Origin of the sequence: Arthrobacter sp. NQ7, assembly GCF_029581595.2 — a bacterium.
In the GTDB taxonomy this organism is placed as follows: domain Bacteria; phylum Actinomycetota; class Actinomycetes; order Actinomycetales; family Micrococcaceae; genus Arthrobacter; species Arthrobacter phenanthrenivorans_B.
This window is the reverse complement of the sequence record NZ_JARFXU020000001.1, coordinates 455,027-511,148: the sequence shown is the minus strand read 5'-3', so window position 1 is coordinate 511,148 and position 56,122 is coordinate 455,027. Positions and strand designations below refer to the sequence as shown.

General features: G+C 66.1%; 57 protein-coding genes and 1 tRNA gene (2 of these 58 cut by a window edge). 26 read left to right on the top strand and 32 right to left on the bottom strand.

The window, feature by feature from the left end:
• The 3 genes from PUN71_RS02435 to PUN71_RS02425 form a co-directional block, all read right to left on the bottom strand.
• Positions 1-1,679, bottom strand: the 5' end (the start) of a protein-coding gene (locus PUN71_RS02435) for a DNA-directed RNA polymerase subunit beta' (RefSeq protein ID WP_277797235.1). 2,221 nt of this gene lie to the left of the window's left edge; the window shows 1,679 of its 3,900 coding nt (coding positions 1-1,679); its start codon is at positions 1,677-1,679; its stop codon lies beyond the left edge, outside the window.
• Between the two features lie 105 nt (positions 1,680-1,784).
• Positions 1,785-5,294, bottom strand: a complete 3,510-nt coding sequence (gene rpoB / locus PUN71_RS02430) for a DNA-directed RNA polymerase subunit beta (RefSeq protein ID WP_277797234.1) — start codon at positions 5,292-5,294, stop codon at positions 1,785-1,787.
• A 320-nt stretch (positions 5,295-5,614) separates the two neighbouring features.
• Complete coding sequence (locus PUN71_RS02425; protein ID WP_277797233.1) at positions 5,615-6,148, bottom strand: hypothetical protein; 534 nt, start codon at positions 6,146-6,148, stop codon at positions 5,615-5,617.
• Between the two features lie 259 nt (positions 6,149-6,407).
• On the opposite strand from PUN71_RS02425, the gene PUN71_RS02420 reads away from it, so the two are divergent.
• Positions 6,408-7,607 (top strand): acetyl-CoA C-acetyltransferase, encoded by a 1,200-nt coding sequence (locus tag PUN71_RS02420; protein WP_277797232.1) that lies wholly within the window; start codon positions 6,408-6,410, stop codon positions 7,605-7,607.
• Positions 7,607-8,107 carry an aminoacyl-tRNA deacylase gene (locus tag PUN71_RS02415; RefSeq protein WP_043456071.1) on the top strand — a complete coding sequence of 167 codons (501 nt, stop codon included), beginning with the start codon at positions 7,607-7,609 and terminating at the stop codon, positions 8,105-8,107. The genes PUN71_RS02420 and PUN71_RS02415 overlap by 1 nt, the downstream gene beginning before the upstream one ends.
• A 66-nt stretch (positions 8,108-8,173) precedes the next feature.
• On the opposite strand, the gene rplL is transcribed toward PUN71_RS02415, so the two are convergent.
• The 9 genes from rplL to PUN71_RS02370 form a co-directional block, all read right to left on the bottom strand.
• A complete protein-coding gene (gene rplL, locus PUN71_RS02410) occupies positions 8,174-8,551 on the bottom strand; it encodes a 50S ribosomal protein L7/L12 (RefSeq protein WP_009358316.1) in 378 nt (125 codons plus the stop codon).
• 77 nt (positions 8,552-8,628) lie between these two features.
• Positions 8,629-9,210, bottom strand: coding sequence for a 50S ribosomal protein L10 (rplJ, locus tag PUN71_RS02405; RefSeq protein ID WP_018769122.1), 582 nt, complete (start codon positions 9,208-9,210; stop codon positions 8,629-8,631).
• 309 nt (positions 9,211-9,519) lie between these two features.
• Positions 9,520-10,638, bottom strand: a complete 1,119-nt coding sequence (locus PUN71_RS02400; RefSeq protein WP_277797231.1) for a GNAT family N-acetyltransferase — start codon at positions 10,636-10,638, stop codon at positions 9,520-9,522.
• Positions 10,639-10,646: 8 nt separating this feature from the next.
• Positions 10,647-11,804, bottom strand: coding sequence for a GNAT family N-acetyltransferase (locus PUN71_RS02395; RefSeq protein ID WP_277797230.1), 1,158 nt, complete (start codon positions 11,802-11,804; stop codon positions 10,647-10,649).
• Positions 11,805-11,921: 117 nt separating this feature from the next.
• On the bottom strand, positions 11,922-12,629 hold the full coding sequence (gene rplA, locus PUN71_RS02390; protein ID WP_043456064.1) for a 50S ribosomal protein L1: 708 nt from the start codon (positions 12,627-12,629) through the stop codon (positions 11,922-11,924).
• A 178-nt stretch (positions 12,630-12,807) separates the two neighbouring features.
• On the bottom strand, positions 12,808-13,239 hold the full coding sequence (gene rplK, locus PUN71_RS02385) for a 50S ribosomal protein L11 (protein WP_018760472.1): 432 nt from the start codon (positions 13,237-13,239) through the stop codon (positions 12,808-12,810).
• A gap of 128 nt (positions 13,240-13,367) precedes the next feature.
• Complete coding sequence (gene nusG / locus PUN71_RS02380; RefSeq protein WP_043456063.1) at positions 13,368-14,186, bottom strand: transcription termination/antitermination protein NusG; 819 nt, start codon at positions 14,184-14,186, stop codon at positions 13,368-13,370.
• Between the two features lie 114 nt (positions 14,187-14,300).
• Entirely contained in the window at positions 14,301-14,585 is a 285-nt protein-coding gene (secE, locus tag PUN71_RS02375; RefSeq protein WP_043456061.1) for a preprotein translocase subunit SecE, read from the bottom strand.
• Positions 14,586-14,667: 82 nt separating this feature from the next.
• Positions 14,668-14,740: transfer RNA gene (locus PUN71_RS02370), tRNA-Trp, on the bottom strand.
• A 275-nt stretch (positions 14,741-15,015) separates the two neighbouring features.
• On the opposite strand from PUN71_RS02370, the gene PUN71_RS02365 reads away from it, so the two are divergent.
• On the top strand, positions 15,016-16,233 hold the full coding sequence (locus tag PUN71_RS02365) for a pyridoxal phosphate-dependent aminotransferase (protein WP_277797229.1): 1,218 nt from the start codon (positions 15,016-15,018) through the stop codon (positions 16,231-16,233).
• 122 nt (positions 16,234-16,355) lie between these two features.
• Here PUN71_RS02365 and PUN71_RS02360 read toward each other — a convergent pair whose 3' ends face one another.
• Together PUN71_RS02360 and PUN71_RS02355 are read right to left on the bottom strand one after the other, a co-directional pair.
• Positions 16,356-17,045 (bottom strand): LuxR C-terminal-related transcriptional regulator, encoded by a 690-nt coding sequence (locus PUN71_RS02360; protein ID WP_052260409.1) that lies wholly within the window; start codon positions 17,043-17,045, stop codon positions 16,356-16,358.
• Complete coding sequence (locus tag PUN71_RS02355; protein WP_277797228.1) at positions 17,042-18,409, bottom strand: ATP-binding protein; 1,368 nt, start codon at positions 18,407-18,409, stop codon at positions 17,042-17,044. The genes PUN71_RS02360 and PUN71_RS02355 overlap by 4 nt, the downstream gene beginning before the upstream one ends.
• A gap of 125 nt (positions 18,410-18,534) precedes the next feature.
• On the opposite strand from PUN71_RS02355, the gene PUN71_RS02350 reads away from it, so the two are divergent.
• The 5 genes from PUN71_RS02350 (at position 18,535) to PUN71_RS02330 (ending at position 22,616) form a co-directional block, all read left to right on the top strand.
• Positions 18,535-20,124 carry a PspC domain-containing protein gene (locus PUN71_RS02350; RefSeq protein WP_277797227.1) on the top strand — a complete coding sequence of 530 codons (1,590 nt, stop codon included), beginning with the start codon at positions 18,535-18,537 and terminating at the stop codon, positions 20,122-20,124.
• A gap of 1 nt (position 20,125) precedes the next feature.
• On the top strand, positions 20,126-20,383 hold the full coding sequence (locus PUN71_RS02345; RefSeq protein ID WP_043456057.1) for a hypothetical protein: 258 nt from the start codon (positions 20,126-20,128) through the stop codon (positions 20,381-20,383).
• A 3-nt stretch (positions 20,384-20,386) separates the two neighbouring features.
• The gene (locus PUN71_RS02340) at positions 20,387-20,644 is read left to right on the top strand and encodes a PspC domain-containing protein (protein WP_277797226.1); all 258 of its coding nucleotides are present in this window, start codon (positions 20,387-20,389) and stop codon (positions 20,642-20,644) included.
• A 202-nt stretch (positions 20,645-20,846) separates the two neighbouring features.
• Positions 20,847-21,872 carry an ATP-dependent 6-phosphofructokinase gene (locus PUN71_RS02335; RefSeq protein ID WP_043456054.1) on the top strand — a complete coding sequence of 342 codons (1,026 nt, stop codon included), beginning with the start codon at positions 20,847-20,849 and terminating at the stop codon, positions 21,870-21,872.
• Positions 21,873-21,899: 27 nt separating this feature from the next.
• Positions 21,900-22,616 carry a GNAT family N-acetyltransferase gene (locus tag PUN71_RS02330; RefSeq protein ID WP_043456052.1) on the top strand — a complete coding sequence of 239 codons (717 nt, stop codon included), beginning with the start codon at positions 21,900-21,902 and terminating at the stop codon, positions 22,614-22,616.
• Here PUN71_RS02330 and PUN71_RS02325 read toward each other — a convergent pair.
• From PUN71_RS02325 to PUN71_RS02300, 6 genes are all read right to left on the bottom strand, one after another.
• On the bottom strand, positions 22,578-24,104 hold the full coding sequence (locus tag PUN71_RS02325) for a DHA2 family efflux MFS transporter permease subunit (protein ID WP_043456050.1): 1,527 nt from the start codon (positions 24,102-24,104) through the stop codon (positions 22,578-22,580). The two genes, PUN71_RS02330 and PUN71_RS02325, sit on opposite strands and share 39 nt — an antisense overlap.
• 52 nt (positions 24,105-24,156) lie before the next feature.
• Positions 24,157-24,582, bottom strand: a complete 426-nt coding sequence (locus PUN71_RS02320) for an ankyrin repeat domain-containing protein (protein ID WP_277797225.1) — start codon at positions 24,580-24,582, stop codon at positions 24,157-24,159.
• Entirely contained in the window at positions 24,582-25,664 is a 1,083-nt protein-coding gene (gene ygfZ / locus PUN71_RS02315; protein WP_277797224.1) for a CAF17-like 4Fe-4S cluster assembly/insertion protein YgfZ, read from the bottom strand. Before ygfZ ends, PUN71_RS02320 begins: the two co-directional genes overlap by 1 nt.
• Positions 25,665-25,686: 22 nt before the next feature.
• On the bottom strand, positions 25,687-26,421 hold the full coding sequence (locus PUN71_RS02310) for a flavodoxin family protein (RefSeq protein ID WP_277797223.1): 735 nt from the start codon (positions 26,419-26,421) through the stop codon (positions 25,687-25,689).
• A 17-nt stretch (positions 26,422-26,438) separates the two neighbouring features.
• On the bottom strand, positions 26,439-27,047 hold the full coding sequence (locus PUN71_RS02305) for a nitrobindin family protein (protein ID WP_043456046.1): 609 nt from the start codon (positions 27,045-27,047) through the stop codon (positions 26,439-26,441).
• Positions 27,048-27,220: 173 nt separating this feature from the next.
• Positions 27,221-27,988: a permease gene (locus tag PUN71_RS02300; protein ID WP_277797222.1), complete on the bottom strand. Its 768-nt coding sequence runs from the start codon at positions 27,986-27,988 to the stop codon at positions 27,221-27,223.
• A 337-nt stretch (positions 27,989-28,325) separates the two neighbouring features.
• Between PUN71_RS02300 and PUN71_RS02295 the strand changes: the two genes are divergently transcribed.
• The 15 genes from PUN71_RS02295 to asd all read left to right on the top strand — a co-directional run bounded on the left by PUN71_RS02295 (position 28,326) and on the right by asd (position 41,205).
• Positions 28,326-29,024 carry a winged helix-turn-helix transcriptional regulator gene (locus PUN71_RS02295; RefSeq protein ID WP_043456042.1) on the top strand — a complete coding sequence of 233 codons (699 nt, stop codon included), beginning with the start codon at positions 28,326-28,328 and terminating at the stop codon, positions 29,022-29,024.
• Between the two features lie 33 nt (positions 29,025-29,057).
• Entirely contained in the window at positions 29,058-30,026 is a 969-nt protein-coding gene (mshD, locus tag PUN71_RS02290) for a mycothiol synthase (protein WP_277797221.1), read from the top strand.
• 129 nt (positions 30,027-30,155) lie between these two features.
• Positions 30,156-32,405 (top strand): RNA degradosome polyphosphate kinase, encoded by a 2,250-nt coding sequence (locus PUN71_RS02285; RefSeq protein ID WP_043456039.1) that lies wholly within the window; start codon positions 30,156-30,158, stop codon positions 32,403-32,405.
• 9 nt (positions 32,406-32,414) lie between these two features.
• Positions 32,415-33,386, top strand: coding sequence for an NUDIX hydrolase (locus PUN71_RS02280; protein ID WP_043456037.1), 972 nt, complete (start codon positions 32,415-32,417; stop codon positions 33,384-33,386).
• A 77-nt stretch (positions 33,387-33,463) separates the two neighbouring features.
• A complete protein-coding gene (locus tag PUN71_RS02275; protein ID WP_277797220.1) occupies positions 33,464-34,450 on the top strand; it encodes a hypothetical protein in 987 nt (328 codons plus the stop codon).
• Complete coding sequence (locus tag PUN71_RS02270) at positions 34,428-35,231, top strand: thymidylate synthase (protein WP_277797219.1); 804 nt, start codon at positions 34,428-34,430, stop codon at positions 35,229-35,231. Before PUN71_RS02275 ends, PUN71_RS02270 begins: the two co-directional genes overlap by 23 nt.
• The gene (locus tag PUN71_RS02265; RefSeq protein ID WP_277797218.1) at positions 35,228-35,812 is read left to right on the top strand and encodes a dihydrofolate reductase; all 585 of its coding nucleotides are present in this window, start codon (positions 35,228-35,230) and stop codon (positions 35,810-35,812) included. The genes PUN71_RS02270 and PUN71_RS02265 overlap by 4 nt, the downstream gene beginning before the upstream one ends.
• A gap of 4 nt (positions 35,813-35,816) precedes the next feature.
• Complete coding sequence (locus tag PUN71_RS02260; protein ID WP_018760496.1) at positions 35,817-36,035, top strand: NF038396 family protein; 219 nt, start codon at positions 35,817-35,819, stop codon at positions 36,033-36,035.
• 112 nt (positions 36,036-36,147) lie between these two features.
• Positions 36,148-37,173 (top strand): hypothetical protein, encoded by a 1,026-nt coding sequence (locus PUN71_RS02255; RefSeq protein WP_277797217.1) that lies wholly within the window; start codon positions 36,148-36,150, stop codon positions 37,171-37,173.
• 20 nt (positions 37,174-37,193) lie between these two features.
• A complete protein-coding gene (locus PUN71_RS02250) occupies positions 37,194-37,835 on the top strand; it encodes a hypothetical protein (protein ID WP_277797216.1) in 642 nt (213 codons plus the stop codon).
• Positions 37,832-38,242: a hypothetical protein gene (locus tag PUN71_RS02245; protein ID WP_277797215.1), complete on the top strand. Its 411-nt coding sequence runs from the start codon at positions 37,832-37,834 to the stop codon at positions 38,240-38,242. Before PUN71_RS02250 ends, PUN71_RS02245 begins: the two co-directional genes overlap by 4 nt.
• Positions 38,243-38,638: 396 nt before the next feature.
• Positions 38,639-39,130, top strand: coding sequence for a hypothetical protein (locus PUN71_RS02240; RefSeq protein WP_277797214.1), 492 nt, complete (start codon positions 38,639-38,641; stop codon positions 39,128-39,130).
• Positions 39,131-39,173: 43 nt separating this feature from the next.
• On the top strand, positions 39,174-39,590 hold the full coding sequence (locus PUN71_RS02235; RefSeq protein ID WP_277797213.1) for a hypothetical protein: 417 nt from the start codon (positions 39,174-39,176) through the stop codon (positions 39,588-39,590).
• Positions 39,577-39,978 carry a hypothetical protein gene (locus PUN71_RS02230; protein WP_277797212.1) on the top strand — a complete coding sequence of 134 codons (402 nt, stop codon included), beginning with the start codon at positions 39,577-39,579 and terminating at the stop codon, positions 39,976-39,978. Before PUN71_RS02235 ends, PUN71_RS02230 begins: the two co-directional genes overlap by 14 nt.
• A 96-nt stretch (positions 39,979-40,074) precedes the next feature.
• Positions 40,075-41,205, top strand: a complete 1,131-nt coding sequence (gene asd, locus PUN71_RS02225) for an aspartate-semialdehyde dehydrogenase (RefSeq protein WP_277797211.1) — start codon at positions 40,075-40,077, stop codon at positions 41,203-41,205.
• A gap of 57 nt (positions 41,206-41,262) precedes the next feature.
• Here the strand turns inward: asd and PUN71_RS02220 are convergent, their stop codons facing one another.
• The 6 genes from PUN71_RS02220 to PUN71_RS02195 form a co-directional block, all read right to left on the bottom strand.
• On the bottom strand, positions 41,263-42,240 hold the full coding sequence (locus PUN71_RS02220; RefSeq protein ID WP_277797210.1) for a hypothetical protein: 978 nt from the start codon (positions 42,238-42,240) through the stop codon (positions 41,263-41,265).
• A gap of 151 nt (positions 42,241-42,391) precedes the next feature.
• Positions 42,392-43,495 (bottom strand): winged helix DNA-binding domain-containing protein, encoded by a 1,104-nt coding sequence (locus tag PUN71_RS02215; protein WP_277797209.1) that lies wholly within the window; start codon positions 43,493-43,495, stop codon positions 42,392-42,394.
• 37 nt (positions 43,496-43,532) lie between these two features.
• Positions 43,533-44,600, bottom strand: coding sequence for a UDP-N-acetylmuramate dehydrogenase (locus PUN71_RS02210; protein WP_277797208.1), 1,068 nt, complete (start codon positions 44,598-44,600; stop codon positions 43,533-43,535).
• Between the two features lie 51 nt (positions 44,601-44,651).
• Positions 44,652-45,926 (bottom strand): MFS transporter, encoded by a 1,275-nt coding sequence (locus PUN71_RS02205; RefSeq protein ID WP_277797207.1) that lies wholly within the window; start codon positions 45,924-45,926, stop codon positions 44,652-44,654.
• 10 nt (positions 45,927-45,936) lie between these two features.
• A complete protein-coding gene (locus PUN71_RS02200; RefSeq protein WP_277797206.1) occupies positions 45,937-46,374 on the bottom strand; it encodes a MaoC family dehydratase in 438 nt (145 codons plus the stop codon).
• Between the two features lie 2 nt (positions 46,375-46,376).
• A complete protein-coding gene (locus PUN71_RS02195; protein WP_277797205.1) occupies positions 46,377-46,838 on the bottom strand; it encodes an FAS1-like dehydratase domain-containing protein in 462 nt (153 codons plus the stop codon).
• Positions 46,839-46,933: 95 nt separating this feature from the next.
• Here PUN71_RS02195 and PUN71_RS02190 point away from each other — a divergent pair, with 95 nt between their 5' ends.
• Both PUN71_RS02190 and PUN71_RS02185 read left to right on the top strand, forming a co-directional pair.
• Positions 46,934-47,314 (top strand): ArsR/SmtB family transcription factor, encoded by a 381-nt coding sequence (locus tag PUN71_RS02190; RefSeq protein ID WP_277797204.1) that lies wholly within the window; start codon positions 46,934-46,936, stop codon positions 47,312-47,314.
• Positions 47,311-48,996, top strand: coding sequence for a SulP family inorganic anion transporter (locus PUN71_RS02185; protein WP_277797203.1), 1,686 nt, complete (start codon positions 47,311-47,313; stop codon positions 48,994-48,996). The genes PUN71_RS02190 and PUN71_RS02185 overlap by 4 nt, the downstream gene beginning before the upstream one ends.
• On the opposite strand, the gene PUN71_RS02180 is transcribed toward PUN71_RS02185, so the two are convergent.
• The 5 genes from PUN71_RS02180 to PUN71_RS02160 all read right to left on the bottom strand — a co-directional run bounded on the left by PUN71_RS02180 (position 48,986) and on the right by PUN71_RS02160 (position 53,914).
• Positions 48,986-49,210 (bottom strand): DUF3188 domain-containing protein, encoded by a 225-nt coding sequence (locus PUN71_RS02180; protein ID WP_277797202.1) that lies wholly within the window; start codon positions 49,208-49,210, stop codon positions 48,986-48,988. The genes PUN71_RS02185 and PUN71_RS02180 overlap by 11 nt on opposite strands.
• Positions 49,211-49,231: 21 nt before the next feature.
• A complete protein-coding gene (locus tag PUN71_RS02175) occupies positions 49,232-50,173 on the bottom strand; it encodes a DUF2797 domain-containing protein (protein ID WP_277797201.1) in 942 nt (313 codons plus the stop codon).
• 27 nt (positions 50,174-50,200) lie between these two features.
• Entirely contained in the window at positions 50,201-51,064 is an 864-nt protein-coding gene (locus PUN71_RS02170) for an HpcH/HpaI aldolase/citrate lyase family protein (RefSeq protein ID WP_277797200.1), read from the bottom strand.
• A gap of 164 nt (positions 51,065-51,228) precedes the next feature.
• Positions 51,229-52,170: an aldo/keto reductase gene (locus tag PUN71_RS02165; protein WP_277797199.1), complete on the bottom strand. Its 942-nt coding sequence runs from the start codon at positions 52,168-52,170 to the stop codon at positions 51,229-51,231.
• Positions 52,171-52,201: 31 nt separating this feature from the next.
• A complete protein-coding gene (locus tag PUN71_RS02160; protein ID WP_277797198.1) occupies positions 52,202-53,914 on the bottom strand; it encodes a glycoside hydrolase family 13 protein in 1,713 nt (570 codons plus the stop codon).
• A 112-nt stretch (positions 53,915-54,026) separates the two neighbouring features.
• On the opposite strand from PUN71_RS02160, the gene PUN71_RS02155 reads away from it, so the two are divergent.
• On the top strand, positions 54,027-55,238 hold the full coding sequence (locus PUN71_RS02155; protein WP_277797197.1) for an ROK family transcriptional regulator: 1,212 nt from the start codon (positions 54,027-54,029) through the stop codon (positions 55,236-55,238).
• 6 nt (positions 55,239-55,244) lie between these two features.
• On the opposite strand, the gene PUN71_RS02150 is transcribed toward PUN71_RS02155, so the two are convergent.
• Positions 55,245-56,122: the 3' portion of a Na+/H+ antiporter gene (locus PUN71_RS02150; RefSeq protein ID WP_277797196.1), read on the bottom strand. The gene runs 694 nt beyond the window's last position; 878 of the gene's 1,572 nt are visible here — the last part of the coding sequence; its start codon lies beyond the right edge, outside the window; its stop codon occupies positions 55,245-55,247.

Below are 56,122 nucleotides of genomic sequence, written 5' to 3'. Positions count from 1 at the left end.
AGCATCAGGATGCGGGCCTCAGCCTGCGCCTCGGGGCTCAGCGGCAGGTGGACTGCCATCTGGTCGCCGTCGAAGTCGGCGTTGAACGCACCACAAACCAGCGGGTGGAGCTGGATGGCCTTGCCTTCAACAAGCTGCGGCTCGAACGCCTGGATGCCCAGGCGGTGCAGGGTAGGTGCACGGTTGAGCAGCACCGGGTGTTCGGTGATGATCTCTTCGAGCACGTCCCAGACCTGCGGGCGGTAGCGCTCCACCATCCGCTTGGCCGACTTGATGTTCTGGGCGTGGTTGAGGTCAACCAGGCGCTTCATCACGAACGGCTTGAAGAGTTCCAGGGCCATCTGCTTGGGCAGGCCGCACTGGTGCAGCTTCAGCTGCGGGCCGACGACGATGACCGAACGGCCGGAGTAGTCGACGCGCTTGCCGAGGAGGTTCTGGCGGAAACGGCCCTGCTTGCCCTTGAGCATGTCGCTCAGGGACTTCAGCGGACGGTTGCCCGGCCCGGTGACCGGACGGCCGCGGCGGCCGTTGTCGAAGAGGCTGTCAACAGCTTCCTGAAGCATGCGCTTCTCGTTGTTGACGATGATCTCCGGAGCACCCAGGTCAAGCAGGCGCTTGAGGCGGTTGTTGCGGTTGATCACGCGGCGGTACAGGTCGTTGAGGTCGGAGGTCGCGAAGCGGCCACCGTCCAGCTGGACCATGGGGCGCAGTTCCGGCGGGATCACCGGGACGGCGTCGAGGACCATGCCAAGCGGGCTGTTGTTGGTGGTCAGGAACGCGTTGACCACCTTGAGGCGCTTGAGGGCGCGGGTCTTGCGCTGGCCCTTGCCGTTGGCGATGACATCGCGCAGCGCCTCGGACTCGGCCTGCATGTCGAAGTTCTCAAGGCGCTTCTTGATGGCTTCGGCACCCATGGAGCCTTCGAAGTACATGCCGTAGCGGTCACGCAGTTCGCGGTAGAGGCCTTCGTCACCTTCGAGGTCGGCGACCTTCAGGTTCTTGAAGCGGTCCCAGACCTGCTCGAGGCGCTCGATGTCGGCGTCGGCGCGCTTGCGCACGTTGGCCATCTGGCGGTCGGCGGAGTCGCGGGCCTTCTTCTTGTCGGCAGCCTTGGCGCCTTCGCCCTCGAGGCGGGCGATTTCGCCTTCGAGGTCACGGGCGATCGCGGCGATGTCGGCGTCGCGGTTGTCGATCAGCTGCTTCTTCTCGATGTCGTGCTCAACCTGCAGGTTGGGCAGTTCCTCGTGGCGGGCAGCCTCGTCGACGCTGGTGATCATGTAGGCAGCGAAGTAGATGACCTTTTCGAGGTCCTTCGGTGCCAGGTCAAGGAGGTAGCCCAGGCGGGAGGGAACACCCTTGAAGTACCAGATGTGCGTGACGGGGGCGGCCAGTTCGATGTGGCCCATGCGCTCACGGCGGACCTTGGCGCGGGTGACTTCGACGCCACAGCGCTCACAGATGATGCCCTTGAAGCGCACGCGCTTGTACTTGCCGCAGTAGCATTCCCAGTCGCGGGACGGGCCGAAGATCTTCTCGCAGAAGAGGCCGTCCTTCTCAGGCTTGAGCGTGCGGTAGTTGATGGTTTCCGGCTTCTTAACCTCGCCGTACGACCAGCCGCGGATGTCTTCCGCGGTGGCGAGGCCGATCTGCATGAGGCCGAAGGAGGATTCGCTGGACATATGGTCCCTGTTCTCTCTTGTTCTCTAAATTCTGAAGTCTTAGGTGCGGGATGAGGGAGGAGGCGTTCGACGGCGGGTGCGCACCCGCCGTCGAACGCTTGCCTTCTAGACCTCTTCTACGGAGCTGGGCTCTGCGCGGGACAGATCGATACCCAGTTCCTCCGCAGCCGTGAAGACTGCGTCATCAGAGTCACGCATTTCAATCGTGGTTCCGTCCGTGGAAAGAACTTCCACGTTCAGGCACAGCGACTGCATTTCCTTGATCAAGACCTTGAAGGATTCGGGAACGCCCGGCTCGGGGATGTTCTCGCCCTTGACGATCGCTTCGTAGACCTTCACACGACCGTGGATGTCGTCAGACTTGATCGTGAGGAGTTCCTGGAGCGTGTAGGCGGCGCCGTAAGCTTCGAGCGCCCACACTTCCATTTCACCGAAGCGCTGGCCACCGAACTGTGCCTTACCACCCAGCGGCTGCTGCGTGATCATGGAGTACGGACCGGTGGAGCGTGCGTGGATCTTGTCGTCCACCAGGTGGTGGAGCTTCAGGATGTACATGTAGCCGACCGAGATCGGATCCGGGAACGGCTCGCCGGAGCGGCCGTCAAACAGGCGGGTCTTGCCGGAGGAGTTGATCAGGCGGTCGCCGTCGCGGGTCACGTTGGTGGAGTCGAGCAGGCCCGTGATTTCCTCTTCGCGGGCGCCGTCGAACACCGGCGTGGCAACAGTGGTGGGACCACTCTCGCGCGGCAGGTTCGGCAGCTGCTTGACCCACTCGGGCTCGCCTTCGATCTTCCAACCGGTCTTGGCAACCCAGCCGAGGTGCGTTTCGAGCACCTGGCCCACGTTCATACGGCCCGGAACACCCAGCGGGTTCAGGACGATGTCAACGGGGGTGCCGTCGGCAAGGAAGGGCATGTCCTCAACGGGGAGGATCTTGGAGATAACGCCCTTGTTGCCGTGGCGGCCGGCGAGCTTGTCGCCGTCGGTGATCTTGCGCTTGGCAGCCACGTAGACGCGGACCAGCTGGTTCACGCCCGGGGGGAGCTCGTCGTCGTTGTCGCGGTCGAAGACGCGGACGCCGATGACGGTGCCGGACTCGCCGTGGGGCACCTTCAGCGAGGTGTCGCGCACTTCGCGGGACTTCTCGCCGAAGATGGCGCGCAGCAGGCGCTCTTCCGGGGTCAGTTCGGTTTCACCCTTCGGGGTGACCTTTCCGACCAGGATGTCGCCGGCTTCAACCTCGGCACCGATGTGGATGATGCCGCGCTCGTCCAGGCCTGCCAGGACTTCCTCGGACACGTTGGGGATGTCACGGGTGATTTCCTCGGCACCAAGCTTGGTGTCGCGGGCATCGATCTCGTGCTCCTCGATGTGGATGGAGGAAAGGACGTCCTCGGCAACGATGCGCTGCGAGAGGATGATGGCGTCCTCGAAGTTGTGGCCTTCCCAGGACATGAATGCCACGAGCAGGTTCTTGCCCAGTGCCAGTTCACCCTGGTCCGTTGCCGGGCCGTCGGCGATGATGCCGCCAACTTCCAGGCGCTGGCCTTCGTTCACCAGGACGCGGTGGTTGTAGCAGTTGCCCTGGTTGGAGCGGGCGAACTTGTTGATGCGGTAGTTGGTCTCGGTGCCGTCGTCGTTGAGCATGATGACGAGTTCGGCCGAAACCTCGGTGACCACACCGGCCTTCTTGGCGATGACGACGTCGCCGGCGTCAACGGCTGCGGCACGTTCCATGCCGGTGCCCACGAACGGGGCCTCGGAACGGACCAGCGGCACGGCCTGGCGCTGCATGTTGGCACCCATGAGTGCGCGGTTGGCGTCGTCGTGCTCGAGGAACGGGATCAGGGCCGTTGCCACGGACACCATCTGGCGCGGGGAAACGTCCATGAACTCAACGTCCTCGGCCGGAACCAGGACGGGCTCGCCTCCACCACCACGGGCACGGACCAGGACGGTCGCCTCGGCGAAGCGGTTGTTCTCATCCAGCGGCGCGTTGGCCTGGGCGATCAGCACCTCAGCTTCGTCATCGGCCGTCAGGTACTGGACGTCGTCGGACACGACGCCGTCCTTGACCAGGCGGTACGGGGTCTCGATGAAGCCGAACGGGTTGATGCGTCCGTAGGATGCCAGCGAACCGATCAGGCCAATGTTCGGGCCTTCAGGGGTTTCGATGGGGCACATACGTCCGTAGTGGGACGGGTGCACGTCACGGACTTCCATGCCGGCGCGGTCACGGGACAGACCACCCGGGCCAAGGGCCGACAGGCGGCGCTTGTGGGTCAGGCCCGAGAGCGGGTTGTTCTGGTCCATGAACTGCGACAGCTGGGAAGTTCCGAAGAACTCCTTGATGGCTGCGACCACGGGGCGGATGTTGATCAGGGTCTGCGGCGTGATGGCCTCGACGTCCTGGGTGGTCATACGCTCGCGGACAACGCGCTCCATGCGGGACAGGCCGGTGCGGACCTGGTTCTCGATGAGCTCGCCGACGGCGCGGATGCGGCGGTTGCCGAAGTGGTCGATGTCGTCGATTTCGACGCGCAGGTCCACTTCCTGGCCGTCGCGGGTGCCCTTGATGGTCTTCTCGCCGGCGTGCAGCGCGACGAGGAACTTGATCATGGCAACGATGTCTTCAACGTGCAGGACGGAGGCTTCCTTGTCGCCAAGGGAGCGGTCGATGCCCAGCTTGCGGTTGATCTTGTAGCGGCCAACCTTGGCCAGATCGTAACGCTTGGAGTTGAAGTACAGGTTGTCCAGCAGGGACTGGGCAGCCTCGACGGTGGGCGGCTCGCCCGGACGCAGCTTGCGGTAGATGTCCAGCAGGGCGTCTTCGCGGGTTTCGGTGGCGTCCTTCTCCAGGGTTGCCCGCATGGAGTCGTACTGGCCGAACTCTTCGAGGATCTGGCCTTCGGTCCAGCCAAGGGCCTTCAGCAGCACGGTGACGGACTGCTTGCGCTTGCGGTCGAGGCGCACACCGACCTGATCGCGCTTGTCGATCTCGAGCTCGAACCATGCACCGCGGGACGGGATGATCTTGGCGGTGAAGATGTCCTTGTCACTGGTCTTGTCAGCGGCGCGCTCGAAGTAGGCGCCCGGGGAACGGACCAGCTGGGAGACGACGACACGCTCGGTGCCGTTGACGACGAAGGTGCCCTTCTCGGTCATCAGCGGGAAGTCACCCATGAACACGGTCTGCTGCTTGATTTCGCCCGTGTTGTTGTTCATGAACTCGGCCTTGACGTACAGCGGAGCGGAGTACGTGGCGTCCCGGTCCTTGCACTCGGCCATGGTGTACTTGGGGTCAGCGAACTCCGGATCGGAGAAGCTCAGGGACATGGTGCCCTGGAAGTCCTCGATCGGGGAGATCTCTTCGAAGATGTCCGACAGGCCGGACGTGGTGGCGACGCTGAGATCGTTTTCTTCGACAGCCTTTGCCACGCGTGCCTGCCAGCGCTCATTGCCGACCAGCCAGTCAAAGCTGTCCGTCTGCAGGGCAAGCAGATTCGGAACGTCAAGGGGTTCGTGAATCTTTGCGAATGAGAGCCGGCGAGTGGCACCATCAGTGCTGTCGGCAGTGTTAGCGGTTTCGTTATTAGAGGTGCTCGAGGCGACCAAGAGGGATCCTTCCACAGACCTTCAGGCGTTTTCAGATCTCCCCCGCTGTGCACCCTGCGGAGTGACTCCGCAGCGCTACCATCCGGTTCCGCTATATGACCCGGGACCTGGACCGGCTATGCTGTGACCGTTGTTAGGGCACGTTGATTGCCAGCTGCCAGGCGAAGCCCACCGCTATATGAAGGCTGAAGGTAAACAGGGAAGACGCAAATATCTACGATACGGCAAAATAGCCTACGTGTCTACCCCACATCCCGCCGGATTGCAAGCACTGTTTTTGACTTCCTGCGAGGGCATCCCGGCACTCCCCTGCACGGCACCTAGAGCCGAAGCGTCACCCCTTCGGCCGTGCAGGCAGCCGAGTTAGCAAAGACGGCGTCGCGTACCGCGTCCTGGGACTCCTTCGCAGGCTTGCCGCCGGTCCCGGCCGCCGAGGAGTGGTCGATGGCCAGCAGGCCCAGCGAGGCAAACAGTCCCTGAAGATCGCCGGAAACCCTGTCCTTGGCGTCCTGGGCCTTGAGGTACACGTCCTCGTAACCATTGGAATCGGTGGGTGGAACAGCGGCGTAATCGACCAAGAGCCTGTTGAAGAGTTCACAGGCCTCCCGGGTTGCCATGCCGCCCCCGGCCGCGGAGCTGGGGCTGTCCGTTGCACGGGCCAAGGCACTGTCACGTGCCTGGGCAGTTGCAGGCTGGGCAGTTGCAGGCTGGGCAGTTTGAGGCTGGGCAATGGCTGGCACCGTTGCCTGGGCAGAGTCCGCCGGAGCCGGAGTGGAGACCGAACAAGCGGAAAGCGCGCAGCCTGCCACTGCGGCCAGGGCAGCGATGGACGCCGCGGACACTGGATTTTTCATGGTTGTCACTCCGTCCGTTCCGGCTTTTCGGACCCGGTTGTCCCCCTGCAAAGCATCTCCCCCTGCAAAGCCTCGCCGTCCACCCTACGCAAGCCGCCGCCGTCGTGCACACCCCGCCTATGGGGACCTCTCCCCCGCAGGCTGCACGTGGGGGAAAATACAGGAATGCACATAGGCGTTCCGGCGTTTGAATAGATGGGTGACCAGGCTCACGATAGCCTTGGTGGCTTACACCGGAACCGGATTGAAAGTGGTAACCATGGCCAACTCTCCTGACAGCAATGACGTTGTCATCCTTGGGGCAGCGCGGACTCCGCAGGGCCGGATCAACGGCCAGTTGTCCAGTCTGACTGCAGTGGACCTGGGTGCCCACGCCATCAGGGCCGCCCTGGACGGCAGTGGCGTCGACACCGCGGACGTTGAGGCCGTGATCATGGGCCAGGTGCTGCAGGCAGGTGCCGGGCAGAACCCTGCGCGGCAAAGCGCCATCGGCGCCGGCATCGGCTGGAATGTCCCCGCCGTGACCGTGAACAAGGTGTGCCTCTCCGGCCTGACCGCGGTGATTGACGCGGCCCGCATGATCCGTGCCGGCGAAGCTGCCGTGGTGGTGGCCGGCGGCCAGGAGTCGATGAGCCGGGCACCGCACCTGCTCCCGGGATCACGCCAGGGCTGGACGTATGGCTCCATCCAGGCGTTGGACGCAGCGGCGCACGACGGCCTGACCGATGCCTTTGATGGACAGTCCATGGGCCTGTCCACCGAAACCCGGAACCTGACGCTGGGCATCGACCGTACCTCACAGGACAACGTAGCCGCGCAGTCGCACCAGCGGGCGGCGCTGGCGGCAAAGAACGGAACGTTCGACGGCGAGATCGCACCCATCAGCGTCAAACAGCGCAAGGGCGATCCCCTGGTGGTGGCCACCGACGAGGGCGTCCGGCCCAATACCTCGGTTGAGTCGCTGGCGGGGCTGCGGGCGGCGTTCGTGACCGACGGCACCATCACGGCGGGCAACTCCTCCCCCCTGTCCGACGGCGCCGCAGCACTGGTGCTCGCCTCGCGCGGCTATGCCGAGGAGCACGGGCTGGACTATCTGGCAGTGGTTGGAAAGCCCGGGCAGGTGGCCGGGCCGGACAACTCCCTGCATTCCCAGCCGTCCAACGCGATCATGAACGCCCTCGGCAAGGCTGGCTGGAGCACCGCCGACCTTGACTTCATCGAGATCAACGAGGCTTTCGGGTCGGTGGCCGTGCAGTCCCTGAAGGACCTGGACTACCCGCTGGAGAAATGCAACATCCACGGCGGGGCCATTGCCCTGGGACACCCAATCGGTGCGTCGGGCGCACGCCTTGCCGCGCATGCCGCGCACGAGTTGAAGCGGCGCGGGACCGGCAAGGCCGCGGTCTCCCTGTGTGGCGGGGGCGGGCAGGGCGAAGCCCTCCTGCTGTACCGCGACTGATGGCGGCCGAAACCGGAAACGGAAGGGACGGCGTCGGGCGGGAGCGATTCCTGGCCGACGCCGCGGCCCGCGGGCTTCAGGTGGAGGTGGTGGAACGCCCTGCCGCGAAGAGCCTCGAGGAAGCAGCGGGGATCCTGGGAATCGCCCCGGCGGACATCGTGAAGTCCCTGGTGGTCAAGCACAAGGACGGCACGTTCCTGTTCGCCTTGATCCCGGGCGACCGGCAGATCTCTTGGCCCAAACTCCGGGCCCTGGTGGGCGTCAACAAACTCTCTCTGCCTCCGGCCGACGTGGCCCTGGAGGCCACCGGCTACGAGCGGGGCACCATCACCCCGCTGGGGAGCACCGGCTCCTGGCCGGTCTATGCGGATGCCACCATCACCGGGCGCCGGATCTCCATGGGCGCCGGTGCCCACGGCTACAGTGCGTTCGTTGACGCCGATGCCCTGACCGAAGCCCTGGACGCGGTGGTGGCTGATATCAGCGACCCGACCGGGTAGGCAGTTGGCTCAAAGCAGGAAACCCCGCCCACCGGAGTGGACGGGGTTTCCCGGGAAAAGGCGTTGTTACTTGAGGGTAACGGTAGCGCCTGCAGCCTCGAGCTGCTCCTTGGCCTTCTCGGCAGCTTCCTTGTTGGCGCCTTCGAGGACAGCCTTGGGGGCACCGTCAACCAGGTCCTTGGCTTCCTTGAGGCCGAGGGAGGTGATGGCGCGAACTTCCTTGATGACTGCGATCTTCTTGTCACCGGCAGCTTCGAGGATGACGTCGAAGTCAGTCTTCTCTTCAGCCTCTTCAGCAGCGCCACCGGCAGCGGGGCCGGCAACAGCTACAGCAGCAGCGGTAACTTCGAAGGTCTCTTCGAAGAGCTTGACGAACTCGGAGAGCTCGATGATGGTCAGTTCCTTGAAAGCTTCAATGAGCTCTTCGTTGCTGAGCTTCGCCATGGTAGGCGTCCTTCCTGTTGTGGTGTCCGTACGGCGCGGGGCCGTACCGGAACCGGAGTCTGGTGTGGGTAAGAGAATTAGTTCTCTTCGGCAGCGGGAGCTTCAGCGGCAGCTTCAGCTTCAGCGGCAGGGGCTTCTTCAGCGGCGGGCGCTTCGGCAGCTGCCGGTGCACCGTTCTCTTCTTCAAGCTTGAGGCGCAGTGCGTCGATGATGCGTGCAGCAGCGGCGGCAGGTGCCTTGAGGACGCCTGCAACCTTGGCGAGCTGCAGCTCACGGGACTCGAGGGCAGCCAGTGCGGCAACCTCGGTGGCGTCCAGCGCCTTGCCCTCGAAGTAACCGGTCTTGATGACCAGCTGCTTGTTGGCCTTGGCAAAATCCGTCAGGCTCTTGGCAGCGGCAACTGCGTCACCCTTGATGAACGCGATTGCAGTGGGGCCGGCAAGCTGGCCGTCGAATGCTTCGACGCCGGCTTCCTTGGCTGCAATGGCGGTCAGGGTGTTCTTGACGACCGCGAACTTGGTGTCCTGGCCGAGAGAAACACGCAGCTGCTTGAGCTGTGCAACGGTGAGCCCGCGGTATTCGGTCAGGACAGCGGCGTTCGATTCCTTGAAATCGTTAGTGATCTCAGCTACTGCTGAAACCTTGGTAGGCGTTGCCATAACCCTCCTTCCGGGGATAGTGCCGGTATTCGACGGTCCCCGCTCAAGAGAGCTAAAACTAAAAACGCCCCGCGCAGATGCACGGGGCTTGGCTCAACACGGTTCAACCGCGGAGCTTTGCTTCGTTCACCTGCGCTGGCCGCCCTGCGTTGAGGGTCCTTCGTCCGGAAAGCCACTGTGGTCCCCGGAGCACAACTGCAGAGTTGAGCCATGTTCAGGAGAGCGGATTTCCAACAACCGACGGTCTTTGGTAGTTCAAGCTTACGGGAGGCTTTGCCCGTCCGCCAAATCGGGTCCCGGCCGGCGGCCTCAGCTGGTGCTGGTATGCAGCGTGGGAAGCTCCTTCTGCCAAATCCCGGTGACGCCGGCGGTCTGGAATCCGAGCTGCCTGTTGACCGTCAGGAGGTACCGGTTTTCCGGCGCGTTCCACGTATAGATGATCCGCGCGTCCGGGAACTGCTCGCTGAGCCGGACCATGTTGGCCACCTTGATCAGCAGCCCCAGCTTGTTGCCCCGGTGCTCCTGCAGGACCAGGGTGTCGTCCTGGAAGACGACGTCGGCGCGGTGCGCCAGCACGGTGATGGTCGTCAGCCCCACCAGCGAACCGGAGGCGATGTGCTCGACGGCGGTGACCACGGTCCTGCGGCCTTGCGCGATGGCGACGTCTTCGGCCTCCCGGAGGATGCCGCCGTCGAACACCATGTCCTGCTCGATGGGCGGATCCAGTGAGGGATCGACGTCAGCGCCGGCCTGGTTTTCCAGGACCGCCACGGCCTCCAGCCAGCGGTCCGGGCAGCGGTCCGTCCAGTGGTGGAGCCGGTACCTGCCGTTGTTGGCTTCCTCCGCTTCAGCCTGGAGGTCGGCCACCAGTTTGGTGTCCAGGGGCAGGAGGCAGGAGCTGAACTGTTCGATGTGCTGGAGCGTGTATCCGGTCTTCTGGGCGAACTCGACTTCGCGGCTCTCCAGGGGCACGAATCCCTGGCCGGAGCCGGGCACCAGCTGCGCCTGTTCGAATTCATGCAGCGACGCACCGGGGTGGTTCGTATCCACCAGGATCATGCTCCGGCCTTCACCGCGGGCCAGCTGTTCGGCGGCCTCGAGCAGCCGCCGCCCCACGCCCTGGCGCTGGAACTCGGGCAGGATGTCCAGCGTGAGCTCGGCGAGGTCCAGGTGGTCCGTCAGGGGCAGCGCAATGTCCACCGTTCCGATGATTTCGCCGTCCACCTTGGCCACCAGGATGAGCTGCCGTTCATAGGGGTCCGCGAATTCGAGGAGCTTTTCCATCGGGCCATAAGCGAGGTCGTCGCTGCCCCACGTGGCCATGCGGACTTTGCGGCCCACTTCGACGGCGGCGAGGAAGTCCGCTGCGTCGGGGGTGTCCAGTGAGTCGGGGATCCATAGCTGCTCGATCTTCACGTCTTTTGCCATACGGGGCATCATCCCAGCCGTTTCTGCCACTCACCTTCATAGCCAGCGGGCTTGAATCCAAGTGCGGTATTTATCGCCAGCATATGCTGGTTTTCGCTGGCGTTCCATGTCAGGACCGAGCGCGCGGCGGGCCACTTTTCCGATACCCGGCGCAGGTTGGCTGTCTTCACCAACATGCCCAGGCGGTGGCCGCGGTGTTCGGCTGCCACCAGCGTGTCCTGCTGGATGACCGATTCGGGCACTTGCGCGCGCCAGGTAAGGACGGTGTAGGCGGCCAGCTCACCCGTGGCGCGGTGCAGGGCGGCGGCCACCGATGACTCGACTCCGCCGCGGACCAGTTCCTGCTCGTCCCCACGGACCCGTCCGGCGTCCCAGTCCTCACGCTCCCAGTCCATGCCGGCGGTGGGCGCGTCCGTACTCATCCTCACCCTCAGGGCTGCGTAGCCTGCAAGAAGGCCGTCCGGGCAGTAGGCGTCCCATGCCGTCAGGACGTAGTCCCCGGCGTGCCGGCACGCATCGGCCTCCAGCCGCTCCAGCAATTGACCGGGCACCGGAAGCGTGAGCCGGCTGGAGCGTTCGACCTGCTCAAGCTCATATCCGTGGGCCAAGGCAAACGCAGTTGCCGGGTCGTCCGCAGGCAGCGCCCCCGCCCCGGACTTCGCGGCAACCATGCGGGTTCCTGGCGGGACGGCGTCGAGGGGCAGTTCATGGAAGCCATCAAGCGACGTGCGACCATGCTTCCTGGCCGCGGCTTCCGCCTGATCCAGCAGCGCCCGCCCCACTCCCCTTCGCCGCCAGCGCGGGTCCACCAGGATGTCGATCCCGGCCGTGGCACGGTTCTCGCGCAGGGGCAGCGTGACCGAACACAGTCCCACTGCTTCCAGGCCGGCCCTGGCAAGGAACAACTGCCGTTCCTCGTATCGGTTGCCGTGCCAGTACTCCAGCGCCTCGGCCAGTGTGGGGCACCGCTCCAGGCTCCCCCACACAGCCATTGCGTGGGCCTCCTGCATGGCCTGGCACGCAAAGAAGTCCGCAAACGGCCCAGCGGCCGGACCTGATCCGTCCCGGCCGGCGTAGACGCCCCGCGGTGGAACGCCGACGGCGGCTATCACCACATCAGGATGCGGCCGGGAGGGCAGGGGGCCGGTTGGCACGGGCTGGTCCATGGGGCCAGCTTAGGCACAGTGTGCGGGCACAAAAGAAGACCGCCCCCGGCGCCTAAGCGTCGGGGGCGGTCTTGGGTCGCTCCGGAATCAATCCGGGGCAGGAACACCTATCGGGGACTACGCCTCGGTGAGCACCTTGGTGACGTTGGGGTCAACGGAGATGCCCGGGCCGAACGTGGTGGCCACGGTGGCCTTCTGGATGTAGCGGCCCTTTGCTGCGGACGGCTTGAGGCGCAGGACCTCTTCCAGAGCGGCGGCGTAGTTCTCGGCCAGCTTCACGGCGTCGAAGGAAACCTTGCCGATGATGAAGTGCAGGTTGGAGTGCTTGTCGACGCGGAAGTCGATCTTTCCACCCTTGATGTCGTTGACGGCCTTGGTGACGTCGGGGGTCACGGTGCCCGTCTTCGGGTTCGGCATCAGGTTACGCGGGCCCAGGACCTTACCGAGGCGGCCAACCTTGCCCATGAGGTCAGGGGTGGCAACGGCGGCGTCGAAGTCGGTCCAGCCGCCGGCAATCTTCTCGATCAGGTCGTCGGAACCAACGAAGTCGGCGCCGGCTGCGATAGCGGCCTCAGCCTTGTCACCCGTGGCGAAGACCAGGACGCGGGCAGTCTTACCGGTGCCGTGGGGCAGGTTGACGGTGCCGCGGACCATCTGGTCAGCCTTGCGGGGGTCGACGCCGAGGCGGAATGCGACCTCAACGGTGGCGTCGAACTTGGACGGGTTGGTGTCCTTGGCCAGCGTTACTGCCTCGAACGGTGCGTAGTGCTTGGTTGCATCGATCTTGGCGGCTGCTGCCTCATATGCTTTGCTGCGCTTTGCCATGCTGCTTATTTCTCCTTGTGCAGTTGTGGTCTGCGGACCGCGCTGGGCCCTGCCACAGTCGGCGACCCGGTTCGTTATCCGGCCCGGATGGCCAACATTTCAGTTTTTTGGTGCCGGTATCCCGGCGGTGCGGCCCGTCGTCGTCAATTACCCTGACGCCGGACAGCGGTGGGGGTGGTTAGCCCTCGACGGTGATACCCATGGAGCGGGCGGTGCCGGCGATGATCTTGGCTGCGCCTTCGAGGCTGGTGGCGTTGAGGTCTTCCATCTTGGTGGAGGCGATCTCGTTGACCTGGGCCTGGGTCAGCTTGGCAACCTTGACGGTGTGCGGGGTGGATGAACCCTTGGCAACGCCTGCAGCCTTCTTAATGAGCTCTGCAGCCGGCGGGGTCTTGGTGATGAACGTGAAGGAACGGTCCTCGTAGACCGTGATTTCCACGGGGATGACGTTTCCGCGCTGGGCTTCCGTCGCAGCGTTGTACGCCTTGCAGAATTCCATGATGTTGACACCGTGCTGGCCAAGCGCAGGACCGATCGGCGGGGCCGGGTTGGCGGCACCTGCCTGGATCTGCAGCTTGATGAGGCCGGTGACCTTCTTCTTGGGAGCCAATGTAGGGTCCTTCTCTCAATAACGTCCTGGGGCACAGGAGCGTGCCTCAGGTTTTTGGCCGCCATGGCGAGGCGGCCGGCCGTTCCGGTGCCGCTAAGCGGGCGGCGCCGGGACGAAATCTTGGGTTGTCAGATCTTGGTGACCTGGTTGAACGCCAGGGTGACGGGCGTTTCGCGCTCGAAGATGGAGACCAGCACCACGAGGGTCTGGGACTCGGGCTTGATCTCGGAGATCGTGGCCGGGAGGGTCTCGAACGGCCCTTCCTTGACGATGACCGACTCGCCAACTTCGAAGTCCACGGCCACGGGAGCCTGGTTCTGCTTGTTGACCGGCTTGCCCTTCTCGGCCTGCTCTTCTTCGAAGACAGGGGCGAGCATGGAGAAGACCTCGTCCAGGCGCAGAGGGACGGGGTTGTGGGCGTTGCCCACGAAGCCGGTGACACCGGGGGTGTGGCGGACGGCGCCCCAGGACGCGTCGGTCAGGTCCATGCGGACCAGGACGTAACCGGGGATGCGGACGCGGTTGATCACCTTGCGCTGGGCGTTCTTGATCTCCACGACTTCCTCCATGGGCACCTGGATCTCGAAGATGTAATCTTCCATGTCCAGGGTCTGGATGCGGGTTTCAAGGTTGGCCTTTACGCGGTTCTCGTAGCCGGCGTAGGAGTGGATGACGTACCAGTCACCTTCCTGGCGGCGCAGCTTGGCCTTGAACTCCTCAGCGGGGTCCGCGGCGGCGGTGGCTGCTGCGGCGGCAAGGGCGTCGTCGGACCCTTCTTCGCCGTCGGCATCCGAAGAGTCGGCGTCGGCTGCCTCTGCAACGTCGGAGGCGGCGTCATCGGATTCGGGCGTGGAGGACTCCACCTCGGACTCCGCACCGGCTTCTGCCGCGACGTCCGGGGATTCTTCCAGCCCAGTCTCGGTTACCTCGAGCTCCTGCTCAGACACTTGGTCTCCTGCTTCCTCATTGCCTAACATGCCTATTTAAATGGCTCAATTCCGCACGCCGCGCTTCCCTTCCGGTTCCCCGGGCGGAGCACGCGGCCTGCGGACCGTGCAGCCTTAGCTGTCCGTGGGGCCGGTCCCGCCGAAGATCCAGCCGACAGCGGTTCCGAAACCAATGTCCAGCAGGCTGACGATGACCATCATGATGGCCACGAAAACCAGCACCACGAGCGTGTAGTTGATCAGTTCCTTGCGGGTGGGGGCAACAACCTTCTTCAGTTCGCCGATGATCTGGCGGACAAAGAGTGCGATGCGGGCGAAGAAGTTTGCCTTGGCTTCCTTCTTAGCTGGGCGGCCCTTGGAGCTGCTGGCAGCTGTTTCGGTCACCTGGTCCTCGCTCATCTTTGCAATGGTGGATTACCCGGCCCTGATCAGAACCATGGTTGCTGCGCCTGTTCCGGGCTTTCGCCCGGAACAGCTTGCGCAGGGCAGACAGGACTCGAACCTGCAACCTGCGGTTTTGGAGACCGCTGCGCTACCAATTGCGCCACTACCCTATGGAGTGAATTCCACTCTTTGACGACCGGCCGCCAGTTTGAGCTGGGGCGCACGCCATCATCCGTGTTTCAACACCGGTGAACCATTCTACGCAAGAACTTCCCGTAGGTAAAACCGGCCCGCCCGGCCCAACCGCAGCCCGGCCTGAAACGTGCTGCGCAGGGCAGTCATAAATCAAAACCGGCACCCCGGTGGGTCCGGTGAACAGCATAGAGTAGAACTCGTCGAATCCCACATTCCAGCCTCCCGGCTGCAAGCGAAGAACGGACCTGCCATGTCTGCCGCCCGCGTTTCCCAACGCATTTCCGCAATTGCCGAATCCGCAACCCTGGCCGTCGATGCCAAGGCCAAGGCGCTGAAGGCAGCTGGCCGGCCGGTTATTGGCTTCGGCGCGGGCGAGCCCGACTTTCCCACTCCGGACTACATCGTCCAGGCCGCCATCGAAGCCGCAGGCCAGCCCAAGTACCACCGGTACTCCCCCGCGGGCGGCCTTCCCGAGCTGAAGAAGGCCATCGCCGAGAAGACCCTGCGCGATTCCGGCTACCAGGTCGACCCCGCCCAGGTGCTGGTGACCAACGGCGGCAAGCAGGCGGTCTACAACACCTTCGCCACCTTGGTGGACCCGGGCGACGAGGTCATCGTCCCCACACCGTTCTGGACCACCTACCCGGAAGCCATCCGGCTGGCCGGCGGTGTTCCCGTGGAGGTTTTCGCCGGGCCCGAACAGGATTACCTGGTCACCGTTGAACAGCTCGAAGCAGCAGTGACGGACCGGACCAAGATCCTGCTGTTCGTTTCGCCGTCGAACCCCACCGGCGCCGTGTACTCGCCCGAACAGGTTGCGGAGATCGGCAAATGGGCTGCTGCAAAGGGCTTGTGGGTGGTCACCGACGAGATCTACGAGCACCTGACCTACGACGGCGTGCCGTTCACCTCCATCGCCACCGCCGCCCCCGAACTGGGCGACAAGGTGGTCATCCTGAACGGAGTTGCCAAGACCTACGCCATGACCGGCTGGCGCGTGGGCTGGATGATCGGCCCCTCCGACGTCATCAAGGCCGCCACCAACCTGCAGTCGCACGCCACCTCCAACGTCTCCAACATCATGCAGGTGGCCGCCCTCGCCGCAGTGTCCGGCCCCCTGACGGCCGTGGACGAGATGAAGGTGGCCTTCGACCGCCGCCGCAAGGCCATTGTTGCCGGCCTGAACGCGATCGACGGAGTGGAATGCCCGACGCCGAAGGGCGCCTTCTACGTGTATGCGGACGTGCGCGGGCTGCTGGGCAAGGAATTCCCGACGGCGTCCGGCACCGCCACGCCGCAGACCTCGGCTGAGCTGGCGGCCCTGATCCTGGACGAGGTAGAGGTGGCTGTGGTCCCGGGTGAGGCATTCGGCCCGTCAGGGTTTGTGCGCCTCTCCTACGCCCTGGGCGACGACGACCTGGCCACCGGCGTCCAGCGCCTGCAGGACTTCCTGGGCAAGGCCCAGTAACGCCCCATCACCTTTCGCAGGAAAAACCGGAACGCCCCATCAGTTAGTGATGGGGCGTTCCGGTTTAAGGCCCGAAAGGTGATGGGGCGTTCTAGATTTCAGGTCAGGATCTGATGGGGCGTCTAGAGGAGGCGGCGTTCTGCGGCCCACTTGGTGAGTTCGTGCCGGCTGGATAGCTGGAGCTTCCGCAGCACGGCGGAGACGTGGGTTTCCACCGTCTTGATGCTGATGAAAAGCTCCCTGGCCACCTCCTTGTAGCTGTAGCCGCGGGCGATAAGCCGCATGACCTCCAGTTCGCGGGCGGAGAGCTTGTCCAGTTCGTCGTCGGCGATGTCCGCCGGAGCGGTTCCAAAGGCGTCCAGTACGAACCCGGCCAGGCGCGGAGAGAAGACAGCGTCCCCGCCTGCCACCCTGTGCACGGCATCGGTGATTTCGGCCCCGGAGATGGTCTTGGTGACGTAGCCCCGGGCGCCGGCGCGGATCACTGCCACCACGTCCTCCGCTGCGTCCGACACGCTGAGGGCCAGGAAGCGGGTGGTGGGCAGGAGCGCAGCGGAGCCGGCGATGACTTCCCGTCCGCCGCCGCCCAGGCCGCCGGGCAGGTGTACATCGAGGAGCACCACATCGGGCCGCTGTTGGGCGATGGCCGCGATGGCCTGTTCCACGGTGGCCGCCTCCCCCACCACCTGGATACTGGCGTCCAGGTCGGCTTTCAGCCCGGACCGGAAAATGGCGTGGTCATCCACAATGACCACGCGCACTGTTCCGGGCCGGCCCGCGTTTCCCACACCTGTCCCCTGGGTCGTGTTCATGATTTCCCTTCCGCATGTTCTGCTGCCGCCGGCAGCCTGAGCCGCACCTCGGTACCATTGCCGGTGCTGAGGATGGCGGCCGATCCGCCGTGCCGTTTCATCCTGCCGATAATCGACTCCCGGACGCCCAGCCGGTCTGCGGGCACGTCGCCCAGGTCGAACCCGGGTCCCCTGTCCTTGATGAAGATTTCGGCCTGCCCGTCCGAGGCCTCGAGGTACACCGAAACCGTTCCGCCGCCATGCCGGGAGGCGTTGAGCATGGCCTCGCGGCTGGCCTGGACCAGGGCCTCGTGCGCCTCGGTCATGGTGGCGTCACCAACGGTAACCACTTCCACGGCATTGCCCAGCAGGTCTTCCACCTCGGCCGCGACGGCCTTGATCCGGTCCGACAGCTGTCCGCTTTCCCGGCCGGGGTCCTGGAACAGCCAGCCGCGCAGCTCGCGTTCCTGGGCACGGGCCAGCCGGACAACGTCGTGCTCGTTGCCGGCACGCCGCTGGATCAGCGCCAGGGTCTGCAGCACGGAGTCATGGAGGTGCGCGGCAATCTCTGCCCGCTCCGTTTCCCGGATCCTGCCGGCGCGCTCGGCTTCCAGGTCGCGCCAGAACTTCAGGGCCCACGGCAGCAGGACCAGGACCACTCCACCCAGGACGGCGACGGACGCCAGCAGCGCCAGCCAGGTCTGTTCCCACGAGCCGGAGCCTGACACCATCACCAGGACGCCCGCGACCACCAACGCCAGCCCGGCAGCGAGCCGGCCCCATCCGCCGGCCTGGTCCGCTTTGGTCTTGTCGACCAGCCCTGCCCGCCGGGTTTCGTCCAGCTGCATCCACGCGATGGAGGCGCCGCCAAGGACCGCTGCGGCGGGGATCAGCGTCCCCAGGGACACGTCCACACCCAGCATCTGGGCGATCATGATGCCGGCCACCAGCAGGAGCCCGGCGCCGAGCAGGATTTCCTTGCCGTACCGCATGCCGCGCACCTTGAACCAGGGCGCACCGGCCGGACTTCCCATACCGTCCGTGCTGTCCGTGCCGCCCGGAACGGAACCGGCGGCACCCGCGGACGTCCCGCCGTCGGACGCTATTGCCTGCGCCGGCACCTGCCCGGGCTGGCTTACGGCAGGGGCAATGGGCGACGCCGGGCGGCGGGCAATGCGGCGTGCGGCCTCGTCAGCGGTGGGCACCATGATCCAAAGCCAGGCGTAGAACACCAGCCCTGCCCCGCCGGCGAATGAGGCCAGGACCATGGCCAGGCGGACGTTCTTCACCGGCCAGCCAAGGTGCACCGCCAGGCCAGAGCAGACACCGGCGATGACGCGGTCGCTGCTGCGCGCCAGTGGCGGCCGCGCCGGGAGGGTTGTCATGAACCAATCCAAACACGGATCAGGGTTGCCCGGACCGCTTCCCGGCCGTTCCCGGGGACAGCTCAGGGACCGTTCAGGGTTTCCCCCAGTAGAGCCCCGGCGGGCGCGAACGGCAGGATCGAGATATGAACTCGCAGAACCCCTCCCCCGACGACGAACACCCTGCAGGGCCCGTACCGGGCCCGGACAGCGGACAGCCCACCGAACCGCTGCCGTCCGCCGGTTCAACCTCCAGTGGTTCAAACCCCAGTGGTTCAACCTCCACTGGTTCAACCAGCGCTGGTGCACCGCCCGCTGATTCGGCGTTCGGTCCCGGCGCGGAAACGGGCGGCCAGCCTGGTGGCACCGCCGGCAGTCATGCCTTCCAGGGCCGCCAGGCACCGTCACCTTCCACGGACTTCTTCGGCTGGATCCGCAGCCACGGCATCTTCCGGGGGAACGACCGGTGGATCGGCGGCGTCTGCAGCGGAATCGCCCACCGCCTCAATGTTGACCCCATTATCATCCGCGGCGCCGCGGTGGTCCTGACCCTCCTGGCCGGCATCGGAGTGCTGCTGTACGGCCTGGCCTGGGCCTTCCTTCCGGAGCCCGACGGCAGGATCCACGTCCAGGAAGCCGGTGCGGGCCGCTGGTCCAGCGGCATGACCGGTTCCCTGATTGCCACGGTCCTTGGACTCACCGGCCTGGGTGGAGGCTACTGGGGCTGGAGCCATAACGGCCTCAGCGGCCTGCTCTGGACCCTCTTCTGGGTGGGCGGCGCCATCTTCCTGGTCTACTACCTTTCCCAGCGCAACAAGCCCCACCCCACGGCCGCCGGCCATGCATCCGCGTCCGGCACTGCCTACCCGGCCGCCCGGTCCGGCGTTCCCACGCCGTCCTTCTCCACGGGCACCACGTCCGGGCGCACGGCGGAGTTCCCGCCGGCACCCCCATACGGCAGCGCACCCGTAGTTCCCGGAGCCGGGACCTACGGCCAACCCGGCTACCCGGCCGGTGGCGCGGGGTCAGGCGGAACAGGTACAGGTGGCGGGGTCCCCGGTACCGGCGGCTACCCGGCACCCTGGGTCCCGCCGAAGCCGCCAAAACCCCATCCGGCCGGCCCCGGCGCGCCTGCCGTTGCCATCGCCACCGGCTCTGCCCTGCTGGTGGGCGGCGGACTCAAGGCCCTCGACGCCGCGAACATCATCGACCTGGGCGGCTCCGGCAATGCCATTGTGTGGGCCAGCGCGGCAGCGGTCCTCGGCCTGGGCATCCTGGCAGCCGGGCTCCGCGGCCGGACCTCGGGCATCCTGAGCCTGTTCGCGGTCATCGCCCTGGTCACCGGCGGCATCTACAACACCCTGGATGACGGCCGGATGCGTTTCCAGCAGGTGGATTGGAACCCGGCCAGCATCGAGGAAGCCCGTGGCGGCATCGACATCACCGCGGGCCGGGGAACCGTGGACCTCACGGACCTTTCCCCCGGCGCCCCCCTGACCTCCGACGTCGTGGTGCCCCTGGACATCACCGCCAGCAACGTGACGGTGGTGATCCCGCAGAACGTGCCCGTGGACATCAAGGCGGACATGACCATGGGGAACCTGAACGAGGCCAGCGGCCAGCGTGGCGGCACCACCACGCGTGAAAGCACCTACAACACGGACAAGCCAGGCAACCATCTGGTGGTCCAAATCGACGGCACCTTCAGCAACGTCACCATCCAGGAAGGCAACTGACATGGACAGCAGCAACATCCCGACGACGGCGGGCCAGGACAGCCTGGGCCCGGCACCTGCCAGGGTGGGAACGGTGGTCTGGGGACTGATCGTGCTGGCGCTGTCGGCCCTGATCATCGTGGCGCAGCTGGGCATCGTCACCCTCAACGGCACCTACGTGCTGATCGGGCTCATGATCGGCGCGGGCGTCGCCCTGGTGGTGGGCGGCCTGCTCTCGGCCCGGAAACGTGACAACGAACCAACTACAGGGAAGTCTTGAACCATGGATAAGTTCTTCAGCATCGTCAGGGGCCTCGGCCTGAAGCGCGGCCCGGAGCGGTGGCTTGGCGGAGTCTGCGGCGGCATTGCCGCCAAGCTCAATGTGGACGTTGCCTTTGTCCGTATCGCCTTCCTGCTCTTCGCCCTGCTGCCGGGCCCGGCTTTCGTCTTCTACCTCCTGGCCTGGGTGATCCTTCCGGACCAGCGCAACGACATCGTGCTCCAGACCTTCCTGGACCGGCGCTCCATCAACCGGCCCTGACCGGCCTTCATCCCCGTACCGGCCACAGCCCCCGCCAGTGAATCCGTTCACCGGACGGGGGCTTTTGCCTGCCTATGCTCCCACTGGTTCCGGCACATGCATGTAACCGGTTTGTGTCGTACCCCACACACCCCACTACACTTCTAGGTGAGCTCAGCGTGGCGCTCTGCCTGTAAACCTTCTTCTAGGATTTGAGCCGAACATGAAAATTGGAATCCTCACCAGCGGTGGCGACTGCCCCGGATTGAACGCCGTGATCCGCGGCGCCGTGTTGAAGGGCATCGCCATCCACGGCCAGGAATTCGTCGGTTTCCGCGACGGCTGGCGCGGCGTGGTGGAGGGCGACATCATCGACATCCCCCGCACCATGGTCCGCGGCATCGCCAAGCAGGGTGGCACCATCCTGGGCACGTCCCGCACCAACCCGTTCGAAAACGGCGGCGGCCCCGAAACCATCAAAGCCCATATGGACCGCCTGGGCATCGACGCGATCATCGCCATCGGCGGTGAGGGAACCCTGGCCGCGGCCAAGCGGCTCACGGATGCGGGCCTGAAGATCGTGGGCGTCCCGAAGACCGTGGACAACGACCTCGACGCCACCGACTACACCTTTGGTTTCGACACCGCCGTGCAGATTGCCACCGAGGCCATCGACCGGCTCCGCACCACGGGTGAGTCCCACCACCGCTGCATGATCGCCGAAGTGATGGGCCGGCACGTGGGCTGGATTGCCCTGCACGCAGGGATGGCCGCCGGCGCGCACGCCATCCTGATCCCGGAGCAGAAGGTCAGCATCGAGCAGATCACCGAGTGGGTGAAGGAAGCCCATGCCCGCGGCCGCGCGCCCCTGGTGGTAGTGGCCGAAGGCTTCGTCCCGGAGCACATGGAGACCCCGCACTCCGAGCGCGGCCTGGACACGTTCGGGCGTCCCCGCCTGGGCGGCATCGCCGACCAGCTGGCCCCCGAGCTCGAGGCACGGACCGGCATCGAAACCCGGGCGACGATCCTGGGCCACATCCAGCGCGGCGGCGTCCCGTCCGCCTTCGACCGGGTCCTGGCGACCAGGCTCGGCATGGCCGCCATCGACTCGGTGGTGGAAGGCTACTGGGGCACCATGGTGGCACTGAAGGGCACCGACATCCGCCACGTGGCGTTCGAGGAAGCGCTGGGCCAGCTGAAGACCGTTCCGCAAAACCGGTACGACGAAGCAGCGGTCCTGTTCGGCTAAGCCAGCGGGCCGCCCTAGGCTGGGACCATGACACTGGATCCCGGCTCCGCGGCCATCATCCAGCTGGCGTGGGCGCGCCGGCTGGGCCTTGACGACGACGCCTTCGGAGACGCACTGGCCTCCGGCGAACGGATAGTCCGCGCTGATGAATCAGCCAGGACCGTGGAGTTCGTGCGGTTGTTCGGAAGTTCCGCGCTGGTAGGCCCCCAGTCCGTCATCGACGCCGCCGCGGACATCCCCGACGAGGAGATGGCCCAGCATGTGACCCTCCTGAAGCTGACCCGGGAGCGGGGCGGCCACGGACTGGGGGCGGCAGCCCTGTTCTTCGCGGACGACCTGCCGCTGCAGCAGCCGTCCAAGGAACTGACGGTCTCGCACGGAAACCCCGAGGCGATTGAACTGGAGGGCCGCTGCCCGCCGGACGACGTCAACGAAGTGGGGCTTTCCGACCTCGAAAACCGGTTCACCATCGTCCATGAAATCGCTGGCAGGCGCGTCCCCCTCGCCTGCGGCGCTTATGGCGAGTGGGAAGGCCTGCTCGGCAACATGGGGGTCCTGGTGGATCCTGAATGGCGCCGGCAAGGCCTTGGGGCCCTTGCCGGCTCCATCGCCGCCCACGAGGCATTGGCGGCCGGCCTGACGCTGCAATGGCGTGCAGACGTCAGCAACACCGGCTGCCTTGCCCTCGCCCGGAAACTGGGGCTTTCAGCCGGCGGAATCCAGACCAGCGTCCACCTTCGCTGACGCCTGGCCCTGCCCCGGAGCTCCCCAGTTCTGGACCGGCTTCGGCTTGGCAAAGAACAGCGCAACGGCTGCCGCAACCAGCACCACCGCGGCGGGCAGGAGGATCGACTGCGCCATCGCCGTCGAAAACCCTGCGTGCAGGAACTCCGGCAGCGTACCGCCGCCCATGCCCATGCCCTCACCGGATGGGCCGCCCGGGCCGCCGGACGGGAGCTCGGCGGCCAGCCGCGACTGGATGAGGACGGCGATCGCCGCACTGCCCAGCACGGCGCCGAACTGGCGGGTGGTGTTGTAGACGCCGGAGCCCGCACCGGCCTGGCGCGGCGGAAGGTTCCGGGTGGCGGTTGTGCTCAGCGGAGCCCAGATGCCGGCATTGGCGAAGCCCAGCACGGCGCTGGGAAGCAAGAACAGCAGGATGGGCGTGTCCGGCTGCATCAGCAGGCCGTTCCACACCAGGGCGACCGCCATCAGCGTCAAGCCGGCGGCGGCCAGGTACTTGGGGTTGACCCGGTCCACGACCTTCCCCACCACGGGTGCCATGCCGCCCGAGATCAACGCCATGGGCACCATCAGCAGTGCCGACTGGGTGGGCGTCAGTCCACGGACCAGCTGGTAGTAGAAGATCAGGGGCAGGCTGAAGGAGGTCACGGTGAAGCCCACCATGGTGATGCCCAGATTGGCGAGGGAGAAGTTCCGGTCGCGGAACAGTCCAAGGGGAAGCAGCGGTTCGCCCTTGTTGAACCGCTGCCACGCCACGAATCCTGCGAGGACAACGAGACCGGCGATGATGAGGCCCCACACGCTGATGGGCCCCGTGATGGTGCCCCAGTTGTAGGTCTCGCCTTCCTGGATGCCGAAGACCAGCAGGAAGAGCCCGACGGCGCTCAGCAGCACGCCGGGGATGTCGAACCGGTGGGGGTGGGTGCTCAGGGCCGGGACGTTCCGCGTAGCCAGGATGAAGCCGACGACGCCGATGGGCACGTTGATGAAGAAGATCCACTCCCAGCCCAGGCCGTCCACCAGGACGCCGCCCAGGATGGGGCCCACCAGGGTTGCCATGCCGGCGGTGGCACCCCAGATCGCCATGGCCGCACCGCGGCGGTCGGGCGGGAAGATGCGGGTGATGACCGCCATGGTCTGGGGCGTCATGACCGCCGCGCCAAGGCCCTGCAGCACGCGGGCCGCGATGAGGGTTTCCACGTTCTGGGCCAGGCCGCACCACAGGGAGGCGAGCGTGAACACCACCAGTCCCAGCAGGTAGAGCCGCTTCGGCCCGAACCGGTCTCCCAGCCGGCCGGTGATGAGCAGGGGCACGGCGTAGGCCAGCAGGTAGGCGCTGGTCACCCAGATCACCGAGTTGATGTCGGCGTTCAGGCCCTCCATGATCCGGGGATTCGCGACGGACACAATGGTGCTGTCGATCAGGATCATGAAGAACCCGATCACCAGCGACCACAGCGCCGGCCAGGGCTTTTCTACGTTTTCCATCCGCTCATCCTTCTGAAGTTTTGTTGAAGAGCCGGGCAACGCCCGGGTGGCACTAGCCCAGCAGGTCCAAGATTTCCGTGCGGGCGAACATTTGTGCGGCGGCCCGCGCCGATGGCGCGCCGGCGTCCGGATCCGCGCCGGCAGCCAGGAGGACCTGGGCCACGTCCGTGTAGCCCTTGAATGCCGCCCCGGCCAGCGGGGTCTGGCCGCGGTCGTTGGCGGAGTCGGCGTCGGCTCCGTGCTGCAGGAGCAGCTGCACCGTGCTGGCATGTCCGTGGTACGCAGCCAGCATGAGCAGGGTGTCGCCCGCGGAGTTTGTCATGGTGGCGGGAACCCCTGCGTCCAGGTAGGCACCCAGCATCGCATCGTTTCCCTCGCGGGCAGCCTGGAAAAGCGTGTGGGCCAGGGCCAGCGCGTCGTCGTCGTGCCCTTCCGCCGCACCCGCCTGCCCGTCCGTGGTTCCGGCGTTCTCAATCATCAGCGTGGCCCCCTCAGGAATCCGGTTTGGCGCCCCACAACCTGGCCGGCATCGGGGGCGACGATGAGCTCCTGGGCGGCGGGATACGGTTCATCGCCGTCCAGGACCGTCAGTATCTCATCCGGGGCAACGGAACGCTTTATAACTGCCAGGGCCACGGGGCCCATCTCGTAGTGCTGCGCCACCGAGGTCACCGTTCCCACCTTGCGCTCCCCCGCCATGACCGGGCTTCCGGCCGCGGGAAGGGTGTGCTGCGAGCCGTCGAGCTGCAGGAACACCAGCCGGCGCGGCGGGTGGCCCAGGTTGTGGACGCGGGCGATGGTTTCCTGGCCCTTGTAGCAGCCCTTGGCCAGGTGCACGGCGGTGCGCAGCAGGTCCAGTTCGTGCGGGATGGTCTTGTCGTCCGTTTCGGCGCCGATGCGGGGGCGCCAGGCGGCGATACGGAGGGCTTCGGCGGCGAGGACGCCGGCCAGGGCACGTCCGGCGACGGCGTCCTCGAGCCCGGCTGCGGGGACGAGGTACTCAAACCAGGGCCGCTCACGCCCGGGATGGTTTTCCTCCGTGACGGTGGCGTAGGAGTACCCGCCCGGGGACACATGCGGCCACGGATCCTGCCAGGCAAGGTGCGAGGACCATTCGGGCAGGGCCCGGGTGCTGCCGAGCACGGCCCAGTCGGCGGACACGTCCGCAATTTCCACGCGGAGCATGAACTTCATCCGGTTGAGGTACTCAGCCAGCGGTGCAGCTTCGGCGGCCTCCACGATCAGCCAGGTGGTCCCGCCGTCGTCCACCACCCGCGCGTCAAAGTCGATGCGGCCCTGGACGCTGAGGAGCAGAAGTTCGCTGGACTCGCCGGGCTGCAGGCCTGCCACCTGCTGGGAGGACAGGGTGTTCAGCCAGCTCAGCCGGTCAGGTCCGGTGACTGTCACCACGCCGCGGTGGGAAAGGTCGACGACGGCTGTTCCGGCGGCGAGGGCACGCTGCTCGCGCAGGGGCTCGCCGTAGTGGGCGGCGACACCGGCGTCCGGGCCGGTGGCCTCGACGGCGCCGGGGCGCGACAACAAAGGGCTGGGCGTAGTCATATGTAGTAGAAGTCCTTGGAAGCTAGCGGTATTCCGGGTTTTCGAAACCGAAGTGCGTGCCGGCCTTCCACTCGTTCGGCAGGTTGCCGTAAGCGGGGTAGCCGCCCGCGTCCTTCAGTGTCTTGGCCAGGTGCAGGAGGTTCCAGGTCATGAAGGTGGTGTTGCGGTTGGTGAAGTCGGACTCCGGGCCGCCGGACCCTTCGTCCAGGTAGCTCGGGCCGGGCCCCACGGGACCGATCCAGCCGGCGTCCGCCTGCGGCGGGATGCTGAAGCCGATGTGCTGCAGGCTGTAGAGGATGTTCATCGAGCAGTGCTTGATGCCGTCCTCATTCCCCGTGATCAGGCAGCCGCCCACCTTCGGATAGAACGCCCACTGCCCCTTGCCGTTCAGCTCACCCGAGTGCGCGTAGAGCCGCTCGATCAGTTTCTTGGTCTGGGACGAGTTGTCACCGAGCCAGATGGGGCCGGCCACCACCACGATGTCGGCGTCCTTGACGGCGGGATAGAGTTCCGGCCACTCGTCTGCGGCCCAGCCGTACTGGCGCATGTCCGGGTAGACACCGCTGGCGATGTCGTGGTCCACGGTACGGATCACCCTGGTGCTGACACCCTGTTTTTCCATGATGCGGCGGCTGATGGCGATCAGGCCGTCCGTGTTGGATGTCTGCGGGGATTTCTTGAGGGTGCCGTTGAAGAAGACGGCCTTCAGTCCGCTGTAGCCGCTTGGCGTTCCTGCTGGTTCCGTGCCGTCTTCCATCGTGGACCCTTTCCTGATCAGGAGACTCTGTGCAGGAAAGCGGAGGCGTGTGCCTCCAGCCCCTTTCCGCCTTCTCCCCCAGTAGCAACGTCCCACCGCCACAAAAGGTTGCCGTCCACCAAGCCGAAGATCCGGGTGGCGGCGCTGTATTCCTTGGAGTGGCTGCCGCGCATCACCATGTCGGTGGTCAGCTGGATCTGCGGGCCCTTGATCTGGCCGTAGTACAGCTCCGTGATCCCGCCGGGATGCGCGATGGAGACGGAGATATCGAAACCGCCGTCCTTGTTCCGCAGCGCTTCCACCTCGTCTGCACTCTTCAGCACCGGCACGATGTCCGCAGGAACCAGCCCGGGGCCGCCGTCGGCATCGAGCTGCTTGCGCTCGAGCGCCCAGAAACCCGTCTCGACGGTGAGCGGCCGCAGGCGGGTTCCTTCGTCGTCGGTCAGCCAGCTTTCGGCGCGGTACTGCAGGTACGGCAGGCCGTTGTGTGTGAAGGAGACGTGCTGCAGGAAGTGTTCCGAGTCCTCGTCGCCGCTGCCCAGCCGGCCGCGGCCCTCCCACTCACCGATGAGCCACGAGAGGGGAACGAGTTCGGGAGTCAGATCTGTTGGAATCTCAATGGGCATTGGCATTACCTCGAGAAACGGGCGGCCCGGTGAAAGGGGTGGCTACTTCTGGCCCTTGAAGAGGCGGTAAACCACAAAACCGGCGAACCAGGCCATGGACAGGCTCGCGATGCCGAGCAGGACAAGGAAGAAAATTTCAAAAGCAAGTACGGACATGGTGCCATCCTAACCCGTTAGTAGATGAGTAGTTTGTCTATGAAGTACGCGAGGGATCCCACAGCCGAAACCGGCGCGAGGCCCATGCCGAGGGCGGCCAGGATGTCCAGCGGTGCGCCGCGGAGCGTGGCAAGCCTGCGGAAGCTGGCCAGGACGGCTCCAACGATCACCCCGAAGACTGCAGCAGGCAGGACGGCGATGTCCGACAGGACCAGTCCCGCAAGGGGGCCGGCCAGGCCGGCAAGGACAATTCCCAGCGGCGCGATGATGTTGTCAGGCCACCGGATGAGCCCCGCCAGCAGGGCCACGGCCGCACTGACCGCCGCGACCAGCAGCATTTCGCGGACGCCATTGAAGCGGGCGCCGGCAATCCAGCCTGCACCCAGGCAGGACAGCAGTACCCCTGCGCAGCATCCGAGGGTGGACTCAAGCCGTTGCGCCTGGCCGGTCCCGCGGATCAACTGCACCACGAAGACGGCCATCATGCCCAGTGCCACGAAGGCCGGCGTCCAGTCCAGGTAACCGGGGGCGGGCGTCAGCGCGGCAGCCACCGCGGCCGCGGCGCCGGGCAGGGCAATGACGGCGGCGAGGGTCTTCCTGGCGGGGATGCGAAGGAAATGGGGCCATCCGATGCCCACGGCCGCGGCGATCAGGATGCCGACCACCATAAGAGCCTCCGGCGAGGCATAGACCCCGGCAACGATGGCAACGAGTCCGGCGATTCCGACGGCACCCACAGTCCAGGAGCCGAGCGAGCGCGCAGGTGCCTGCAATTCCGCGGTCATGCGGGGCCCACCCTGTGCTTCGTCGGTGCACTCACTGCGCTTTTCCCATCCTGGCATCGGCCGGAAGGCTGGTCCGCCCCCTCGTGGCAGGGCTGGTGGCCCTGGTTCAATCCTGCCTTATGTGAACCGCATATGTCGCAAAACGGACCCGTCCAGAGCGCGAATCTGTGGTCCGGAAGACGCCGCCGGGTATACTCAAAGTTCAGCTACGCTCCCTGCCGGGGCGGCTGTCCGGCGGCCTGCTGACGGATCTGGAAACCCTGGCAGGAAGCCAGTACCGGCCGGTGAGAATCCGGTTCAGTCGCCCAATGATGCGCGGACGGCCCTTGGAGGAACAATGTCGCACATCCTGTTACTGACCAACAGCACCGGTTCTTCGGTGGACATCCTGCCTGCCCTCGAATTGCTGAACCACCGGGTCCATATCCTCCCGGCCGAACCCACCGCCCTCCTTGAGACTGACCCCTGCGACATCGTCCTGCTGGACGCCCGCAAGGACCTGGTGGGCGCCCGCTCCCTCACACAGCTCCTGAAGGCCACCGGCCTCAGCGCCCCGCTGGTCCTGATCCTGACCGAAGGCGGCATGGCTGCCGTTTCCTCTGCGTGGGCTGTTGATGACATCGTCCTCGATTCCGCCGGACCTGCGGAGGTGGAAGCCCGCATCCGGCTGTCCGTTGCCCGCGCGGTGCCCGAGCAGGAAGACACCCCCAGCGAGATCCGTGCCGCCGGCGTCATCATCGACGAGGCAAGCTACACGGCCAGGGTCAACGGGGCGCCGCTGAACCTGACGTTCAAGGAGTTCGAGCTCCTGAAGTACCTGGCGCAGCATCCGGGCAGGGTGTTTACCCGCCAGCAGCTGCTCACGGAAGTATGGGGCTACGACTACTACGGCGGCACCCGTACCGTGGACGTTCACGTGCGGCGACTGCGGGCCAAACTCGGCGCAGACCATGAGAACCTGATCAGCACCGTCAGGAACGTCGGTTACCGCCTGACTCTGGTGCGCCAGCAGGAAGACGAGCTCACCGAGGCCTGAGCCTGGACCGCCGGCGGCGTATAGCCTTGGCTCATGACTCCAGCGCATCCGCAGAAGTGGCCCGTCCAGGTTGTCCGGGGCGGGGTTGACCAGCAGCTCCTGAAGGACTGCCGCGGCGTGCTCGCCGCGGCAGAGGAATCGGACGGCAACCCGTCCATCTCCGAACAGACCCTGGTGACCATGCGGGCAGGCGATTCCGGCGCGCACACGCTCCTGACGCTGGCCCTGTATGCCCCTGACGAGGACTCCGACCCGGCGACCGGCCAGGACCTGGCGGGCTTCGCCGTCGTGGTTGACGAGCCGGATGGCAGCGGGGTCCTGGAAATCGCGGTGCATCCTTCGTACCGTAACCAGGGCGTGGCCGACCGGCTGGTGGGTGCCCTCAAGGAGGTCCGCGGCTTTGACGGCCTCAAAGCCTGGTCCCACGGCAACCACGAGGCCGCGGCCGACCTCGCCGCCCGTTACGGCTATGCGCCGGTGCGTGAGCTGTGGAAGATGCGCATGACGACGGCGGGCGCGGACCTTCCCGACGCCGTTCTTCCGGCCGGGGTGGCAATCCGCACCTTTGTGCCGGGCCGGGATGAGGACGCCTGGCTGGCGGCCAACCGCGCCGCGTTCGCCCACCACCCGGAACAGGGGAACCTGACACGGGCCGACCTTGAGGCGCGCATGGCGGAGGACTGGTTCGATCCTGCGGGGTTCTTCCTGGCCGAAGACCGGGACGGCCGCCTGCTGGGCTACCACTGGACCAAGGTCCACCCGCGGCACGGCGATCACCCGGCGATCGGCGAAGTGTACGTTGTGGGCGTGGCCCCGGAGGCCCAGGGCATGGGCCTGGGCAAAGCGCTGACCATTGCCGGCATCCGGCACCTGCGCGACTCCGGGCTGAAGGCGGTCATGCTCTACGTGGACGCCGACAATGCCGCGGCGGTGGCACTCTACCGGCGGCTGGGGTTCACCCGGTGGGATATGGACGTCATGTACGGCCCGGCCGGCGCGTAGGCAGGGCGGACGGAACATTCCCGCCCTGGTGTAAAACAAGGGCCGGGGGCCGGTGAATGCTTGTAAGGTTGAAACCGGACCATGCGGGGCGGAAACGCCGGCGCAGAGCGCCAGTTATAAGGAGAAGCCATGAACCCGGAAGCCACCGGAACAGCCACGTCCAAGGATGTTGCGGTGCCAGTGCGGGCCCGCTTCGGCTCATCCGAGGTCCCTGCGTCCAGGGCCACCCAGGACCGCATCGACATCCCGGAGTTCGCCCCGAACCTGCAGCCCGAGGGCGATATCCGGCCCGACCGCTTCCTGGACCGTGAACTGAGCTGGCTCGCCTTCAACTCCCGCGTTCTGGAACTGGCGGAGGACCCCACCCTGCACCTGCTGGAGCGGGTCAGCTTCCTGTCCATCTTCGCGTCCAACCTGGACGAGTTCTTCATGGTCCGCGTGGCAGGCCTCAAACGACGTATCGCCACGGGCCTCGCCGTCCCCTCCCCCGCAGGCCTGAGCCCGGTTGAGGTGCTCGAAAGGATCAGCGAGGAAGCCCACCGGCTGCAGGCACGGCACGCGCAGGTCTACGCCGACCAGATCCGGCCTGCCCTTGCCTACGAGCACATCCACCTCATGCACTGGGAAGAACTGGACGAGACCGCCCGGCAGCAACTGAGTGTGATGTTCGCGGAAAAGGTCTTCCCCATCCTCACACCGCTGGCGGTTGACCCGGCCCACCCCTTCCCCTACATCTCCGGCCTGTCGCTGAACCTTGCCGTGGTGGTCAGGAACCCGGTCAGTGACAAGGAACTGTTCGCCCGCGTCAAGGTCCCGGACCAACTCCCGCGCCTGATTTCCATCGACGGACCGCGCGCCGGCGCAGTCCCCGGCCGGGTGGCCCGCTTCATTGCGCTTGAGGAAGTCATCGCCGTCCACCTGGACAAGCTGTTCCCGGGCATGGAGGTCCTGGAGCACCACACCTTCCGCGTTACCCGCAACGAGGACGTGGAAGTGGAAGAGGACGACGCCGAGAACCTCCTGCAGGCGTTGGAGAAGGAGCTCCTCCGGCGCCGCTTCGGCCCTCCGGTCCGGTTGGAAGTCACCAACGACATCAACCCCAATATCCGGGCGCTGCTGATCCGCGAACTGGGCGTGGAGGAGTCCGAGGTGTATTCGGTGCCGGCTCCGCTGGATCTTCGGGGCCTGTCCGTGATCGCTGCGATCGACCGCGCGGACCTGCACTACCCCAAGCACGTCCCGCACACCTCCCGGTACCTGAACGAATCAGAGACGTCCAAGGCCGCCAACGTTTTCGCCGCCATGCGCCGCCGGGACATCCTGCTGCACCACCCGTACGACTCGTTCTCCACCTCGGTGCAGGCGTTCCTGGAACAGGCAGCATCGGACCCCAAGGTCCAGGCCATCAAGCAGACCCTCTACCGCACCTCCGGCGACTCCCCCATCGTGGACGCCCTGATCGACGCCGCCGAGGCCGGCAAGCAGGTCCTGGCTTTGGTGGAAATCAAGGCCCGCTTCGATGAGCAGGCCAACATCTCCTGGGCCCGCAAGCTGGAGCAGGCGGGCGTGCACGTGGTGTACGGCATCGTGGGCCTGAAGACGCACTGCAAGCTTTCACTGGTGGTCCGCCAGGAAGTGGACGGGCTCCGCCGCTACTGCCACATCGGCACCGGCAACTACCACCCCCGCACGGCCCGCTACTACGAGGACCTCGGCCTGCTGACAGCCAACGACCAGGTGGGCGAAGACCTCTCCAAGCTCTTCAACCAGCTCTCCGGCTACGCACCGAAGTCGACCTTCAAGCGCCTCCTGGTGGCGCCCCGGTCGGTCAGGTCCGGGCTGATCGACAGGATCGAGACCGAGATCCGCAATGCCCGGGCCGGCGTGCCGGGGCTGGTGCAGATCAAGGTGAACTCCATGGTGGACGAAGCCATCATTGATTCCCTGTACCGCGCTTCCCAGGCCGGGGTGAAGGTGGACGTGGTGGTCCGTGGCATCTGTTCCCTGCGCCCCGGCGTGCCGGGCCTCAGCGAGAACATCACCGTCCGCTCCATCCTGGGCCGCTTCCTGGAGCACTCGCGCGTGTTCGCCTTCGCCAACGGCGGCGATCCCGTGGTGTACATCGGCTCGGCCGACATGATGCACCGCAACCTGGACCGCAGGGTGGAGGCCCTGGTGCAGCTGGCCAGCCCTGACGACATCACCTACGTCCTGGACCTCCTGAAGCGGTACATGGACCCGGATACCTCCAGCTGGCACCTCGACAACGAGGGCCGCTGGACCCGGCACCACCTCTCCGAGGACGGGAAACCGCTTGAAGATGTCCAGTCCTGGCTGCTGGCGTCCCGGCCGCGGCAACGCAGCCTGAGCCGGCGATAGGCAGCCGCTTTGTCGAGTGATGCACTTGTAGCCGACCAGACCGACCACCCGGGGGAACCTGTAGCCGTAACCGCTGCGGGCGCCATCCCGTGGCGGGTCAACAAGGACCGGCTCGAAGTCCTGCTGATCCACCGGCCCCGCTATGACGATTGGTCCTGGCCCAAGGGCAAGATCGACGCCGGCGAGACCGTTCCCGAATGCGCCGTCCGTGAGGTGTGGGAGGAGATTGGCCTCCAGGCACCGCTGGGGATCCCGCTGCCGCCCATCCACTACCACGTGGCCTCGGGCCTGAAGGTGGTGTACTACTGGGCCGTCAAGGTCACCAACGGCACCACGCTGGTACCGGACGGCAAGGAAGTGGACAGCGTCATGTGGTGCGCCCCCGAAAAGGCGGCCCGCCTGCTGTCCAACCCGTCCGACGTCGTACCTCTTGACTACCTGCGGGACGCGCACGAACAAGGCACGCTGGATACATGGCCCCTGCTGGTGCTCCGGCACGCCAAGGCCAAGCCGCGCTCGTCCTGGAGCAAGGCGGAGGGCGAACGCCCGCTGGCGGCCACCGGAACGAGGCAGGCACAGGCCGTCGGGCGGCTCCTGCAGGCCTGGAAGCCGATGCGGGTGGTCACCAGCCCGTGGCTGCGCTGCGTTGCCACCGTGGCACCCTATGCCAAGGCCAATGGCGCGAAGGTAAAACTGGCGGAGGGGCTGACCGAACACAAACACCAGCGCAGTCCCAAGAAGACTGCATCCGTGATCGAATCACTGTTCGACAAGCAGCGGGCCGTGGTCGCCTGTACACACCGGCCCGCCCTGCCGACCGTCCTCAAGCAGCTGGCCACGCACATGCCGGCACACCTGGCCAAGCTCCTGCCCGCCCGCGAGCCGTACCTGTCCCCGGGCGAGGTGGTGGTGTGCCATGTGGCCTGCGGCGGGAAGAAGCAGGTTGTGGCAGTGGAGCAGTTCAAGCCGTTTGACGACTAGAACTGCACCGACGCCTTGACCCCGGGGTGTTAACCGCCTTGACTTAGTGCACCAACGCACAGTTCTGGGGGGATTACGTGCCGGCTGCCATAATCGCTGTTGCCAACGAGGTTCCACCCATCGCTGTCGTGTGGCCGGTCCTGTTTGCCGGCGGGGTTTTCTTCCTCCTTCGCTCAATGATCCGATGGGCAGGGAGCCGGGATGTGATCGCCTCGGCCTCCCGGCACGCGTTGTGCACCGGAGTCATCGGCTGGCTGGCGAGTTCACTGCTGCCGGCCGCCAACGCGGGCATCCTTCCCGTACCAGGAACCCGCAACGGAACTGTTGAGATCCTGCCGGCCCTCGCGTGGCCGGTACTCGGCTGCCTGGCCGTGCACATCCTCGGCCAACTGAGCTATCTTCGGGCCCGGTTCCTGACCGGGCAGCCGCTGGAGGAAAGCCCGCGGCGCATCTTGAATGTCCTCCCCCGGCGCCTAGCCTGGACTACAGCGGCCATCTTCGCCGTAGCCGCAGCACAGATCGGATGGCTGTCCGTGCTTCCGGGTTTCGCTGCGCTGCCCTACACGTCACGCCCGGACGGGGCCGGTGGTTACGTCACCTTTGGCGGGGAGGGACGGATTCCCGGGGTTGAACTGGCTGTCTACCTTGCCGCTGCGCTGCTGGGCCTGGCCGCCGGCACCTTCGTTGTCCTGGCGCTGATCGCGCGCCGCAGGCCGTTACCCGGGCTCGCGCCCGGGCTTGACGGCGTCCTGCGGACGATCGCCGCGAATCGCCTCCTCTGCACGGCCGCCACGATTGCCGCCGGCCTGGCGGCCATAGCGGGGAACCACGCAGCCCGCCCCGACCCGGCTGCCGGCACAGCAAGCTGGTTCAACCCTGCCGGCGCCCTGAACCTGGCCGTCCTGCTGGTGATGCTGCTCTGGCCGCCGCCCAAACTGACGGCCCCGCAGCCACACCCCGGGGCCCGCGCCAAGGGCAATGGCTCCCGCCGCGTGCCCGAATCGCCGCGGGCCGCAGAGCCCCACCCAGTAGACTTGAGGCGTGAGCATCCCAACGCCCTATGAAGACCTCCTGCGCGATGTCCTGGCCACCGGCACCCATAAGTCGGACCGAACAGGCACCGGAACCACCAGTGTTTTCGGCCGCCAGATGCGCTTCGACCTTTCCCAAAGCTTCCCGCTGATCACCACCAAGCGGGTCCACTTCAAGTCCGTCGCAGTCGAGCTCCTGTGGTTCCTGCGCGGTGAGACCAACATCAAGTGGATGACGGACCAGGGCGTCACCATCTGGAATGAATGGGCGGACGAGGACGGGGACCTGGGCCCGGTCTACGGCGTGCAGTGGCGCAGCTGGCCCACACCGGACGGCGGACACATCGACCAGATCGCCGAGCTCATCGACAACCTGAAGTCGAATCCCGACTCCCGCAGGCACATCGTCTCGGCCTGGAACGTCTCGGAACTCAACGATATGGCGCTGCCGCCCTGCCACGCCTTCTTCCAGTTCTACGTGGCGGACGGCAAGCTCTCCTGCCAGCTCTACCAGCGCTCTGCGGACATGTTCCTGGGTGTGCCGTTCAACATCGCCTCATACGCCCTGCTGACCTGCATGGTCGCCCAGCAGGTGGGACTCGAGCCCGGCGAATTCGTCTGGACCGGCGGCGACGTGCACATCTACGAGAACCACATGGACCAGGTCCTCAAGCAGCTGGACCGTGAGCCCTACGAATACCCGCAGCTGAAGATCACGCGCAAGCCGGCGTCGATCTTCGACTACACGCTGGAGGACTTCGACGTGGTGGGCTACAAGCACCACCCCACGATTAAGGCACCGATCGCCGTATGAGCACCGAGAATTTCACCGATCCCCAATCCTTCACTGAGGAACTGGCCGCATCGATCACCGGCGTCGGGCTGGTGTGGGCGCAGACGTCCGACGGTGTCATTGGCAAGGACGGTGACATGCCATGGCACCTGCCCGAGGACCTGAAGCATTTCACCCGGCTCACCACCGGACACCCCGTCATCATGGGCCGCAAGACCTGGCTGTCGTTCCCGGACAAGTACCGTCCCCTGCCCGGCCGCACCAACATCGTCATCACCCGGCAGAAAAGCTGGGCCGGCACGCCCGAGGCGGAGGGCGCCGTCGTGGTCCCCTCCCTGGATGACGCGCTCCTGGAGTCGCAGTTTGTCGACGGCGGCGAGACGGTCTGGATCCTGGGCGGCGGCGACGTCTTCCGCCAGTCCACCGATCTCGCCAACGTCGCAGTGGTCACCACCATCGACGTAAAGGCCGACGGCGATACCTTCGCCCCGGAGCTCGGCCCCACCTGGGAGGCGTCCGCTTCCGTCCCGCCGGACGGCTGGCTGACTGCCGCGAACGGCACACGCTACCGCTTCACCAAATGGACCCGGACCGAGGGCTAGGAACATGCTGAAGAAACCCGAAACCCTGTTCGTCCTGGGCTACATGCTGCTGCCCCTGCTGGCTCTGCTGTCCGCGATCGTGGGGCTGACCATGATCCTGGGCGGTAACAAAATCGCCGGGGCCATCGTGCTCGTGGTGGTCACGCAGGTCTTCACCTTCGGCGCGTTCTTCGCGCTGCGCGCGCGGAAGGCAGCGGTGCTGGAGCAGTCGGACCAGAGCTAGCGCTTTTGGCAGCGGCATGGGGAGGCCGCCCCATCGCGGGTGGCTCGGTCCTGGCCTAGGCTGGGGCACGCAGCACTCTGGGGCTGTTGAATGAATATTGGGGGGAATCCTGGTGGCAGGAACTTTGTGGGGCGCCGACGTCGAGCAACTGCGGGCCCTCGCGCAGCAGTTCAACAAGACGGCCGACCTGCTGCAGCAGCAGTCGACGCAGCTAAGCAGCCAAATAAACAACAACCCGGCCTGGAAAGGCGCAGACGCCCAGCGGTTCCGGTCTGACTGGAACAGCAGCCACCGCACACTCCTTCAGCAAACCGCATCCCGGCTGCAGCAGGAATCCAAGCTGCTGCTGAAGAACGCTGACGAGCAGGAGCAGGCCAGCGGCGGGGCACCCGGCTCCGCGGGCGGCCCGGGCTTCGGCGGATCTGGCGGGCCAGGTTCCGGATCTCCCGCGGATCCTTGGGGGCCCGATTGGCTGGCCAAGGGTTCGCCGTTCCGGGACGGGTGGGGTTTTCGCGGCCAGATCAAGGCGGGCTTGGATCTGCCGAAAAACGTTTTTGGTTTGGGCACGATGGCCGCCAAAGGCCTGGACAGCTTTACTGATGTTGAACTCTGGGCCAAGCTTCCGGGCAAGAGCATCACTTACAATTTGCTGGATTCCGGGACAGATATCCTCGGACTCAAGAATCTTCAGAAATATATCCCGGCGCTCAACCAGTTCGGCGGAGTATTCAAAGAAAGCCCCTGGCTGTTCAAAGGCCAGGGCGCAATCCTGGAAGGCCTTGGAAAGGGCGGACTCGGCCGGGGCCTGGGCTGGGCAGGCGTGGGCCTGAACGCCTTCGACGCCGCCGGGTATGTCGCAGAAGGAAAATACGAAGAGGCCGGCTGGTCGGTCGCCAAGACGGCACTTGGCGTGGCCTGCTTCCTGCCGCCTCCCGCCGGAACCATCTGCACCGTAGTCAGTGCCGGAATTGCCATTTACGAGATCCCTGCGGTCAAGGAATTCGTCAACAGTGCGGCCAGCAACGTGGTGGACACAGTGGCCAGCGCCGTTAAGGATCCCGGCAAGTTCGTCGAAGACACCGGCAAGAACCTGGCAGACCTCGGCAAGAGTACGGCCAGCTTCCTCGGCTTCGGATAATTCAACTAAAGGACAAACTCGTGACAACCAGCACTGAACTCATCGAATCGCCGGACACGGCAGTCGGCTTCGGCTTTGCCGAAATCGCATACCTGATCAGAAGGTTCGATACCGAAGCCGCCAGGAAGTCCAGCCAGGTACTCCGTCTGGAAGAGGAAGTCAGGTCGGATCCGATCTGCATCGCCGGAAGTTCTTCCCTTCTGGGCCGAGGCTTTGCCGGCGTCGACGACGAACTTGAACTGGAAGGGCCGGCGGTGCCCGTCGCATACGCCCTGTCCAAGGCCGTCCGGTGGTCCGAAATCAGCCTGGTTGACGGGGAGAAAACCGATACCGTGGTGCACGTGGAGTCGGACAAGGTATCTCTGCTGATGCAGCCCAGAACGCTGGGAACTTGGTTCGTCTTCGCCCAGGACCCCGATGTCGACGGCGCAGATGCCGAACTGTTCCTCATCGAGGAACACAGGCAAACCCATCCCGAGGGGACCGCGTTCATCCGCGTTAAGTCGATCTCCGGTGAAGACCACCTGCTCATCCGACCAGATGGCCTCGGCTGGGCGGTGGGCAAAGTCATTGATCCCACAAAGGATGTCGAGGAAATCACCGGCCTGGACACAGCCGGCCTGCTCACCCGGATTCGGGCAACCCGGGGAGAAACCAAATGAGCAGCGAGGCGCCCCAACCCGAGCCTCGGGCACGGCGCAAAGGCTACTACAAACGCCAGATCGAATTGGAAGCCGGGAAGCAGGGACTGACGCCCGAGGAATTCGGGGTCTACAAGGGCTCAACCGGCAGCGCCATCAAGCCCATCAATTCGGCTGGCGGCCTGCTGTTCCTTGCTATCTTGATCTCAGTGTTTTCGGCTGTTTTCTGTGGAACGGCCATCATTCTGCTCACTGGCGAAGGGGTCACCAACTGGGTGCAATTCGTCATCGGCTGCGCCATTGTCATTGTCCTGGTGCCCACCTCATGGGCTTACTACTTCAAGGAGCGCAAGGCCGCACGCCTCCGGAAGGCGGCCGGGAAAACCCTTGAACCTCCTACCCGCCGCTCAAGCAGGCCGGACTGGTAGCAAGCTTGGGCGCACTAGGAGAAACGATGACCCACCTCCTCCGAAGCGCTGCCAGTGGCGACACCGTCCTGCACATGGAATCAGACCGGACAGAACTGCTGTTCCAGCCGCGCACCGTGCAGGCGTGGTTCATCATGCCGCTGGATCCAATGCTTTCGGCTGACGCCGCCAAGTCCTATGTGGTTCGAGACCATCTTAGGAATCATCCAGAGGGTGGTGCGCGCCGGAGGACCAGCGGCCCGCAAGGGCAGTGTGAACTTTTGGTGCGCAAGGAGGCAAAGGGTTGGGTTTGCGCAACGGTCGCCGGTGACGACGTTGGTCCTGCCACTGTGCCTCTAAGCGAGGATGGCCCTCACCGGTGCCTTGTTTCATTTCGATCCGGATTGCCCCTGACCGATGACTAGAACAGACAAAAAGAGGGTTAACTCCCTGCGCCCCTACTACTACGGGTACGGCAAGGACGACGTCATCAAGGCCTATACCCCTGAGGAGTGGGGTTTGGGCGGGTCCTCGGCCTACAGCTCCAACAATCCCACCCACAGCCTGGTGGTCCTGACCCTGATTGAAGTGCTGTTAACAGTCCCTGCGATCCTTGCCCCCATTCGGATGATTATCGGGGTCATCTATTTGAACATCGGAGCGTTTCTGCTGTGCCTCGTCTGCACGGTCCTCTTCACGGGCGGCTGGTTTTACACGCTGGGCTTGATTCGCGATGAAATTCAGGCACGTAAGCTCCGGCGGGCACGGGGACTTCCTAAGCCTTTGTACCAAGCCACAGATGATCAGGCGCGGAAATGGTTCGAGGAACGCCCCGGAACGTTGAAAATCACGCGGGAGAACTTCCCTAACAGCCGCCAGCCCTTCCCGGGCGAGCTCCCAACAACTTAAATGCTGTGCAAGGAACGGCCCGCACCGGAACCAGGAGCAGGACATGTCAACGAATGAACCCCACGACAAACATGAGGTGGCAGCCGGAGGAAATGAGAAGCGGATCCTCCACCCCACCGTGACGGGTGAACTGCACAGCTACTCACGGGAGGAACTCGGCATAGTCACAGCTAGTTCGCATGCACAGGTACGGTCCGCCGTGGGCTTTCTCATAATGGCGGTCTTTCTTGCTGCCGTGGCAGTCTTCTCCGTTTTCCTGGTTGCCGGACCGGCCACCAGGGGCGGAGACCCGATGTGGAGTGCGCTGTTCTTAACAGCAGCCGGAGTTGGCGGTGCCGTGTACGCCTTTCGCATGGCGAAGGTGGCCTCGAGGGCCAAGAGGCTCCGGGAGGAAAGGGGAATCCCGGAACCCAGCGCCCGCCAGTTTGATTGGGGCCAGGACCGGCATGGCCAGGCGTAGCCGGGACGTTCCCCAGGAACCTGGCTACGTTCCCTACCAGCCGCCGGAAGACCGAGTGCTGCACCGCCTGGGAGAGAACGGTGAGGTCATCGCGTACACGGAGGAAGAGTACGGAGTCCGGAAGGACGACGGTTTGGGCGTTATAAAACCCGTCAACTCCTCCGGGGGTTTATTGTTCCTTGCCATCCTGCTGACGGCATGCATGGGGGGACTGGTCTATTTCGTCGTCCAAATCATCATCCAAAATGCATGGGACATTGCTGGCCGGACTTGGTGGGTCTTTCCCGCCTGCATTTTTCCATTCACCGTGGCCTGGGCCAGCTACTTCAAGGAGCGCAAAGCAGAAAAGCTGCGCAGAGCCAGGGGCCTCCCGCGGCCCGTCGAATAGCGCCTTTGGTGCGGGCCGCCGTCGTATCTTTCTAAGCCGTCCACGGCGTGACGTAACCGACTGCGCCCTTCCGGATGCGAAGTCTAAACTGGACCAATGACTACAGCAGCTACCCCTTCCGTCGGCCTGGTCGGATGGCGCGGCATGGTCGGTTCCGTCCTCATGCAGCGCATGCAGGACGAGGGCGACTTCGCCAACATCAACCCGGTGTTCTTCTCCACCTCCAACGCGGGAGGTGCCGCGCCGTCGTTCGCTGACGGCGCCGGCACGCTCGAGAACGCGTTCGACCTCGACACCCTGGCCAAGCTGCCCATTATCGTCACCGCCCAGGGCGGCGACTACACCAAACAGGTCCACGGCGAGCTGCGCGGCCGCGGCTGGGACGGCCTCTGGATCGACGCCGCCTCCACCCTGCGCATGAACGACGACTCGATCATCGTGCTGGACCCCATCAACCGCGATGTCATCGACAAGGGCCTGGTCAACGGCACCAAGGACTTCATCGGCGGCAACTGCACCGTCTCCTGCATGCTCATGGGCCTCGGCGGCCTGTTCAAGAACGGCCTGGTCGAGTGGGGCACCTCCATGACCTACCAGGCGGCCTCCGGCGGCGGCGCCCGGCACATGCGCGAGCTGCTCAGCCAGTTCGGCACGCTCAACGCCGAGGTCAGCACGGAACTGGACGACCCGGCGTCGGCCATCCTGGACATCGACCGCAAGGTCCTGGCCCACCAGCGCACCGACATCGACGCCACCCAGTTCGGCGTGCCCCTGGCCGGCTCCCTGATCCCGTGGATCGACGCGGACCTGGGCAACGGGCAGTCCAAGGAAGAGTGGAAGGCCGGGGTGGAAACCAACAAGATCCTGGGCACTTCCGAGGAAAACCGGGTGATCATGGACGGCCTGTGTGTCCGCATCGGCGCCATGCGCTCCCACTCCCAGGCGCTGACTTTGAAGCTCCGCGAGGACCTGTCCGTGGCCGAGATCGAGAAGCTCCTGGACGAGGACAACCAGTGGGCCAAGGTGGTTCCCAACACCAAGGAAGCCTCGATGGCCGAGCTGACCCCGGTGGCTGCCTCCGGCACCCTGGACATCCCGGTGGGCCGCATCCGCAAGATGGAGATGGGCCCGGAGTACATCAGCGCGTTCACCGTAGGCGACCAGCTCCTCTGGGGCGCCGCCGAGCCGCTGCGCCGCATGCTCAACATCGCCACCGGCAACCTGTAGCTTCCAGCTGCCTCACGAGCGGCCCTCGCCCGCATAACCGTTGCTGCCTGGCAACGGTTATGCGGGCAAGGGCCGCTTTTGCGTTCCGGAATGGCGCGCCAGGAATGCGTACAGCCGTTGCCGCAGCTCTCCTGGCCGGTTCAGCTGCTGCCAATTGATCCGGAAGACTGCCCAACCCAGCTCCTGCAATGCGTTCTCCCGGCGCCGCTCCGCGAGCAGCACATCTGCCGCCGGCTTGTAGTCCGTGTACTTGGCGACGCCGTCGAACTCGATAATCACCCGGGCGTCGGGATCCGCGAAATCCGCCCGGAAAATGCCCTCGCGGGTGGTGATCCCAACCTGCGGTTCGAACATGCGCAGGCCAAGAGAATGCAGCATCAGCCTGGTCCGGGTCTCCCCCGGGGACTCGGACCGGGCATCCAGAACAGCCAGGAGATCCCAGGCCCGCCTGCCACCGCGGACCACTGGACTGTCGTTCAGCAGCTGCCGCATGGCCTCGATGGACGCACCCTTGCGCAGCGCGTGGTCACCGATCACAGCGGCCTTTTCCAAGGGCAGGATACGTGCACAGTCCAGCACGGTCCGCTCGGCACTGGTGGTAAGGACTTCCCGCCCGTCGGGCGTCCACAGTGAAGCCTTCTCAGCTTCCGCGAGCGGCAGCCTGTGAGTCCGGACGTCCCTTCCAGCGCTGGCCTTCGAGTTGGCGTACTGGGTTGTCACGTGCACGGCGGCACCGCCTTCCCAGACAAAAAGCCCCCGCAACAACGCCGCGCTCACGTGGCTGTACCGGGACCGGCCGTGGGTGGACTCGAAATGGGCCATCAGCCGGGCCTGGTCCCGGTCCCATTCTTTGAGCGCATGCCAGTTCCCGCTCCGAACGTAGGCTCCCCGCCGCAACCGAAGTACGGCACCGCTCTTCACGGCCGCCGTCAGCACACGGTCGTCCAGCCCGGCAGCCGACAACTGGTGGGTTGACGCAACCACTCGATCGGGCCATCGATCATCCACCAGGGCCCGCACAGCATTGGAGTTCATCCATCAAGGGTCGGCGCCGGACACCGGCAGCGGCAGCATCGGACCCCGCCATGTGGATGGCCACCACGATGAGCGGCCCGTGCCCGCAAAACCGTTGCTGCGCGCCACCGGTTATGCGGGGCTGGGCCGGTTATGTGGTACTGGAAGCCGCTCAGGCGGCCAGGAACGCCGTGTAGCGCCGGCCGGCCTTGGCCAGGGCGGCCTGCGCCGCAGGACCAAGGGGCCGGGCTTCGTCGAAGAGTTCGGGGACGACGGCGGCCCGCGGCCCGGTGCCCTTCAGCGCCCAGGTGCCAACCACCTTCCCCGCGGCAACCACCGTCTTCTTGAAGACACCGTTCCCGCCAGGCACGATCAGGTCGGAGTGCTCCGGCGCCAGGACGAGGCTGCGGTCCGTGTATCCCAGGACAAACTCATCAAAACCGGGCAGCAGGTGGACAGACCGCGCCCCGGGCACTCCGGACTCCAGGAGGACTGCCGCCTCCGGGGACAGCCAGTAGCTGGCACCCTGGAACTCCAGCTCCACCAACTCGTTCCTGACAACCTCCACGGCCCTGCGCACGTCGGTCAGCGGAAGCTGGGTCCACCAGGCGAAGTCGCGGAGGGTAGCCGGTCCGTGGCTCCGGACGTAGCGCAGCAGGAATTCCGCCATGGCTTCCTCCCGCTGCAGGACGCGCGAGGACGGGATCCACTCGTCGAACGCCGCGATCAGCTGCTGGTTTCCCGCGAGGGGCCCCAGGACCAGCCAGCCGTGCCGGCAGAGCGAGCCCAGGAGGTGGATGCCCCGCTGTCCCTGCGTAGGCTGCCCGCCATCATCGAACACCTTGAACAACGCAGGCCGGCTGAGGGGTCCATCGGCCAAAATGCGGTCCAGCGCCAGGTCACGGGCCTTCTCAACGTCTGTCCACGTGATCTCGAGCTGCCGGTGGCGCGCCGCAATGCTTTGGGTGAGCCGTTCGGCGGTCAGGTCCAGCATCCACCGCAGGTCCTCGGGGGCCACAAGATGCAGGGTTCCGCGCATCGGCCAGGACCGCACCACTGTGCCGGCATCAATGGCTGCCCGGACGTCGCTGATACCAGCCCCGGGCACGCGGGCGCCCACCGCCCACAGTGCAGCCTGCAGGTCCTGCGCCTGCAGGGCAGTCATCCACCGGACCAGCTCCGGCACTGAGGCGTCGCTGTCCCCCGCGAGCCGCTGGGAGGCCAGCCGGAGCCTGCCGATCATTCTGCCGTCGCGCAGGGAACCAGATGCAGCCATGCGCCCATCCTAGGCCGGGGCGCAGCGGCGCGGGCGGCTAGAGTTCGAGGCCGATGAGCAGCGGCTCCGGGTGGAGCCGGATGCCAAAGCGGTGTTCGACGCCGGCACGTACTTCCCGCGCGACAGCCACCATGTCGGCGGCGCTGGCGGAGCCGCGGTTGGTGATGGCCAGGGTGTGCTTGGTGGACAGCGACGCCCGGCCGCCGGCCACGCCATCGTCTTCCAGGCCGAAGCCCTTCCCGAAGCCGGCCTGGTCGATCAGCCACGCTGCCGAAAGTTTCACAAGCCCGTCCTGCCCGGCCGGGTAGCGTGGAGCGGATTCCGGCAACTTGTCCGCCACGTCGGCCGGCACGATCGGGTTGGTGAAGAAGGAGCCGGTGGAGTAAGTGTCCCGGTCAGCTGCGTCCCACACCATCCCCTTGGAAGCGCGCAGGCGGAGGACTTCCCGGCGGACATCGTTCGCGTAGGCGCGCTGGCCCACTTCCACATTGAGGGCCCGGGCCAGCTCGGCGTACCGGATCGCCGCGCTCATCCGCCCCAGCGGCAGCTGAAACTCGACGGTGAGGACCACGTACCGCGGCGAGCCGTTGACCGTGGTTTGCTTGAGGATGGAGTCCCGGTAGCCGAACTTCAGCTCGGAGTTGGTGAAGGTCTGCACGGCGTTCCGCTCACGGTCCCAGGTGCGGACGGCCGCGATGGTCTGGGAAACATCTGCCCCGTACGCACCCACGTTCTGGACAGGCGTGGCACCGGTCGACCCGGGAATGCCGGACAACGCCTCGATTCCCGACCAGGCGTGGCGTACCGCGTGCTCCACCAGCCTGTCCCAGTTGTGGCCGGCCTGCACCACCACGGCCACTCCCCCGCATGAGTCCTCGGCGTTGACCGTAAACCCCTCAGAAGCGATCCTGATGACGGTCCCGGGGAACCCGTCGTCGGACACCAGGAGGTTGGAGCCGCCGCTGACGATCAGGACCTGTTCCCCTGCGGCATCCGCCGAGCGGACCGCGTCGATGATCTCAGCCTCGGTACGGGCCTCGATGTACTTGCCGGCAGGGCCTCCGACGGCGGAGGTGGTCAGGGAGGAAAGAAGCGTGGAAGTCACCTGTCCACGTTACTTGAAAAGTTACTGCGGGGGCGCAGTACAACGCAGTAGCTAGGCCAGCTTCCGGGCCACCGGGGAGAGGACAAAGCTCATCGCGAGCATCACCATCACGGCCAGCAGCGAATGCAGGATGCCCACATGCTCGGCCAGCAGCCCCAGCAGCGGCGGCCCGCACAGAAATGCCGCATAACCGATGGTGGACACCACGGACACCCGGGCGGCAGCCATGGCGGGGTCGTCGGCGGCGGCGGACATGCCCACCGGGAAGCCCAGGGATGCTCCCAGGCCCCACAATGCGAGCCCCGCGTAGGCGAGCCACGGCACCGGCGCAAAGACGAAGATGCCCAGTCCCAGCACAGCCATGGCAGCGCACCAGCGCATCACGGGAACCCTGCCGAATCTGTCCAGCAACAAGGTTCCGGCGAACCGGCCGATGGTCATGAACGTGACGAAGAGGCCATAGCCGGCGGCACCGGCAGCATCGCTCTGCCCGTGGCCGTCGGCCAGGGCCAGCGCCACCCAGTCCCCTGCGGCGCCCTCGGCCAGGGCGAGGCCCAGCACCAGGACACCGAGCAGCAGGGTCCGGCGGTCCCGCCAGGCCTGGGCGATTTTCCGCTTGTTGTCCAGCGGCGCCTCCCCGGCGCCCGGGGCCGGGATCACCGGGATGGGCCCGGTACTGGGGTCCTCGAAGTTGTCCGGGGAATACGACCGTTCCCCCGGCAGCGGGGTGATGTCCGCGCGGAACCAGGATGCCGCCGTGGCCACCGATACGGACACGACGGCGCCCGCGGCGGCCAGGTGCCAGAACACCGGCATTGCGAGGGCTGCTGCAGCGGCACCGAGTCCCGCTCCGGCCACGGTTCCCAGGCTGAACGCCCCGTGCAGCCGGGGCATGATGTGCCGGCCGACGGCGCGTTCCACGGCCGCACCTTCCACATTCGACGCCGTGTTCCAGCTTCCCGTGCCGAGACCGATGATGGCCAGGCCAAGTGCGGTGGCCACCGGACTTGCCAGCACGGTTGTGCCAAAACCCGCCGTCAGCAGGCCTGCACCCACCATGATGCTGCCGGTCCGGATGGTGCGTTTGGATCCCAGCCGCAGCACGATGAGCCCGGAAGCGGAGACGGAGGCGAAGGAGCCCAGGGTCATGCACAGCAGGATGGCGCCGATGGTGCCCGGGCTGAGGTCCAGGGTGTCCCGGATGGCGGGCAGCCGGGACACCCAGGACGCGAAGGCCAGGCCGCTGGCGCCGTAGGCCACCACCACGGCGTTCCGCCAGTGCGTGACCTGCCCGGCCGTTGCGGTGGTTCCTGCAGGAGTGGTCAAAGGTTGCAGCTCAGGACAGCTTGACGAGGGCCTGGGCCTTCATCAGGACCTTCTGGCCCGCCGCCACCACGGTAAGGTCCACGCGGGCGGTGCCCGCATCGGCGTCGAGCTTTCCGATGGTGCCGCTGACCTCGATGGTGGCGCCGGGCCGCTCGGTGCCGGTGGTGTCCTCGACCAGGACGGGCTTGGTGAAGCGGGTCTGGAAATCGACGACGGCGGCGGGGTCGCCCGCCCAGTCGGTCACCAGCTGCACGGCGGAGCCCATGGTGAACATGCCGTGCGCGATGACGCCGGGCAGTTCCACGCTGGTAGCGAAGGCCTCGTTCCAGTGGATGGGGTTGAAGTCACCGGACGCCCCGGCGTACTTGACGAGGTCGGTGCGGGTGACCTCGATGGTGCGGCTGCCGATCTCCTGGCCGGCGCTGAGTTCGTTGAAGCTGGGGCTCATGGTTACTGTCCCTCTCCGCGGACCAGGATGGATGACGTGGTGGTGGCGACCGGCTCCCGGGAGTCCCCGCCGCTGAGGGCGAAGATTTCCGAGCGGGTGGTGATCATGGCGCCGCCGCCCATGGCCCGGACGCCGTCGACGTGCAGCTCGGCTACGAGGCGGTCACCGGCGACGATGGGCCGGTGGTGGGTGAAGCGCTGATCGGCGTGGACCACGCGGGAGAAGTCGATGCCTGCTTCCGGATCCTCGATGAGCTGGGCGTCGGCCCGCTGGGCGATGATGATCGCGAAGGTGGGAGGCGCCACCAGGTCGGGATGTCCCAGGCCCCTGGCTGCGTCGACATCGAAGTGTGCGGGGTGGGTGGCCTTCACGGCTCGGGCGAACTCGCGGATTTTTTCGCGGCCAACGTCATACACCTCTGCGGCAGGGTAGCTTCGGCCCTGCAGGTCCGGATTGATAGTCATGGCTTCCAGCCTATCGCCGGCCTTCGCGGAACAACGCGCGCAACCCACTGGTATGATGAATTCATCAATCCATCAATCCGGTTGGAGTTCCTCCCTTGCTGTCTTCCGCCCAAGCGCCGCTGTATGAGATCAAAGCCAATCTGTTCAAGGGCCTGGCGCATCCGGCACGGATCCGGATCCTTGAACTGCTGGCCGCAGCTCCGGGGGAAACCGCCGCCGTCAGTTACCTTTTGGCGGAGACGGGCCTTGAAGCCTCGCACCTCTCCCAGCACCTTGCCACGCTGCGCAGGCACAAGGTTGTGACCTCCGTTCGCACGGCCAACGCCGTGACCTACCAACTGGCGCACCCGGGGGTCTCGCAACTGCTCGCGATCGCACGGACCTTCCTCCTGGACAGTCTGTCGGAATCGAACGAACAGCTCCGGCTGGCCCAGCAGCTGCAGGCGGAGCATCTTTCCCGCGGGCCGGTGTCGTGATCGCCGGCTCCGTCCCGGCCACCGTCCAGGCCGCCAGGAGGTTTACCCGGTTCCTCCCGTCCCGGCAGGACTACGCCGGCCTCCGCGCCTCGTGGCGCACGGACCTGCTGGCGGGCATCACCGTGGGGATCGTCGCCCTGCCGCTTGCCCTCGCGTTTGGCGTCAGTTCCGGCGTGGGGGCCGAGGCGGGGCTCATCACCGCCATCGTGGCGGGACTGGCGGCAGCGCTCATGGGCGGGTCACCGGTGCAGGTTTCCGGTCCTACCGGTGCCATGGTGGTGGTCCTCGCGCCCGTGGTAGCAGTCCATGGCCCAGGCAGCGTGGCACTGCTCTCACTCATGGCAGGGCTGCTGGTGTGCCTCATGGGATTCAGCGGCCTGGGCAGGGCCGTGGCTTTCATCCCCTGGCCTGTGGTGGAGGGCTTCACCCTCGGAATTGCGGCCATCATCTTCCTCCAGCAGATTCCGCTCGCAACGGGCACATCCGGCGTCCCCGGGCACAACACCGTCGTCGCTGCCGTTGAAGCTGCCTCCGCCGCACAGGCTCCCACGGTCCTGCTGACGCTGGCGCTCGTGGTGCTGGTCGCCGTCGTCATGGTCCTGCTGCAAAAGCTCTTCCGGGCCCTTCCCGCCAGCCTGGTAGCGGTCCTCCTGGCCACGGCGTCGGCCGAACTCCTGCAGCTGGACGTCCCGCGGATCGGCCCGCTGCCGCATGCCCTTCCCGCTCCGGCCTTGCCCACCGTGGACCTGGCCTCTGTGGGCAGCCTTGCCATGCCCGCGGCAGCAATCGCCGTCCTTGCAGCCATCGAGTCGCTGCTCTCAGCCAGGGTGGCCGCGGGAATGGCCGGACCGGACGGCAGGCCCACCGGACCCTACAGCCCGGATCGTGAACTGACCGGCCAGGGCCTGGCATCCATCGCCGCCGGCCTGTTCGGCGGCATGCCCGCAACGGGTGCCATCGCCAGGACGGCCGTCAACGTCCGTTCCGGGGCACGAACGCGCCTTGCCGCGGCAGTCCATGCGGTTGTGTTGCTGGGCATTACCTACCTGGCGTCCGGAATGGTCAGCCGCATCCCGTTGGCGGCACTGGGTGGGGTCCTGATGGTCACGGCCGTAAGGATGGTTTCCCGGCGCACCGTCGCCGCCATCCTGCGCTCCACGCGGGCAGACGCCGCGGTCTTCGTCCTTACGGCGGTCATCACCGTTGCCTTCGACCTGATCGTTGCCATCCAGATCGGCCTTGCCGCGGCGGCGCTCTTCGCGCTGCGTAAATTCGCCTCGCTCAGCGGCGTACAACGGGAACCGGTCCCCGGACCATCAGCCGAAGGGGATGAGCACATCGCCGTCCTGCGGCTGGACGGCGCGATGTTCTTTGGCGCCGCCGAACGGATCCTGCAGGAAATCAGCCAGGTCAGGGATGTCCAGGTTGCGATCATCAGGCTCTCGCAACTGCGGATGCTTGATGCTACCGGCGCGCACGCGCTGGTAGAGGTTATCGCCGCACTGGAACTCCGCGGCATCACGGTCCTGCTCAAGGGCGTCCGGCCGGACCACCTGGCCCTGGTGACCAATGTGGGGGTGATCCGTTCCCTGCGCCACCACAAACACCTGTTCGAGCACCTTCCCGATGCCGTGGAGCACGCCCGCAGCCATGTCCTGCGGAACGCCGCAGCTAGCGCTTGAGGGTTTTCCGGATCGCTTGCCCGCGGACCACGAGGCCGACGACGTGCAGCACGAGGCCCAGTCCGATCAGGGGCAGCGAGGCCATGGCAAGTGTTTGGTTGCCGCCGGTGTTGCCGATGAGGTTGAGGATGATGCCGACGCCGATCAATCCCATCGCGCTGAACACCAGGACTTTGTAGCGGGTTGGCGCGGTGGCCCAGAATTCGTTCAGCACCGTCCCAGTCTACCGGGCAGGCTAGAACAGGGATTCCTGGACTGCCGGCACCTCCGAGGCGTAGTCCCCCAGCACTATGTTCCGGGCGGCCAGCCGCGACAGGTTGACCACGAACCCGGCATCCGTGCCGTCCAGCTGCGCCAACGCGTTCTGCCCGCTCAGGGCCGCAACAGCGAAGCCGTGGCGTCCCCGTTCCAGGGGATGCGGATACGCGTGCCGGGAGTCGCTTCCATACAGGCCATCGGCATGGGCGGGCCGGACCCACTGTTCCGCCACGGTGTCAAAGCCCTCCACCGCGGTGCGGGCCAGGAGTTCACGCACCTTGTCGGCGGCGCCGGCGTTGACGGCGGCCAGCTGCGCGGCCGGAAGCGGCCGCAGCAGGCCCTCGGCCTTTGCCGCGCTGCGAACCTGCTGCGTAAGGCCCGCCCCGGCCGTCACCAGGTCCTCGAGGATCCGCACCACCCGGCCGTCGTCAGCCCGGGCAACGTATTGCGCGGCGGCGGCCCCCTGCTCGGCGAGCCGGTTCCATTTCCGCGGCCCGGACGCCGTTCCCACCTTGGTGGCGCCGCCGGCGAACGTGGCCACGTACAGCCAGTGTTCCTGCATCAAGTACTCGCGCAGGCCCGGCGTGACCCGCCCGCCGCGGTGGAAGTCGTGCATCAGGCGGGCTTCGTCCAGCACAAAGCAGCGCTCACACTGCTTGCCCCGTTCCGCCGGGGCGGCCCGCGAGCAGAGAATATGGCTGCGGGAGCTGCCCGGCTGGACACGGACGTGGCCCAGGCAGAACCTGCCGGAGTGCACCACCTCAAAACCGAGCCGGACCCCTGCGGCCAGGCTGAGCTGCCGGAAGTCACCGTCCGGTGACTGCAGGCGCAGGACGGGAGCGCCGGCGTCATCCGCTGGTTTCGAAGCCTGCGGCCCATCCCAAAAGACCCCGTGGACCAGATAGCGGGCATCGGTCACGGGGTCTCCTGAAGTGATGGGTGGGCGCTACAGCGCGGGCTGCACCCCAAAGGCCACCGCGAGCTTCATGATCTTCTCGGCGCGGCCCAGGCGGGGCAGGTCGGAGCCGTCACGGATGACGCGGCCGTTGGCTTCGAAATCGTTCATGAAGTCGGTGGCCCAGGCGACATCGGACGGCGTGGGGCTGATGACCTCGTTGATGACCGGGGTCTGGTCGATGGCGAGGCAGAGCTTGCCGGTCATGCCCATCATCACCGTGATGCCGGTCTGCTCGCGCAGGATGGGGTGGTTGGTTCCGACCGTGGGGCCGTCAATGGGGCCCGGCAGGTTGCCCACGCGGCTGGCGACGACCAGCTTGGCGCGCGGGTAGGCCATGGCCTCCTGGGTGGCGGCCATGCCGGTATCGCGGCGGAAGTCACCGGAACCGAAGGCCAGGCGGAACGCGCCCTGGGCCTTGGCGATGTGGTTGGCTTCCTCGATGCCGACGGCGGATTCCACCAGCGGAATAACGGGGGTCTTGCCGTCCATGCGGTGGTAGCTTTCCGTGACCTGGTCCGCCGATTCGGTCTTGGCGAGCATGACGCCCAGCAGGCCGGGGGTGCCGCGGAGGCCGGCGAGGTCATCGGCCCAGAACGGGCTGGTGGCGTCGTTGATCCGGACCCAGGCCTTGCCGCCGGCGGTCAGCCAGTCGATGACGTTGTTCCGGGCCTGGTCCTTCTGCGACGGGTCTACGGCGTCTTCAATATCCAGGATGATCGAGTCGGCGCGCGAGACGGCCGACTGGTCGAAAAGCTCCGTCTTCATGGCATTGACCAGCAGCCAGGAGCGGGCGATCTCTGCGGGGATATTGCGTTCCGGCCTAACGGTTTCGGCGGCGATGGTAGACGTCATGCTTTCTACAGTATCCGGCCTGCAAGCGGCACGGCGAAGAAAACGGCCAGCTTGTGAGGATCAATACGAACTAAACGCGTTGTGACTGCGTTTCCGGGCAGGGCAGGCAGCAGCAAGGACCGCCCTGAGGTCCATAACGGAACTTGCTGCTGCCCGATTGGTGGCTAGGGAATGTTGCTGCCGCGGGCGCTGATCCAGAGCTTGTACCAGTCGGCACGGGTGAGTTCCCCGGCCACCCGGGCGGCATCAGCGCAGGCACGGATCCGCCCGGGGTTGACCGTTCCGATCACCGGTGCGATTCCCGCCGGATGCTTCATCAGCCACCCCAGGAGGATGCCTTCACCCGAGGTGCCGTACTCCCCCGCAAGATCCGCCACCAGTTCTGCGGTGGCCGCCTCTGCGGGGGTGGGACTGTCCGGCTCCGCGCCCGTGTAAACACCCTTGGCCAGCGAGCCGTATGCCTGCAGGGTGACGTTGTTGCGGGTGCAGTACTCCAGGGTGCCGTGCGGGAAGCTGTAGTCCAGGTGCTCCGGGTGGTTGACCAGCACCTGGCTTTCCAGCCACGCCCGCTTGAGCAGGCTCATCTCCAGCTGGTTGGCCACGACGGGCACCTCCAGCCGGTCCTGCAGGACCTCGATCTGGGCGGCGGACATGTTGGAAACGCCCACCTGCCTGATCTTCCCTTCCGCCAGGAGCTGCCTGACGGCCGATGCCACCTCTGCGGGGTCCGCCAAGGGGTCCGGGCGGTGCAGCAGCAGGATATCCACGTAGTCGGTGCGGAGCCGTTTCAGGCTGCCCTCGACCCGTTCAAGGATGGCCTCCCGGCTGAGGTCATAGTGCGTCTGCAGGCCGCGTTCGTTGAGCCGGATGCCGCACTTGGTCTGCAGCCGGATCCGCTCCCGCAGGCCCGGACTGGCCGCGAGGACCTCACCGAACACCGCTTCGGACTTGCCGTTGCGGTAGATGTCCGCATGGTCGAACAGGGTGATGCCCGCATCCAGGGCAGCCTGGACGGCAGCGGCCGCCTGGTCCACATGGCCGGCACCATGCGGCTCCTCAGACCAGCTGCCGCCCAGGCCCATGCATCCATAGATGACTTCCTGCATCAGGAGGCCCCGTCCGGCCGGGCAGCCGGCATCAGCGCAGCCACGCGGTGGTGTTGGCCGGCAGCTTGCCGTCTTCCAGCGGCGCGCTGGAGACCAGCACCCCGCCGGCGGGAAGGTCGACGGCGGTGTTCCCAAAGTTGGTCACGGACTGCCAGCCGTTGGGGCGCTTGAAGTGCAGGACGTCCGGATTGCCGGTGTCCACCCATTCGAGTTCCTCGCCGGTCTGCAGCTCGCGGCGCAGTTTCAGTGCCTTGCGGTAAAGCTCAAGGGTGGAGCCTTCGGTTCCGTCCTGGGCCTCCACCGCGTACTTGCTGAACCAGTCCGGCTGCGGCAGGTGCGACCCGCCATCGCCGAAGCCGAAGGAGGTGCCCTCCACCTTCCACGGCAGCGGAACGCGGCAGCCGTCGCGGCCGATCTCCACGCCCTTGTTGCGGAAGAAGGACGGATCCTGGCGTTCGGATTCCGGGATCTCGGCCACTTCCTGCAGCCCAAGTTCCTCACCCTGGTAAAGGTAGGCGGAGCCCGGTACGGCGAGCATCAGCAGCGTGGCGGCGCGGGCGCGGCGTTCACCGAGTTCCACATCCAGCTGGTCCTTGGGTCCACCGGCGAGCAGCCAGTCCTTGCCGTCCTGGCCCTTCGCGCCGGCCTTCTCCTTCGCCACCTGCGGCAGGCCGTAGCGGGTGGCATGCCGGACGACATCGTGGTTGGAGAACACCCAGGTGGAGGAAGCTCCGGTGGCGGCAGCCTCGGCGAGGTTGCGGGTGATGATCTCCTTGTACTCCGCGGCGTCGAAGTCGGCCTGCAGCAGGTCGAAGTTGAACGCCTGGCCCAGCCCCTGCGGGCTGGCGTACCGGGCACGCCGGGTGGCGTGCACCCAGGCTTCGGCGACGGCGGTGCGGGGCGGGTTGTACTCGTTGAAGACCTCGCGCCACTCGGCATAGATTTCGTGCACTTCGTCGCGGTCCCAGAACGGGTGCGAGCCGTCGTCGAAACCGTCCACGCCGGTGTTCGCAGCGCTCAGCTCGAGCTTGGACAGCAGCGGCTCGGTGAGGTCCTTGGTGAGGGCGTGGGCCACGTCGACGCGGAAGCCGTCCACGCCGCGGTCGGACCAGAAGCGCAGGGTCTTGAGGAAGTCGTCGCGGATTTCCCGGTTGGACCAGTTCAGGTCCGGCTGCTCCTTGGCAAAGATGTGCATGTACCACTGGCCGGGGGTGCCGTCCGGTTCGGTGATGCGCTCCCAGGCGGGTCCGCCAAACACCGAATCCCAGTCCGACGGCGGGAACTCGCCGTTGGGGCCCTTGCCGTCCCGGAAGATGTAGCGGTCCCGGGCCGGGGAGCCCTTGGGTGATGCCAGCGCCTCCTGGAACCACTTGTGCCGGTTGGACGAGTGATTGGGCACGATGTCGGCAATCAGCTTGATGCCGGCCTCGTGCAGGGCCTTGGCCATCTCGTCGAAGTCGGCCAGCGTGCCCAGCTTGGGGTCGACGTCGCGGTAGTCGTCCACGTCGTAGCCGCCATCCGCCAGCGCGGAGGGGTAGAACGGGCTCAGCCAGACGGCGTCGATTCCCAGCGACTTCAGGTACGGGACCTTGGCGGTAATGCCCTTCAGGTCGCCGATACCGTCGCCATTGGAGTCCGCGAAGCTGCGGGGATAGATCTGGTAGACGGAGGCCTGGCGCCACCAGTTGGGGTCGGCCAGGCGGTCGGAGTCGGACAGGGTTGCCAGCGTGGCAGTGGTGGACAAGGACTGACCCTTTTCTTCAGTGCGGTTAATACGTAGTGCAGCTATATTGATATTGAATCTAAATTTACTTTCCCAAGTATTATCTGGTGCTTTGTACAGGAAGGTCAACAGCATGGCTGAACCCGTTCCCGCGACTCCCCAGCTGCTGCGGCGGGTCAGCGCCGGCGCAGTGCTGGAGTTCATGCGCGCCTCGGGTGCGGTGACGGTCACGGACGTCATGGCTGCCACCGGGCTGACCCGCGCCACCACCATCGCCGTCTGCGAGGATTTGGTCCGGCGCGGCTGGATCCTGGAGCGGGAGAACCAGCGCGAGTTCGGCGGCTACCAGAAGGGCCGGCCCGCCCGCCGGTTCGAACTCAACGAACGCGCGGGCGTGGTCCTCGGCATGGACATCGGCTACTCCAAGGTCACCGTGGTTGCCTCCGATCTCCGTGGCACTGTCCTGGGGCGGTCCAGCCGGCCCTTCCAGGCCGGGGAGGTGGGCTCCCGTGAACGCATCGCCTTCATCGACGGGGTGGCCATGGCCGCGCTCCACGCCGCCGGAGCGGAGCCCGGACAGGTGCTGGCCGTCTGCGCCGGGGTGGCCGCGCCGGTGGACCGGCACGGGGAGGTGGTGGCCACGCAGAAATTCTGGGGCCTTTTCGACCTGGGGCTGCGCCCGGCGCTCAAGGAAACCCGGGGCTGGACCGTACTGCTGGAAAACGACGCCAACCTCGCTGCCCTGGGTGACCGCTGGCAGGGCGCAGCCGCAGGGGTGGACGACGTCGTGGTCATCCTGGCCAGCGAACGCCTCGGCTCGGGCATCGTCGAGGGCGGCCGGCTGGTCCACGGCACCCGGGGCAGCGCGGGCGAGCTTGCCTACCTGGACCTGGTGGAAGGTGTGGGCGACACCTACGGCGTCGCCTACCTGGCCAGGACGTGGGCCGCCGAAGCCCTCGCCACGCCAGTGCCCACTGCCCTCCGGAACGGCGGGCACGGGAGGGTGGAGGCTGAGCACGTCTTCGCCGCCGCGGCCGGCGGGGACGCCGTGGCGGTGGGCATCCTGGACAGGCTTGCGGACAGGATGGCCCGGGTGGTGGGGACCGTTGCCACCATGCTGAACCCGGAGCTGGTGGTGATCGGCGGCGGCGTCGCCCAATCGGCGGACGTCCTGCTCGCCTCCATCACTGAACGCCTGGAGGATTTCACCGCCACTCCCCCGCGGGTGGCCGTGTCCCCGCTGGGCGACTCGATCGTGACGGTGGGCGCGGTGCGCTGCGCGCTGGACTACGTGGAGAAGAACTCCCTGGACCTGGAACTTCCTGCGCCGGTCATCCCCGCATAGGACCGCTCACTCAGGCATCACCATGGTGCGCAGGTCCAGCTGCCGGAGCACCCGGTCCGCCACTTCCGGGTCCATGCCCGGCTCGTTCCGGGCCGCCACCACTTCCTGCCTGGCCGCGTCCAGGGCGATGGTCTGCACGGCGATGGCCAGTTCGCGTCCCCGCTGGCGCTTCTCCGCCAACGGCTCGTCCCGCAGGCTGCCGTCCGTCAGCTCCGCATGCAGGCGGCGCATCCGGTCCTTGACCAGCGACACCTTCTCAGGGGGCAGGTCTTTCATGAGGTCATGTTGCTTCAGGGCTGCGACGGCGGCTTCCTGGGCGCGGGTTGCGAGCAGCCGGACGGCGTCGCGTTCGGCGGTGCCGTCCTCCGTTGCGTTCAGGACTTTCATGAGCCATGGCAGGGTCAGCCCGGGCAGGACCAGAGTTGCCAACAGTACCGCGCAGGCAATCACCAGCAGGTAGTCCCGCCCGGGGAACGGCGTGCCGTCCGCCAGGGTGAGCGGCAGGGCCAGCGCCAGGGCAAGCGTGGCCAGGCCGCGCATGCCGCACCAGGTAAGGATGAGGACTTCCTTCAGGGATGTGGGCTGGAGGAGGTTCCGGCGTTTCCTCGCGCCGAGGGCCAGCACTGCCAGCCACAGGAACCGGACCGCGAAGACCAGGACGCAGATTACGGCCGCCACCCCTGCCATGCCGAATACCGCGGTGCCTTCGTCCCGGACGACATGGCGGATTTCCAGTCCCACCAAGCCGAAAGCCAGTCCGGTGACCAGCAACTCCACCACGTCCCAGAACGCAGTCCGGGTGACCCGTTCGGCGGCGTCCTGCGGGCGCGCGTGGCGCTGCATCTCAAGGGCGGTGACCACCACGGCGATAACGCCGGAGGCAT

Coding starts and splice junctions, on each gene's coding strand:
- PUN71_RS02415 (WP_043456071.1), top strand. CDS start 7,607: ATGGCGGCCGAAACCGGAAACGGAAGGGACGGCGTCGGGCGGGAGCGA.
- secE (WP_043456061.1), bottom strand. CDS start 14,585: ATGAGCGAGGACCAGGTGACCGAAACAGCTGCCAGCAGCTCCAAGGGC.
- asd (WP_277797211.1), top strand. CDS start 40,075: ATGACTACAGCAGCTACCCCTTCCGTCGGCCTGGTCGGATGGCGCGGC.
- PUN71_RS02335 (WP_043456054.1), top strand. CDS start 20,847: ATGAAAATTGGAATCCTCACCAGCGGTGGCGACTGCCCCGGATTGAAC.
- PUN71_RS02230 (WP_277797212.1), top strand. CDS start 39,577: ATGGCCAGGCGTAGCCGGGACGTTCCCCAGGAACCTGGCTACGTTCCC.
- rplJ (WP_018769122.1), bottom strand. CDS start 9,210: ATGGCAACGCCTACCAAGGTTTCAGCAGTAGCTGAGATCACTAACGAT.
- PUN71_RS02195 (WP_277797205.1), bottom strand. CDS start 46,838: ATGACTATCAATCCGGACCTGCAGGGCCGAAGCTACCCTGCCGCAGAG.
- PUN71_RS02420 (WP_277797232.1), top strand. CDS start 6,408: ATGGCCAACTCTCCTGACAGCAATGACGTTGTCATCCTTGGGGCAGCG.
- PUN71_RS02260 (WP_018760496.1), top strand. CDS start 35,817: ATGCTGAAGAAACCCGAAACCCTGTTCGTCCTGGGCTACATGCTGCTG.
- rplL (WP_009358316.1), bottom strand. CDS start 8,551: ATGGCGAAGCTCAGCAACGAAGAGCTCATTGAAGCTTTCAAGGAACTG.
- PUN71_RS02215 (WP_277797209.1), bottom strand. CDS start 43,495: ATGGCTGCATCTGGTTCCCTGCGCGACGGCAGAATGATCGGCAGGCTC.
- ygfZ (WP_277797224.1), bottom strand. CDS start 25,664: ATGACTACGCCCAGCCCTTTGTTGTCGCGCCCCGGCGCCGTCGAGGCC.
- PUN71_RS02245 (WP_277797215.1), top strand. CDS start 37,832: ATGAGCAGCGAGGCGCCCCAACCCGAGCCTCGGGCACGGCGCAAAGGC.
- PUN71_RS02350 (WP_277797227.1), top strand. CDS start 18,535: ATGAACTCGCAGAACCCCTCCCCCGACGACGAACACCCTGCAGGGCCC.
- PUN71_RS02395 (WP_277797230.1), bottom strand. CDS start 11,804: ATGGACCAGCCCGTGCCAACCGGCCCCCTGCCCTCCCGGCCGCATCCT.
- PUN71_RS02155 (WP_277797197.1), top strand. CDS start 54,027: ATGGCTGAACCCGTTCCCGCGACTCCCCAGCTGCTGCGGCGGGTCAGC.
- PUN71_RS02165 (WP_277797199.1), bottom strand. CDS start 52,170: ATGCAGGAAGTCATCTATGGATGCATGGGCCTGGGCGGCAGCTGGTCT.
- PUN71_RS02285 (WP_043456039.1), top strand. CDS start 30,156: ATGAACCCGGAAGCCACCGGAACAGCCACGTCCAAGGATGTTGCGGTG.
- PUN71_RS02355 (WP_277797228.1), bottom strand. CDS start 18,409: ATGACAACCCTCCCGGCGCGGCCGCCACTGGCGCGCAGCAGCGACCGC.
- PUN71_RS02360 (WP_052260409.1), bottom strand. CDS start 17,045: ATGAACACGACCCAGGGGACAGGTGTGGGAAACGCGGGCCGGCCCGGA.
- PUN71_RS02325 (WP_043456050.1), bottom strand. CDS start 24,104: ATGGAAAACGTAGAAAAGCCCTGGCCGGCGCTGTGGTCGCTGGTGATC.
- PUN71_RS02235 (WP_277797213.1), top strand. CDS start 39,174: ATGTCAACGAATGAACCCCACGACAAACATGAGGTGGCAGCCGGAGGA.
- PUN71_RS02240 (WP_277797214.1), top strand. CDS start 38,639: ATGACTAGAACAGACAAAAAGAGGGTTAACTCCCTGCGCCCCTACTAC.
- PUN71_RS02300 (WP_277797222.1), bottom strand. CDS start 27,988: ATGACCGCGGAATTGCAGGCACCTGCGCGCTCGCTCGGCTCCTGGACT.
- PUN71_RS02305 (WP_043456046.1), bottom strand. CDS start 27,047: ATGCCCATTGAGATTCCAACAGATCTGACTCCCGAACTCGTTCCCCTC.
- PUN71_RS02265 (WP_277797218.1), top strand. CDS start 35,228: ATGAGCACCGAGAATTTCACCGATCCCCAATCCTTCACTGAGGAACTG.
- PUN71_RS02345 (WP_043456057.1), top strand. CDS start 20,126: ATGGACAGCAGCAACATCCCGACGACGGCGGGCCAGGACAGCCTGGGC.
- PUN71_RS02340 (WP_277797226.1), top strand. CDS start 20,387: ATGGATAAGTTCTTCAGCATCGTCAGGGGCCTCGGCCTGAAGCGCGGC.
- mshD (WP_277797221.1), top strand. CDS start 29,058: ATGACTCCAGCGCATCCGCAGAAGTGGCCCGTCCAGGTTGTCCGGGGC.
- PUN71_RS02400 (WP_277797231.1), bottom strand. CDS start 10,638: ATGGCAAAAGACGTGAAGATCGAGCAGCTATGGATCCCCGACTCACTG.
- PUN71_RS02170 (WP_277797200.1), bottom strand. CDS start 51,064: ATGACGTCTACCATCGCCGCCGAAACCGTTAGGCCGGAACGCAATATC.
- PUN71_RS02220 (WP_277797210.1), bottom strand. CDS start 42,240: ATGAACTCCAATGCTGTGCGGGCCCTGGTGGATGATCGATGGCCCGAT.
- PUN71_RS02330 (WP_043456052.1), top strand. CDS start 21,900: ATGACACTGGATCCCGGCTCCGCGGCCATCATCCAGCTGGCGTGGGCG.
- PUN71_RS02425 (WP_277797233.1), bottom strand. CDS start 6,148: ATGAAAAATCCAGTGTCCGCGGCGTCCATCGCTGCCCTGGCCGCAGTG.
- PUN71_RS02310 (WP_277797223.1), bottom strand. CDS start 26,421: ATGGAAGACGGCACGGAACCAGCAGGAACGCCAAGCGGCTACAGCGGA.
- PUN71_RS02295 (WP_043456042.1), top strand. CDS start 28,326: ATGTCGCACATCCTGTTACTGACCAACAGCACCGGTTCTTCGGTGGAC.
- PUN71_RS02200 (WP_277797206.1), bottom strand. CDS start 46,374: ATGAGCCCCAGCTTCAACGAACTCAGCGCCGGCCAGGAGATCGGCAGC.
- rplA (WP_043456064.1), bottom strand. CDS start 12,629: ATGGCAAAGCGCAGCAAAGCATATGAGGCAGCAGCCGCCAAGATCGAT.
- PUN71_RS02365 (WP_277797229.1), top strand. CDS start 15,016: ATGTCTGCCGCCCGCGTTTCCCAACGCATTTCCGCAATTGCCGAATCC.
- PUN71_RS02320 (WP_277797225.1), bottom strand. CDS start 24,582: ATGATTGAGAACGCCGGAACCACGGACGGGCAGGCGGGTGCGGCGGAA.